Below are 56,531 nucleotides of genomic sequence, written 5' to 3' on the forward strand. Positions count from 1 at the left end.
CGGCCGACTTCGCAGCGGCGGCCTTCGCCTCGCCGCCGTCGGACGCCGCGGGCGCGGCGGCGGCGCTCGCGGTCGGCGGCACGTCGGTGGCGGGTGCGGACGGCGTCTCCACCGTCGGCGTCATCGGGACGGGCGTGGCGGTCGGCGCCGGCGCGGTCGCGGCCTGCTCGAGCAGCTTCTGGGTCTCGCTCAGCGAGACGGGCGGGGCCGGAGAGGCCTCGGCGAGCGGGTCCGGCGCGGTCTGGCGGTGGCCCGCGGACACCTTGTCGGTTGGCATCGGGGCGAGCGGGCTCAGCTCGTCGGTGTTCGTGAGGGGCGCCTCCTCCTCCTCGGACTCGTCCTTGGCCGGGGTCTCGACGGCGTAGTCGTCCTTGTCGATCTTCGGCTTCTCGGCGCGGGCCGGCGCGGGCGCCTGCTCCTGCGTGGACGCGGGGCCGGCGGGCGTCGGCTCGGACTCGGGCGCGGCGGCCGGCGCGGGCTCCTCGCGGCGCGGCTGCTCCGGCGCGGGCCCCGGCTCGCGCGCCTCGTCCTTCGGCGCCTCGATCGGGGCCTCCTCGGCGGCCTCGGCGGAATCCGGTTTAGGCGGCTCGTACTGGGGGAACGTCAGCTGCGGGCTGACCACGCCGGGCAACGGCGGGTCCGCCTGGTCACCCGGGGCAGCCTGCGCGATCGGGGTGACGTAGAGCAGCAGCATGCTCCCCAGCGCGCAGGACGCAGCGACACGGATCCACCGGCGCTGGCGTGCGAAGAGAATCGTCTTAGGTGACTGCTGGACTGGCAGAGGGGCGAGCGTACGCACAAATCGGGAGGCCGGTGCGCCTTTTCACGCGTTTTGGACGCACGTCCGAGGCGCTCCCTGGCCGGTCGGCTAGGACCGGCAGGTCCGCGCGCTGACTTCAGGCTTTGACCCGGATCTTGAGCGTTCGGGAGACCGGCGTGAGCCCAGCGCCGGTGGCCTGGACCCGCACGGACACGGACGTCCCGGCCTTCAGCCGCTTCTTGTCGAGCGTGAGCGAGAGCGTCAGCGTCGAACCACTGAGGGTCTTCGTCGCCCTCCCGACCACGCGCGTTCCGACCTTCGCCCGCACCGCGACCTTCGCGCCGCGGACGCCCTTCAGCGTCAGCTTCACCTTGCCCGACCGCCGGGAGACGGTCTTCGGCCCCGCCACGGTAGCCAACGCTGCCCTCGGCGCCGGGGTGGCCGTCGCGCGCGGCGTCACCGACGGCGTCGGGCTCGGTCCGGCCGGCACCCCGGGGACGACCACCGTGAAGTCGCTTCGCGCCGGCGTCGGGTCGGCGTTGCCGGCGGCGTCGATCGCGGTCACGACCACGCTGTGCGCGCCGTCCCCGAGACCGCTCAGCGCCAGCGGGCTCGTGCACGGAGTCGCAGCGGCCCCGTCGATCGAGCACACGAACGTCGCGTCCTCGCCGGCCCGGAAGGCGAGCGCGAAGTCACGCGCGGTGAGGATCGGCGGCGGCGCCCACTCGATCATCGTCTCCGGCGGCGTGGCGTCGACCGTCACGGTGCGGGTAGCCGATGCCGTGTTGCCCGCCGCGTCGGTCGCGGTGACGGTGAACGTGTGCGGCCCGTCCCCCACCCCCGCATAGACGCGCGGCGATGTGCACGGCGCCGTCACCCCGTCCAGCGCGCACGTGTGCGTGACCGCGGTGAGGTCCGGCGAGGCGAACGCGAACGTCGCGATCCGCCCGGCCACCGTCGCGGCCGAGATCGCGGTCAGCGGTGCCGTCCGGTCGACCGTGAAGGTGTAGGACGCGGGCGACGGATCAAGGCCGTGCGCGTTGCGTGCGGCGACCGTGAGCGTGTGCGTCCCGTCCCCGAGCGCCCGCGCGCACGGTCCGGCAACGCCGTTCCACGCGCACTCGTACGAGCTCCCGCCCGAGAAGGTGAACCCCGGGTTCGGCTCGCGCGTGGTCGCGGGCGGCGCGCTCTCGATCTTCGTCTGCGGCAGCAGCGCGTCGATCGTGAACGCCCGCTGCGCCGGAGTCGGGTCGGGCTCGTTCGCGCGGTTGAACGCGCGGACCTCGAAGAGGTGCTCGCCCGACGCCAGCCCGGTGTAGGTCTTCGGCGACGTGCACGCCTCCCACGCCCCCGCGTCGACGCGGCACTCGAAGCGCGCCGCGCCCTCCCCGCCGAACGTGAACGTCGCGGTCGAGTCCGGCACCGTCGGTCCGCTGAGGACGTCCGTCTCCGCGTGCGCGTGGCCGTAGACGGCGAACTCGGTCACGTCGGTCCAGGTCGCGCCGCCGAGGTTGGACAGCGGGGTCAGACGCACGTACCGGACGTCCGGCTCGCTGATCGCGAACCGGTTCATCTGCAGCCGGTTCTCGAACGTGAATTCGCCCTCACGGGCCGTCCTCCACTGCATTCCGTCCCCGGACACCTCGACGCGATAGCCCCGGAGCGCGGACTTCCAGTCGTCGACGCAGCCCTCGCGCGGATCGATGCCGATCCCGCGCACGTTGATCGTCCGCGGCAGCATCACCACGAGCGGGCTGCGCGCGGCCATCGACCAGGTGCTGCCGGTGTGGCCGTCGAGCGCCTGTTTGGGCCCGCATCCGCTGCCCGCGTTCTCGCTCCCGCCGGAGGACTGCAGCGTCGCACCCGCGCGGATCGAGGCCCAGTTGCGACGCACCGCGGCGTCCGCGGTCACCGTCGTTCCCGCCACGACGTCGACCGTCACGAACGCCTGCTCAAAGCCCGTCTCGAGCTGCTGGCGCGTGGTGCCGCGCACGACGAGTGTCGCGTCCGCCTGCTCCGGGACGTTCGGAAGCGTGTACGTGCCGTCGGCCCGCGTCGTCGCCACCCGTGCGTCGGGACCCGCGCTGAGCCCGCCGACGCTCACCGTCACGCCCGCGACCGGGGCACCGTCGACCGCGTCCGTCACGCGCCCGGTGATCGTCCCCGGAGCCCCCGCGTCGGTCGGGTCGTCGAAGTTCTCGACCGGCTCGGTGTCCTGGCCGCCGGTCGTGCTCGCGAACAAGCCCATGCCACGGGCGGCGAACACCTTCCAGATCCTGGCGTGGTGGCGGCCGGCGAGGTGCGTCTGATCGGCCTGCAGGATCGCGTTGCGCATGTCGAGGAAGCTCGGCTCGGGCGGCGCGAGCGGCAGCGCGCGCGTGACGAGCACGCGCGCGTCGTCCATCCCGACCTCGCCGCGCAGGTCCCACAGCGTCTGCGCCCAGATCTCGCCGTCCCGGTGCCAGTCGGGCAGGCCGTCGGCGAAGTCGCCGTAGGTGTAGCCGCCGCCCGGGCAGCGCGGCGCGTCGAGTCCGACCGGACAGTCGAGCCCCTGCGTGCGCATCGTGTTGCTCACGGCGTCGACGTAGGCGCCCATGCTCACGTCGCCGCGCACCCCCGAGTCGTCGAGCAGCGGGAACTGCTCGAGCAGGAAGTCCTTGGCGTAGAAGTCGCTCCAGCCCTCGCCCATCGCGCCGGACTGCCAGGAGCCGAGCGCGACGACCCCGTCGGAATCGGTCACGAGCCGGCTCGTCAGCCCGTGCGCGTACTCGTGGAACACGATCGATGCGTCGTCGCCGGCGTTCACCGTGCGATAGGGCGAACGCCACAGGTACAGCTGCATGCGCGGCGACTGGCCGACCGGCGGCGTGTACATGTTCGCGTTGTTGGTGTCGAACGCGTTGCCGCTCAGCGCGGCCGTGTCGCTCGCCTCCACCAGCAGCCGGTCGCCCTTGAAGTCGAAGCCGAGCCTGCTGAGCGCATGCTCACGGAAGCGGTTGACGAGGTAGAAGGCCTGGACCGCGTTCTGCTCGCGGTTGCGCAGCCGTGTCCCGTTGGTGCCGTCCCACCCGCAGATGGCGCAGCTCGCGACGGGCGAGAAGGGGTACGGGTCCGGCCGCACCTCCTCGGTCGGCGCGGCGGTGTTGCTGCCGTCGAGATCCGTGTAGGTGTGCACGAACGGGCCGAACAGCCGGTCGTCCGTGCTCAACCAGGCGACGGGCAAAGGGCGGACGACCTCCTGGCCTCCGTGCGTCGCGCCCGGGTGGTTCTCCCACACGCGGGCGGTCGCGTCCCGCGTGAGCTCCGTGCGCTTGAGGACCTTGCCCGTGTCGGCGTCGCTGATCAGGTCCGTCGTCCCGTCGCGATAGCGCCAGCCGAGCCGGCCGTCGTAGATCGTCAGGTCGGCATCCGGCTGCGGCTTGGGCAGCCGCGGCGTCGTGTCCGCCGGCTGCTCCGGAGGCGAGCCGAGCACGTTGATCAGGCGCCCGTCGGAGTCGACGTTCACGCGCAGCTCGGCGTCGGCGACCTCGATCCCGTCGATCTCGTGGCGCCAGCGGACCTGGCGGACATCGCCGATCGTCTCCACCGACGGGTCGTCGAGCGTCTCGAGGTCGGCCGCGGTGAGGCCGAGCTGGGAGCGGTGCTCGCGTACGTAGCGCAGCCCGATGGTGGCCGCGGCGCCCTCGGCGGGGCGCGTCAGCGGGCCGTCCAGCTTCCCGGCGAGCACCTCGACGTCCGCGCGCGCGGAAGCGGGCAGCGTGCACGCCGCCAACAGCAACAACGCGGTGACCCCTCTCCGGCGTATGTGCCGAATCTAGTACCGGACGCTAAAAAGGCGACCCCGACATCCGGCCAGCGTCTGCGACCATGGCCCGCCATGGAGCCGGAAGAGGCAGAGGTGAAGGCCGCGGGCGGGGTCGTCCGTCGCGAGGATGGCGCGATCGCGGTCGTGCATCGTCCGCGCTACGACGACTGGTCGTTGCCCAAGGGCAAGCTGGACCCGGGTGAGACCTGGGAGGAGGCGGCGCTGCGCGAGGTGTTCGAGGAGACCGGGCTGCGCTGCAAGCTGGGCAAGGAGCTCTCCCCGACGTTCTATCGCGACCGCAAGGGCCGTTCGAAGGCCGTCCGCTACTGGCTGATGAAGCTCGTGGACGAGGGGAAGTTCAAGCCCAACGACGAGGTCGACGAGATCCGCTGGCTGCCGCCGAAGAAGGCCGCGAAGCTCCTCTCCTATCCCCGAGACGCCGAGCTCGCCGAAGAGGTGGCCAAGTGAACCGTGACCGTTTCCCCGGGCTGGGCGATGGCTGGGCGCGCCTGGACGGCGCCGCCGGCAGCCAGGTGCTCGACAGCGTGATCGAGGCCATGAGCGACTTCATGCGCTCGGGCGCGATGGCCAACCACGGCGGCGCGTTCAAGGCCGCGCACGAGACCGACGAGCTCGTGCACAGCACCCGCGCCGCCTGCGCGACGCTGCTCGGCGGCGAGCCCGAGGGCATCTTCTTCGGCCCGAGCTTCACGGCCACGACGATGCGCTTCGCGGCCACGGTCGTGCGCGCGCTCGAGCCCGGCGACGAGATCGTCTGCACGCGCCTGGACCACGACTCCAACGTGCGCCCGTGGGTGATCGCGGCCGAGCGCGCGGGCGTGACGGTCAACTTCGCCGAGCCCACCGAGGGCACGCTGGAGCTGCCCGCGTCCGCCGTGGAGGCCGTGCTCACCGAGCGCACCAAGTGGGTCGCCGTGACCGCCGCGTCCAACGCGGTCGGCACCGTGCCGGACCTCGAGGGGATCGTCGCCGCCGCGCACCGGGTCGGCGCGCGCGTGTACATCGACGCCGTCCACGCCACCCCGCACCGCCGCTACGACCTCGCGACGCTCGGCGCCGACGTCCTCGCCTGCTCCGCCTACAAGTGGTTCGGCCCGCACGTCTCGGTGCTGTGCGCGAGCCCCGCCCTTCTGAGCGAGTTCCGCCCGGACAAGCTCAACCCCGCGCCGGAGGAGGCGCCGGACCGCTGGGAGCTCGGGACGCTGCCGTTCGAGTCGCTCGCGGGCGTCCGCGCGGCGGCCGAGTACATGCTCGAGCTCGACTTCGACGCCGTCCGCGCGCACGAGGAGGGCCTCATGCAGCAGGCGCTCGACGGGCTGCGCGCGATGGACCACGTGACGCTCTATGGCGACGCCGGCGACCGCGCGCCGACGCTGATGTTCACGGTCAAGGACGTGCACCCCGAGGCCGTGGCTAAGGCTCTAGCTGAGCGTGAGATCGCGGTGTGGAACGGCAATTACTACGCCTGGGAGCTCGAGCGGGTGCTCGGCCTCGCACCCCACGGGGGCATCCGGGCCGGCTTCCTGCACTACAACGACGCGTCGGACGCCGAGCGCTTGCTCGCGGCCGTCTCCGAACTAGCGGAATGAGCGACCGACCGCGCGATCCCACGCGCGGTCGGGCAGCACCCGGCGCAGGCCGACCAGCAGCCGCGCCGACGGGGTGACCAACACCCGCGTCGGCGCCTTCGGCTTGAGCAGCGCCGCCTCGATCGCCTCCGCGACCGTGCCCGCGTCCCCGCCCAGCCGGCCCAGCGGCCCGTGGTAGGCGTCGCGCGTGCTGCGCGCGACGGCCGCGTTGAACTCGGCGTACGGGCCGGTCTCGCGTACTCCGCTGGACGCCGTCGCCGAGAACTCGGTCCGGATCAGCCCCGGCTCGATCACGATCACGCGCACGCCGAACGGCGCGACCTCGACGCGCAGCGCGTCGCTGATCGCCTCCACCGCGTACTTGGTCGCGTGGTAGGCGCCGCCGCCCGGGAACGTCAGCTTCCCGCCCATCGACGACAGGTTCACGATCGTGCCGGAGCGCCGCTCGCGCATCCCGGGCAGCACGAGCTGCGTCAACCGCAGCAGCCCGAACACGTTGGTCTCGAACTGCCGCCGGACCTCCTCCATCGGGAGCGTCTCGAGCGCGCCCGAGAGCGAGTAGCCCGCGTTGTTGACGAGCACGTCCACCCCGCCCTCGACCGCGTCGACGGCCGCGGCCATCGACGCCTCGTCGGTCACGTCGAGTGCGAGCACCCGGCAGCCGAGCGCTTCGAGCCCGGCGAGGGTCTCCACGCGCCGCGCGGACGCGTACACCGTCCAGCGCCCGGACCGCGCCAGCCGCGCCGCGGTCGCGTGCCCGATCCCGGTTGAACAGCCGGTGATGAGCACGCTGGCCACGGCGCGACTGTACTGGGACTCAGGGGTCGAAGGCCACCAGGTCGCCGGCGTGCTCGAACGCCGACGCCGGAGCGACCCGCCGCGCGGCCGGGGCCGGCGTGATCGCGGGCCGGTCCGGGATCTTGGTCTGCGCGAGCGTGATCAGCACGTGCGCCGCGGCGTCCGAGTTCTGGTCGAGCGCGCGGCCTGAGTTGTTGAACACGTTGTCGCAGCCCTCGTGGTAGCAGGGGTCGAACTGCTCACCGGCGGTGCCGCCCCAGATCGCCGCCTGCTCGGGCGTCTTGATGCCCTCGGCGCCCGTGAACAGGCCGCCGGCCGGAATGCCGTTGCGGATGAACGGCCCGTAGTCGGAGCGGCCGTCGAAGTCGGTCGGCGCCGTCGGGATGCGCTGGCTGCGGAAGTAGTCGAGGAAGTACTTCTCGATCGTGGCCGAGAACGGCCGCGCCGCCGGGTGGAACACGTCCTCGCCGATCGGCGGCGAGTCCGACAGGTCGCCGTCGTAGACGAAGTTGACGAAGTTCGGGGACCCGATCATGTCGAAGTTCAGGTTGGCCGCGATCTTCGCGCGCTCGGCGTCGGACAGGCGCGCCACGTAGTCCTCGGAACCCAGCAGGCCCGACTCCTCGGCGCTGAACCAGATGAAGCGGATCTTGTTCTTCGGGTACACGCCGCGCAGCGCCCGCGCCATCTCCAGGATCGCGGCCGATCCGGAGCCGTTGTCGTTGATGCCCGGACCCGTGCCGACGCTGTCGAGGTGCGCGCCGACCACGATCACCTTGTTCGGGTCACCGCCGCGCGTCTCCGCGATGACGTTCTCGGTCGGGTAGGTGCCGACCCGTTGGTCGACGCGGAAGCGGACCGTCTTGCCGACGAGACCCTGGCGGACGCTCCCCGCGAGGTCGGCGACGGTTGCGACCTGCGCGGCCACCATCGGCGCCCACGGCTCGGGCCCGAAGGCCGCCATGTCGAACCAGCGTGGGTCCTCGAAGCCCGGCGCGGCAACGCCCTCGTTGATGTAGACCACGCCCGCCGCACCGGCGGTGTACGCGTTGCGGAACTTGGTCAGCTCGCCGCAGCCGCCGCGCTGGATCAACACGATTGCGCCCTGCGGCATGCCCGCGAAGTCGGCCGCCTGGCACGCCGACGTGGAGGTGTTCGGCGCCGGGGACGGGATCAGCAGGTCCGCGGCCCACACCGGGCCCGTCACGTCCGTGGACGGCGAGTTGATCATGGACCCGAAGTCGCCGCCGCCGTTGGACCCCGCGATGCCCGGGATGTAGCTCTTGCCACGCCGGACGTCGAGCACCGGCGGCTTCCAATCGGCGAGGAAGAAGTTTTCGTACTCGAAGCTCTGGCGACTGACCTGCAACCCGGCCAGCTTCGCCTGCAGCGCCACGTAGTCCGCCGACCGGTCGTAGCCGGGCGTGCCCGCCAGCCGGTTCCCGTTCGTCAACGACGAGATCAGGTTCAGCGCACCCTGGTGCAGCCGAATCCCGTCGACCGTGACGGCCTTGCGCAACTTGGCGGAGGTGTCGTTGCCTGCGCCCGTCGCCAGCGCGGGCCCTGCACCCGCGAGCAGCAAGCCGATGCCCAAGGCACCGGCGAGAAGTGAGCCTCTCATGAGGCTCACCCTCCTACGCCAGATAGTTGAGTGTCAAGTGCCTAAGCGTTCGATGCGACCTGCGGCGGGTCGGCGCCGAGGTCGGGCGAGCCGAACCGGTCGCTGGTGCCCGCGGACTCCTCGTCGCGCGGGTCACGCGCGGCGAGCTGACGCAGGTAGCGGTCGGCGACGCGGGCGCACTGGCGGCCCTCGTTGATCGCCCACACGATCAGCGACTGGCCGCGGCGCGCGTCGCCGGCGGCGAACACGCCGTCGGCGGACGTCGCGTACGCGCCCGCCTTGGCGTTGCCGCGCGCGTCGCGCTCGACGCCGAGCGCCTCCAGCAGCTCCTGCTCGGGCGACAGGAAGCCCATCGCGAGCAGGACGAGATCGACCGGATGCGACTCCTCGGTGCCGGGGATCGCGTCGAACGGCGGCTTGCCGGAGTTCTGCACCCAGTGCACCTCCTGCACGCGGCCGTTGCCGGTCAGCTTCGTGGTCGAGATCGCGAAGTCGCGCTCGCCGCCTTCCTTCAACGCGTACGAGGTGCGCAGCTTCACGGGCCAGCGCGGCCACGGGGTGAGGTCGTCCGGGCGCTGCTTGGGCGGCTCGCCGAGCAGCTCGATCTGCGTCACCGAAGCGGCACCCTCGCGCAACGAGTGCCCGACGCAGTCCGCGCCCGTGTCACCGCCGCCCACGACGAGGACGTGCTTGCCCTTGGCCGTGATCGGGTTCTCGGGGGCGTTCCCGTCCAGGCAGCGCGCGCGGTCGTACAGGTACTCCATCGCGAAGTGCACGCCCTCGAGCTCGCGGCCGGGGACCGGGAGGTCACGCGGGACGCGCGAGCCGGTGGCGATGACCACAGCGTCGTGCTGCGCGCGCAGCTCCTCGGCCGTGATGTCGACCCCGACGTCCACGCCGTAGCGGAACTCGACGCCCTCGGCCTTGAGCTGCTCGAGCCGGCGCTCGATGACCCACTTCTCGATCTTGAAGTGCGGCACGCCGAAGCGCACCAGGCCGCCGCCCGCCTCGTCGCGCTCGTAGACCGTGACCGTGTGACCGGCGCGGCGCAGCTGCTGCGCCGCGGCCATGCCCGCCGGGCCGGCGCCGATGACGGCGACGGTGCGGCCGGTCTCGACCTTCGGCGGCTGCGGCTTGACCCAGCCCTCATCCCACGCGCGGTTGATGATCGAGACCTCGATCTGCTTGATCGAGACCGCGTCGCCCTCGCGGATCTCCAGCACGCACGCCGCCTCGCACGGGGCGGGGCAGAGCTTGCCGGTGAACTCCGGGAAGTTGTTGGTCGCGTGCAGCTGGTCGATCGCCTCGCGCCAGCGGTCGCGGTAGACGAGGTCGTTCCAGTCCGGGATCAGGTTGCCCAGCGGGCAGCCGTTGTGGCAGAACGGCACGCCGCACTCCATGCAGCGCGCGCCCTGCTCACGCAGCCCTTCCACGGGCAGCGTGTCCACGAACTCGTTGAAGTCGTGCAGGCGCTCGGCCGGATTGCGCTCCGGCTGCTCGACCCGGTTGATCTCGAGGAACCCACCAACCTTGCCCATCAGGACTTGACCTCCTCGGCGGGCTCGGTCACGAAACCGCCGCCGCCCGTCGACACGGCATCCTCGGCCGCCATCTCGGCCAGCGCGCGCTTGTAGTCGTGCGGCATGACCTTCTTGAAGCGCGGGAGATAGTCGTCCCACGCGTCCAGGATCCGCTGCGCGACGGTCGACCCGGTGCGCTCGGCGTGCTCGGCGATCAGGTTGTGCAGCTCGATGGCGTCGGAGTCCTCGATCGGGTCGAACCCGACGAGGCCCATGTTGCAGCGCTCGCCGAACGTGTCGTCCTCGTCCAGGACGTAGGCGACGCCGCCGCTCATGCCGGCGGCGAAGTTGCGTCCGGTCCGGCCGAGGATGACCGCCCGGCCGCCCGTCATGTACTCGCAGCCGTGGTCGCCGACGCCCTCGACGACCGCCGAGGCGCCCGAGTTGCGCACCGCGAAGCGCTCGCCCGCGAGCCCGCGGAAGAACGCGCGGCCGCCGCTGGCGCCGTAGAGCACGGTGTTGCCGACGATGACGTTCTCCTCGGGCTTGAACGTGACGTCCTCGGGCGGAGCGACGGTGAGCACACCGCCGGACAGGCCCTTGCCCGTGTAGTCGTTGGCGTCGCCGATCAGCGTCAGCTCCACGCCCGGCGCGAGCCACGCGCCGAACGACTGACCGGCCGAGCCGCGCAGCGTGAACTTGATCGTCCCGGGCGGCAGGCCCTGGGCCCCGTGCACCTTCGTGACCGCGCTCGAGAGCAGGCCACCGACGGTGCGGTTGACGTTGCGCACGTCGAAGTCGCCCGTGACCTTCATGCGGTGGTCGATGGCGTCCTTGGCCGCCTCGATCAGCGTCCAGTCCAGCGCGCCCGGCAGCGGCGAGTCCTGGGGGCGCAGGCGCCGGCGCGGAGCGTCGTCGGCGACGGGCGGCGCGGCCAGCACGTGCGTGAGATCCACGCCGCGGGCCTTCCAGTGCTCGATCGCGTCGTCGGCCTCGAGCAGGTCCACGCGGCCGACGAGGTCCTCGTAGCGGCGGATGCCGAGCCGGCGCATGATCTCCCGCGCCTCTTCCGCGACGAAGAAGAAGAAGTTCACGACGTGCTCGGGCTCGCCCTTGAAGCGCTTGCGCAGCTCCGGGTCCTGCGTCGCGATGCCCACCGGGCACGTGTTCAGGTGGCAGGCGCGCATCATGATGCAGCCCGTCGCGATCAGCGGCGCGGTGGAGAAGCCGCACTCGTCGGCGCCCAGCAGCGCGGCGACGATCACGTCGCGGCCCGTCTTGAGCTGGCCGTCCGTCTGCACCCAGATGCGGCTGCGCAGGTCGTTGAGCACCAGCGTCTGCTGCGTCTCGGCCAGGCCGATCTCCCACGGCGCGCCGGCCGCCTGGATCGAGCTCAGCGGGGACGCGCCCGTGCCGCCGTCGTGGCCGGAGATCAGCACGTGGTCGGCGTTCGCCTTTGCGACGCCCGCGGCGACCGTGCCCACGCCGACCTCGGACACGAGCTTCACCGAGATCCGCGCGGCCGGGTTGGCGCAGCGCAGGTCGTAGATGAGCTGCTTGAGGTCCTCGATCGAGTAGATGTCGTGGTGCGGCGGCGGCGAGATCAGGCCGACGCCCGGCGTCGTGAAGCGGATCGAGCCGATGTAGCGGTCCACCTTGTGGCCCGGCAGCTGGCCGCCCTCGCCGGGCTTGGCGCCCTGGGCCATCTTGATCTGCAGCTCGTCGGCGTTGACGAGGTAGTTGATGTTCACGCCGAAGCGGCCGGAGGCCACCTGCTTGATCGCCGAGCGGCGGCGGTCGCCGTTCGGATCCGGGGTGAAGCGGACCGGGTCCTCCCCGCCCTCGCCCGTGTTCGACTTGCCGCCGAGGCGGTTCATCGCGATCGCGAGGGTCTCGTGCGACTCACGGCTGATCGAGCCCAGCGACATCGCGCCGGTGACGAAGCGCTTGACGATCTCGGACGCCGGCTCGACGTCGTCGATGTCCAGCCACTCGTCCTCGGGCAGCTCCTTGAACTTGAGCAGGCCGCGGAGCGTCGCGCGACGGGCCGCGTCGTCGTTGACGAGCTTGGAGTACTCGTCGTAGGTCGGACGGCCGCCGTGGCGCACGGAGTGCTGCAGGAGCGCGATCGTCTCCGGGTTCCACATGTGGTGCTCGCCCTCGCGACGCCACGCGTACACGCCGCCGACCGGCAGCAGATCGCTGGTCGCGAGGCCGAACCCGCGCGCGTGGCGCTCGAGCGTCTCGACGGCCAGGATGTGGCTGTCGATGCCGCCGATGCGCGAAGCGGTGCCCGTGAAGTGGCGGTCGATCAGGTCGGACGCGAGCCCGACGGCCTCGAAGATCTGCGCGCCGTTGTAGGACTGGATCGTCGAGATGCCCATCTTGGAGATCGTCTTGAGCAGGCCCTTGGCCACGCCCTTGACGACGTTCCACTGCGCCGTCTCGAAGTCCTCGACGCCCGGCACGCGGCCGTCCTTGACGAGCTCCTCGAGCGACTCGAGCATCAGGTACGGGTTGATCGCGGACGCGCCGTAGCCGATCAGCGTCGCGAAGTGGTGCACCTCACGTGGCTCGCCGGACTCGAGCACGAGGCCGGTCTGCAGGCGCGTGCCCTCGCGCACGAGATGGTGGTGCACGCCCGCGACGGCCAGCAGCGACGGGATCGCCACACGCTTCGGGCTCACGGCGCGGTCGCTGAGGATGAGGATGTTGACGCCGTCGGCGAGCGCCGCGTCGGCCTCGGCGCAGACGCGGTCGAGCGCCTTGAGCATCCCCTCGGGACCCTCGGCGATCGGCCACGTGATGTCCACCGTGTGCGCCTTGAAGATCGAGGAGTCGACGTGGCGCAGCTGCGCGAGCTCGCGGTCGAACAGCAGCGGCGTCTTCATCGACAGCTGGTGCGCGTGCTCGGGGCCGTCGGTGAGCAGGTTGCTCTCCGAGCCGACGCCCGTGCCGTGGCTCATGACGATCGCCTCGCGGATCGGGTCGATCGGCGGGTTGGTGACCTGCGCGAACAGCTGCTTGAAGTAGCTGAACAGCGGCGGCTGATGGTCGGACAGGACCGCGAGCGCGTTGTCGTTGCCCATCGAGCCGATCGGCTCCTCGCCGTTGGCGGCGGTGGGCGCGAGCAGGACGCGCAGGTCCTCCTGCGTGAAGCCGAACGCGCGCTGGCGGTTGGGCAGCGGCAGCTCGGACTTCGGCAGCTCCGGGGGCTCGGGCAGATCCGCGAGGTGCACGATGCCCTCTTCGAACCACTGCTTGTACGGCTTGGCGGTGGAGACCGCGCGCTTGACCTCTTCGTCCTCGATGATCCGGCCCTGCTCGAGGTCGACCAGGAAGAGCTTGCCCGGCTGCAGGCGGCCCTTGCGCTTGATCTTCTCGGTCGGGACGTCCATCACGCCGGTCTCGGAGCCCAGGACGACCCAGCCGTCCGTGGTCTCCAGCCAGCGGCCGGGACGCAGGCCGTTGCGATCCAGCGTCGCGCCGATCACGCGGCCGTCGGTGAACGTGACCGCGGCGGGGCCGTCCCACGGCTCCATCAGACACGCGTGGTAGGCGTAGAACGCCTGCAGCTCCTCGGGGAGGTCGTCCCGGTCGGCGTAGGCCTCCGGGATCATCATCATCACCGCGTGCGGGAGGCTGCGGCCCGCGAGCGTGAGCAGCTCGAGCACGTTGTCGAACGTGGCGGAGTCGCTGCCGCCGGCGCGCACGACCGGGAGCACCTTCTGCAGGTCTTCGCCGAACAGCTCGGAGGCGAGCTGCGACTCGCGCGCCCGCATCCAGTTGATGTTGCCGCGCACCGTGTTGATCTCGCCGTTGTGGGCGATCATGCGGAACGGGTGCGCGAGCTCCCAGCTCGGGAACGTGTTCGTGGAGAAGCGCGAGTGGACAAGCGCCATCGCGGTCTTCGTGCGCCTGTCCTGCAGGTCCGGGAAGTAGCCGAGCAGCTGCGGGCTGGTCAGCATGCCCTTGTAGACGATCGTCCGCGAGCTGAAGCTCGGGATCACGAGCTCCGGCCCGGCTGCGAGCTCGGCCACGCGGCGAATCACGTACAGCTTGCGCTCGAACGCGTCCTGGTCCCCCGCGAGCGCCTCGGAGGCGCCCACGACCAGCTGCTTGACGTACGGCGCGTACAGGTTGGCCGTGATGCCGACGTAGTCCTTGTCGACCGGGACGTCGCGCCAGCCGATGACGGTCTGGCCCTCGTCCTCGACGGTCTTGGTCAGCAGCGCCTCCAGCCGCGCGCGCTCCTCTTCCTCACGCGGGAGGAACAGCATCGCGACGCCGTAGGCGCCGACGGGCGGCAACTCGGCGTCGATGACGCCGCGCAGGAACTCGTCGGGCAGCTGCAGCAGGATTCCGGCGCCGTCGCCCGTGTTGGGATCCGCGCCCGCAGCGCCGCGGTGCTCGAGGTTCTCGAGCGCCACGATCGCGCGCTCTACGGCCTCATGCGACGGCGAACCGTCCAGCTTTGCGACCATGGCGACGCCACAGGCGTCGTGCTCGTAGGTCGGGTCGTAGAGGCCGATCCGGCCACGTGGACGTTCAGGCATAGGCGAGCGACGGGGTCGGGGGACGCGAAACCCCATCCGAGGGCTCGGAAGGGAGTGACAAAGTAGCAACAGGTGTGCCGGCCGCTCAACAGCGCGGCCCGTCAACCGTTGCGTTTCGCGCAGCGATCAGCCGCTATGTGCGGCGTTTGTGCGCAACAACGTTGCGTCAACGCCGGAAACTCGGTCATACAGGTCGGCCATCTCCTGGGCCAACGAGGGCCACGCGTAGCGCTCCGCGACGTCCTCGGCGGCGTTGCGGCCGCGCCGGCGGCGCTCCTGCGGCCGGTTGACGGCCTCCACCAGCGCGTTCGCGAGTCCTTGCGCGTCGTCGGGCTCCACCAGCCAGCCCGTCTGGCCGTGCTCGACGATGTCGGCCGGGCCGTGCGCGTCGACGGCGATCGCGGGCAGTCCGCAGGCCATTCCCTCGACCAGGACCTGGCCGAACTGCTCGCGCACGCTCGGCAGGACGACGACGTCGGACGCGGCGAGGATGTTCGGGAGCTCGTCGTGCTCGTGCCAGCCGGCGAGGTGGACGTCCTGCGCGCCGACGCGGGCGATCGTGTCGGCCGGGTGCTCGCCCTCGTGCTCGCCCGGGAAGCCGCCGACGAGCACCAGCGGGGCGCGGCGGGCAAAGCCGGGGCGCGCGCGCTCGTAGGCCTCGATCAGCAGCGGGACGCGCTTGACCTCGGTGAAGCGGCCGACGTACAGCAGGACGGGCGTGTCGTGGTCGATGCCGGCGTCGGGGAGCAGGTCGGCCCAGAGCCCGGCGCGGTCGACCGTGCGCTCGGTGAACAGGTCGGGGTCGTAGCCGTTCGGGATCAGGGTGTAGCGGTCGGGGTCGACCGGCAGGACCCGCTCGGCGCGCTCGATCTGCGTCTCGGACAGCACGATCAATCTTTCGGCCTGCAGCGCCCAGCTGCGCATCCGCTCGGCCCACGCGAGCCCGTAGGGCCAGCGCAGCGGGTCCTGCTTCACCGCCTCCAGGAACAACAGCTCGGTGCCGTGCAGGTGGCCGACGATCGGCACCTGCGGCGCCGCGCGGCGGGCGGCTTCGTACAGCGGCGTGAGGTGGTGCAGGTGCAGGACGTCGGCGTGCGCGGCGCCGGCGGACTGCAGCGCACGCGTCCAGGCGCGGGCGTGACGCTCGGCGTCGTCGGCGTCGAGCAGGCCGAAGACGCGGTCAGCGGCATCTTCGCGGTCCTCGTAGGAGGGGTGCAGCGGGAAGCCGGCCGCCATGTCCGCGGGCCGGACGTCCAGGTCGTGGTAGAACCGGCGCGCGTCGCCGTGGCCCGTGATGCTGCCGCTGAGGACCGTGACTTCCCAGCCGACGGCCGGCAGCGCGTGCGCGAGGTTGCGCGCGACGTGCGCGGACCCGCCGCGGGGGTAGAACAGCAGCCCCATCAGGGCGTGCGGATGTGAACGCGAAGTAGCCAGACTGTGAACATACCTGCGCGAGCGTCATTCCGTTCCACGCCCTAGGGTTCGCGGCATGGACGTCGCGTTCACGAGCCTCGACAAGCCGTTGTTCGACGGCGCCGAGGCGACGAAGGGCGACCTCGTCGCCTACCTGGAGGCCGTCGCCGACCCCCTGATCGAGCAGCTGCGCGACCGGCCTCTGTCCGTCATGCGCGCCCGCCCGGGCCAGAAGCCGTTCATGCAGAAGAACGTCCCGAAGAACGCGCCCGACTGGATCAAGACCGTCGGCATCTGGGCCGAGCGCTCCAAGCGCGAGGTCCGCTACGCGCTCTGCAACGACAAGCCGACCCTGCTGTGGTTCGCCAACCAGCGCGCGATCGAGTACCACCCCACGCTCTGGCCGCAGACGCACCTCGTGCTCGACCTGGACCCGCCACCGGGCGCGGCCTTCGACGTCGTCGCGGCCACGGCGCTGCTCGTGCGGGAGGCGCTGGCGGCGGCCGGGCTGCAGGGCGCGCTGAAGACCAGCGGTTCCAAGGGCGTGCACATCTTCGTCCCGGTGTCCGCGGACGGCGAGGAGATCGCCCACGCGACGCGCGCGCTGGCCGCGCGGGCGGTGGCGCTCGATCCGTCGATCGCGACGACGGCGTACGTGGTCGAGGAGCGCGAGGGCAAGGTGTTCGTCGACTCCACGCGCGCGGGTGGCGCGACGGTGGTGGCGGCCTATTCGCCCCGGATCCGGCCGGGCGTGCCGGTGTCGTTCCCGGTCCCGTGGGACGACGTCACGCGGATCACTCCGGCCGACTTCACGATCCGGACGGTGCCGGCGCTCCTGGAGGGCCGGGACCCGTGGGTGGAGTCGATGCCCGCGCCCCAGGCGCTGCCCACCGACCTGGTCGAGGAGGGCCGCGCGATCCCCGTCGCTCGGGTGGTCGCGATGCACGAGGGCAAGCGCCGCAAGCGCGCGGCCGACGAACGCGCGTGATGACCGGCGGGATCGGTCACTTCACCACCTCTACGGGGGTCAAGTGACCGATCGCCTGTGCTCGCCGTTGCCGTCAGCGCGGTAGGAAGACCAGCGCCGTCGACACCGGGCGGCCGCCCGGCTCGGGCACGTCGAACTGCGACCGGGGTCGGTTCTGCAACCGCCCGCCGCTCACCAGCGACGTGGACCCACCGCCGTCGAGGTTCATCGCCACGTCGGCACCGAGCGCCGCCATCAGCGCGGCCAGCTCCTCCAGGGTCAGCCCGGAGTCGTCCGCGGACCGCCCGTCGACCGCGACCGCGAAGATCCGATCGGCGCACAGGCCGAGCGCCGCCCGCGGGTACCGCCCGTCCGTGATGTCGGAGTCGAACTGACCGTTCGCGGCGCTGAAGCCCTCGACGTCGTCCTCGCGGCGGAAGATCGGCGCCCCGTCACGCACCAGCAGCGGCCCGGCCTGCAGCAGATCCCCGCGCGGGGCCGCGGGCAGCGCGGAGCGCGGTGCGATCGCGGCCTCGCCGCCGTCCACGTGGACGCATGCGCGAACGGCATCGAACGGTGCGGTGAAGGGAACATGCTCGCGGGCGACGCCGCGGGTGCGGACCTCGCCGAGCGGCGTGCCGTGCGGACGTGCGAAGAAGCCGCCGACGATCGCCTCCTGGATGCCCTGGGCGGCGCACCACGCTTCGAGCTTCGCCTGCCCGCGCATGAGCGCGACGCGCAACTCCGTGTGCTCGCGGTCGTGCACGGCGACGTGGATGGTCGTGCACGCGCCGTCGGCGAGATCCAGGCGCATGCTGCGAGCCGAGCCCGCGCGCGGCGCGCTGAGCGGGGCTTTGGTGGCGAGAGCCATGTCCCGCAGAATGCTCCCGTTGGCCTGACCGGTTGTGAACATACCGTTGGGCTAGTTCCGCTCCTCGAACACCACCGGTCGGTCCGGGGGGACGGTCCACTCGCCGCGGTCGTAGCGGATCGTCGTGCCGTCCGCGAGGCGGACCTTGGCGCGCCCGCACGTTGGCTCGCCCCACAGCGTCGCCTCGAGCGGGCGCTCGTGCTCGGGCGTGTCGCCGAGCCCGCGCGCGACGTGCTCGGCCGGGTAGGTGACGATCAACGCGCCGCGGCGGACCCACAGCGGGACCCGGTGCAGCGGCGCATCCGCGTCGACCTCGCCGCCACCGTGCACGTGCCGCCCGGTGGCGACCTCGATCCAGTCCCCGCGCGGCAGATCGACGTGCACCGAGCGCGCGCCGTCCTCGAGCACCGGCGCGACCCAGAAGGACGGCCCGAAGCCGTACGCGTCGGCGATCGACCAGCCGCGCACGTCGCTCGGGTCGGTCAACGCCAGCGGCCGGATGATCGGCAGGCCGGTGCGCTGCGCGGTCGCCGCCGCCGCGCGGATGTAGGGCACGAGCCGCTCGTGCAGGAGCACGTGCTCGCGGTAGAGGTCGAGCAGCTCGTCGTCGTAGGTCCACGCCTCCTGCTCGAAGCGGCTGTGCGCCTGCATCAGCGGCGTGAAGCAGCCGAACTGCACCCAGCGCGCGAGCAGCTCCTTCGTCGCGCGCGACACGAGCCGCTCGCCGAGGTACCCGCCGACGTCGTGCGACCAGTTGGAGAAGCCGCTCGCCGCGGCGTTGAGCGTCGCGGCCACCAGCGTCTTCAGCGACCAGAAGTCGCTCGGCTGGTCCCCGCCCCAGGTCACGCCGACAGCCTGTTGCCCCGTCCACCCCGGCCGGCCGAACAGCACGCCCGTCCCGGGATGCACCTCGTCCAGCGCCCGCTGCATCGAACGCCGGTACGCGAGCCCGTGCCCCCACGCGAACTCCGCCCCGGTCCGCCCGTCCGCGAACTGCACATCGTCGGGGAAGTACCAGCCCTCGCCGTCGTCGGCCTTGATGCCTTCGACCCCGAGCTCCAGCACCCGCTTGGCCTGCTCGCGCCACCACCGCTCGGCCGCGGGGCTCGTGAAGTCCACCGGCGAGCCCTTGCCCATCCACCACTTGGACACGAGCGGCTCGCCGTCGGCACCCCGCACGAAGTGCTCGGGCTCGTAGTTGGGCGCCGGCTCGCGGTGCAGCCGGGCGGACTCGTCGTCGGGCGGGTACTGGCCCTCGCGCGAGTCCAGGTTCACCCACGGCGCGACCCACACCACGGTGCGGACCCCGTCCTCTCGCAGCTTGGACACATACCCGCGCGCGTCCGGGAACTGGTGCGGGTTGAACTCCCACGTGTTGTATTGCGTCGCCCAGGGTGAGTCCAGCACGATCGCGTCGAGCGCGATGCCGTGCCTGCGGTGCCCCGCCCAGTCCGCCTCGGCGTCCGTCTGGTGCGGGTACACGTCGCGGCTCTTCCAGAACCCGTACGCCCACTCCGGCAGCACCGGCGGCAGCGATCCCGTGTACTCCAGGAACGCGCGCAGCCGCGCGGCCGGCGTCCGCTGCGTGAACAGGTGGACCTTCAACGGGCCGGAGGCCGAACGCACGGAGAGGACCACCTCGTCGCCGAGGTCGAAGCGCACGCCCGAGCCGTCGTTCTCGATCCATGCCGCCCAGCCGCGCGAGCACAGCACGAACGGCACCGGCGCGTAGTCGCCCTGCGGGATCCCGCCGACGTCGAGCATGTCCGGCGGGCAGTCCGGCCCGGTGTAGGCCCGGTCGGCGCCGAGCTGGACCCGCCGCCCGGCCTGATCGACGTGCAGTCCGTGCCGCGCGCCGAGCCCCACGAAGCGCTGCTCCGGGTGGCCCGGCAGCACGAGCGCGACCCGGTGACCGCCGGGCGCGACCGTCACCAGCTCGTGTCGCGGACCGAGCTGCTCGACGGTGAAATCATCCGAGTCGACGGGGTCCTCGAGCGTCTCGGCCGGGACCATCCCCTCGGTCAGCTGGATGAACTGATCCTCGGCTCGACCTTCCCATCTGCGCACCTTCACAGCGCTTGAGCTTCGACACCACTTCGGTGTGTCGTGCGGATGTTCACAAGACGATCACCGGTTGGTCGCGGCTTGATCACAAAACGCCTGCAGACCGGCACGATTCTCCGCCTCATGACCACCAGCCGCGCGGACCTCCACTGCCACTCGACGGCATCCGAGGTGTCCAAGCTCGGTGTCCAGCGCTCTCTGGGCCTGCCGGAGTGCGCCACGCCGCCCGAGGAGGTCTACTCCCTGGCCAAGCGCCGCGGGATGGACTTCGTGACGATCACCGATCACGACACGATCGACGGTGTGTTGTCCATCGCCGACCGGCCGGATGTGTTCATCTCCGAGGAGCTGACCGCGCGCTTCAAGGGTGAGCCCCAGGCCGTGCACATCCTGTGCCTGGGCATCACGCCGGACGATCACGAGTGGTTGCAGGCGCACGCCGATGACGTCGAGGTCATCGCCGAGTATCTGCGCACGAACGAGATCACCGCCTCGCTCGCGCATCCCTTCTACGCCGTCGAGGCCCCGCTGCAGCCGCGCCACCGGCGCCGGCTCGCGCAGCTGTTCGACGTCTGGGAGGTCCGCAACGGCTCCCGCGCGCCCGAGCTCAACCACCCGGCCGCAATCTACGTCGAGACGCACGGCGGCACCGGCACGGGCGGCTCGGACGACCACGCGGGCGTGGACATCGGCCGCACGTGGTCGGAGACCCCGGCCGCCGCCACCCCGCAGGAGTTCCTCGCGCACATCCGCGCGGGTCACGTCGAGGCGATGGGTGAGCAGGGCTCCGCCGCCAAGTGGGCGCACGCCGCGATGGCGCTGGCCATCCGCGCGCTCGGCCGCGGCGACTCCACGGCCGCGCCGGATCCCGCCGCGGTCCTGAAGATGGTCGAGCGCGTGATGACCGAGGGCGATGCCCGCGCGGGCTCCGTCGGCGCCGACCTCGGCCCCGAGGACGGCCGCGCCCTGCTGCGCGCGTGGCTGGACGCGGTGGACCTGCGCATGAGCGAGCGCGAGCTGCTCACGCTCCTGCAGTCCGACGGTTTCTCGCACGCGGCCCTCGAGCGCCGCGCGCGGCGCTGCCACGAGCGCGGCCTCGAGCGCGCGGTCGCGAAGGCGATCGCCGCCCCGAACGAGATCGACGCGGCCGCCGAAGAGGTCTTCACCGCCTGCGTCGCGGCCATCCCGTACGCGCCCGCCGCCGCCTTCCTCGGCCGCGAGAAGAGCAAGCTCGCGCGCCGTGACGGTGAGCCGCTGCGCGTCGCGCTGGTCGCCGACGGCATCGGCGGCATGCACGGCGTCACCCACACGCTGGACGAGATCCGCGAGCGCGGCGTGCCCGGGTTCGAGGTCGAGGTCATCGGCACCGACCCGCACGTGGACCGCCGCCTGTCCGCCGTGGCCGAGGTCGACATCCCGTTCTACGCGGGCCTGCGCGTCGGCGTGCCGTCGCTGCCGGCGGTCGTCGAGGCCCTGAGCGAGGGCCGCTACGACGTCCTGCACCTGTGCTCGCCGGGCCCGGCCGGCGTCGCCTCGGCGCTGATCGGCAAGGTCCTCGGCATGCCGATCACGGGCTCCTACCACACCGAGCTCACGACCTACACGCAGATGCGCTCGGGCGACCAGAAGCTCGGCTTCGCGATGGAGGCGGCGCTGACCGCCTTCTACGGCGCCTGCGACGTGGTCCTGTCCCCCTCCGCCGTGTCCGACCAGCGGCTGCGCTCGATGGGCATCGACGGGATCGGCCGCTGGGACCGCGGCGTGGACGTCGAGCGCTTCTCGCCGACGCTGCGCGCGCGCGACAACGACGGCAAGGTGCGCGTGATGTACGCGGGCCGGCTCACCAAGGAGAAGGGCGTCGACCTGCTGGCCGACGCGTTCCTCGCCGCCCGCGCGCGCGACCCGCGCCTGGAGCTCGTGCTCGCCGGCGGCGGCCCCGAGGAGGAGGCGCTGCGCTCCCGCCTCGGCAGCGCCGGCACGTTCCTCGGCTGGCTCGAGGGCGACGGCCTGGCCCGCGCCTACGCGGACTCGGACCTCTTCCTCTTCTGCTCCCAGACGGACACCTTCGGGCAGGTGGTGCTGGAGGCACAGGCCTCGGGGCTGCCCGTCGTCGCCGTGGCGGCGGGCGGCCCCGTCGAGCTGATCGACTCGGGCCGCACCGGCATGCTGTGCCCGGCGAGCGCGAGCGCGCTGGCCGACGCCGTCTGCGGCCTGGCCGCCTCGCCCCCCGCCCGGGCCCGCCTGGCCCGCGGCGGCCTCAGCGCCGTCCGCGAACGCACGTGGGAGGCCTCGATGGCCGCCCTGGGCGCGGGCTGGATGCGTTCCCTCGCCGCCCGCGCCGCCGCGACCGGCGAGGTCCGCGCGGCATGACCCGCAGCACCGCGGCACCCGACCCGGCAGCACAGCACCGACTCGCCCGCAACCTGAAGGGGTCTGACCCCTTTAGGTTTGACCTTCGTGACCGCGCGCCGTTCGCGCACCTCCCCGACACGCCGCTTTCCGCGCACTTGCGCCAAACCGCCCTCGCCGGCGAACCTAAAGAAACATTAACGGGTCTGACCCCTTTAGGTTCGGAGCCGGGCGCGTGAGCGTCGCGTTCGACGAGCGCGCGCCGCTGCGGCTCGTCGAGCCGGGGCGGCACCGCGTGGTCGACGTGGCGCTGTTCTACGGCGAACGCAGCGGCGGCATCCGTACCTACCTGAACGCCAAGGTGGCGTACGCCCAGCGGACCGGCGCGTTCGAGCACCGGCTCGTGGTCCCGGGCACGCAGCGCGACGTGAGCGGCCCGACGTGCGCGCTGCCGTCGGTGCGCGTGGCGCCGAACAACGGCTACCGCTGGCCCCTCGGCATCCGGCCGCTCGCCGACCTGCTGGTCGAGCTCGAGCCCGACTTCGTGCTCCTGCACGACCCGTTCTGGGCCCCGCGCGCCGCGGTCACCGCCGCCCGCTCGGTCGGCGCGCGCGTGGTGATGGTCCACCACGGTTCGCTGGACCTGGACGTCAACGCCATCCCCGGCCCGAACCGGCTCTACCGCCCCGCGCTCGGCGCCTGGATGCGCCGCGCCTACGGGCATGTGGACGCCGTCATGGCCGCGTGCGACCCGCTCGGCGACACCGGCCGCGAGGCGACGCTGCCGCTGCGCTTCGGCCTGGACCCCGCCTTCTTCCCCAGCGGCGGCACCGAGCGCGGGGACCACGTGCTGTACGCCGGCCGGCTGAGCCGCGAGAAGGGCGTCTTCGAGCTGCTGGAGGCCGCGGCGCGCTCGTCCGAGCCGTGGCCGCTGTGGCTGATGGGCACGGGCACGGCCGAGAACGCGATCGCCGCCCGCGCGCGCAAGCTCGGCGTCGCCGACCGCGTGCGCATGGTCGGCTACGAGAGCGACCGCGAGGCGCTCGCGCGCGCCTACGAGTCCGCCCGCTGCGTCGTGATGCCGGGCGAGCTGGAGACGTTCGGCCTGGTCGCGTTCGAGGCGGCCGCGAGCGGCGCCTCGGTCGTCGCGTGCACCTCCGCACCGTCCGCCCGCGTCGTCGGGCCGCTGGCCGAGACATTCGCACCGGGCGACATCGAAGGCCTCGCCGCCGCGATCGAACGCGCGCGGGCCGGCGTCCCGGACCGCCTCGCCGCGGCCCGCTTCGCCTCCGCGCACCGCTGGGAGCACGCGTTCGCGGCCGAGCTCGCCGACCTCGAGGCGCTGTGATGGTCGGGCCGAACTCCAGCCAGCTCGCCGACGTCGACGAGATCGCGAAGCTGATGCTCGCCGCGGTCTCCGAGCGCGAGCTCACGCCGCCCCGGCCGGCCCACCACATCGGCACGCCCGTCCGCCCGGCACCGGTGGACGGCGCCAAGCTCGCGGTCGCGATCCACGACGTCGAGCCCACGAGCTTCCGCCGCTGCGTGGAGATCCGCGACTGGCTCCGCGACCACGGCGTCGACCGCGTCACGCTGCTCGTCATCCCGGCGCCGCAGCTGCACCCGTTCCCGTCGCGCTCGCCCGAGCTGAAGTACTGGCTGCTGGACTGCCAGGACGCCGGTGACGCGATCGCCCAGCACGGCCTGCAGCACCGCCAGACGCGCCCGGGCCCGCTGCTCGCGCGCCCGATCCGCCACTGGCAGGGCGGGCGCGCCGCCGAGTACGCGGGGATGAGCGCGACCGCCGCCGCGGAGTCGGTCGAGGCCGGGCGGCGCGTGCTCGCCGACGCCGGCCTGCAGCCGCGCGGGTTCGTCGCCCCCGCCTACGCCTACACGGGCGCGCTGCGCCGCGCGCTCAGCGCGCGTTTCGACTGGTGGGCGACGCTGCTGCGCGTGCACGGGCGCGCGGACGTCCGCTCCCCGGCGCTCTGCCTCGGCACGTCGGGTGCGCTCAAGCGCGCGACGTCCCCCGCGTTCGTACGGGCCGGGGCGGCGCTGTCGCCGCGCGTGATGCGGCTGGACCTGCATCCGGCCGACTTCGACCATCCGCGTCACCTGGCCGCCCTCGAGCGGGTGCTGGGCCGGACGCGGGCCCGCACGGCGGTGACCTACGACGACCTCTGCTGAGGACGTCCTGCGCGCCAACTGGCGCGAGGGCATCCGCCGCGACGGGACGCCGTACGCCTTCACCTGTCCCTCGCCGCGCCGCTACCAGCACCAGTGGTTCTGGGACTCGTGCTTCCACGCCGTCGCGTGGTCGCACCTCGACCCCGAGCGCGGCCGGCAGGAGCTGCGCACGCTCATGCGCGCGGGCCGGCCGGACGGGTTCGTCCCGCACACCGCGTTCTGGAACGCGTCCCCGCTGTGGCGCCGGGCGCCGCTCTACGCCACCGCGAGCTACCGCGGCGACACGGGCACCGAGTCGATCCAGACGCCGCTGCTGCCGGTCGCGTGGGAGCGCGTCGGCGGCGCCACGCCGGACGACCTCGCGTTCCTGGAGGCGCACGCGCGCTGGCTGATCCGCGAGCGCGATCCCGACGGCGACGGGCTGATCACGATCCTGCTACCGGACGAGTCCGGCCTCGACGACTCGCCCAAGTACGACGCGGTCTACGGCCGGCTCGCACACTGGAAGCCCGGCTACGCGCGGCTCGTCCAGCGCTGCCGCCGCGCACGCTGGAGCGCCGCGACGCTCGCGCGCACCACGGACGAACACGTCGAGGACGTGCTGGTCAACGTCGCGCACGCGCTCTCGCTGCGCTCGCTCGCGCGGCTGACCGGCAACGCGGAGTGGGACGAGCACGCCGCGCGCACCGAGGCCGCGCTGGTGGAACGGTGCTGGAACGAGCGCCGCGGCCTGTTCTTCGACCTCGCCGGCCGCTCCGAGACGCAGGTCGAGCTGTCCACCTGGTCCTCGCTGGCGCCGCTCGCGCTGGTCGGCATCCCGCGCGAGCTGCGCGAGCGGGTCGCCAACGAGCACCTGCTGCACCGCCGCCGCTACTGGGCGCGCTTCGGCGTGCCCAGCGTGTCGATGGAGGAGCCTTCGTTCCGGCCCGGCTTCAACGCCTACCGGACCTGGCGCGGCGCGGCGTGGATGAACACGAACTGGCTGATGGTCGGCGGCCTGCGCGCGCTCGGTGCCGACGACGAGGCCGACACGCTGGCCGCGGGCGCGCTGGCCGCCGTCGAGCGCAGCGGGTACCGCGAGTACTACCACCCGCGCACGGGCTCCGGGCACGGCGAGCAGCGCTTCGGGTTCGCGACGCTCGCGATCGACCTCCCGAGCGGGTTTCCGGCCACGGGCGGGCGGGTAGCGCGGTCGGCGTGAAACTGCTCGTCGTCACCCCTGAGCCGATCGACGCCGACTTCCTGCGCTCGACCCTCGGCGACGAGGTCGAGGGCGCGGAGGTGCTCGTGCTCTCGCCCGCCACCAACCAGTCCAAGCTGGCCTTCTGGGTGTCCGACCCCGACGACGCGATCGCGGAGGCCGAACACGCCCAGACCGAGACCGTCGAGCGGCTGGAGGAGGATGGCGTGGACGCCGCCGGCCAGGTGGGAGAATCCGAGCCGGCCCAGGCCATCGACGACGCGCTGGTGACCTTCAAGGCCGACCGCATCGTGATCTTCTCCCACCCCGAAGGCGACCGCGACTACCGCGAGGACGAGGCGATCGCCGCCGGCGAGGCCCGCTGGAACGTCCCCGTCACCCACGCGCTGATCTCTCGCTGAGCTCGCTGTACCGCCGCACAGGCGCCGACGGGCCGTTCGGCGACCCTCGGCGTGCGCACGGCGTCGGGCTCGAGGGCTACTACTGGCGGATCTACGAGCCCGGCTGGAGCGCGCTCGCGATCGCGGGCGTGTGCCGCGGGTGGGCGATGGTTGCGCTGGCGACCTCGGACGGCGAGCTGTGGACGGAGATCGTCGACTCCCCGCGGCTCTCCCGCGACGGGCTCGGCGTGGAGGCCGGGCCGCTGCACGCCGACGGCGCCTCGCTGCGGGTCGATCTCGGGCCCGGGCTGGACGTGCGCTTCGAGGACCGGCGTGAGTGGCCGCGCCGCCCGTTCTCCCCGCTCGGGCCGGCGCAGATGATCCCGTTCCTGGGCCAGTACTGGTCGCCCTGGCTGCTGGGCGCCCGCGCGCGCGGATCGTTCGGTACGCGGACGCTCGACGCCCACGGCTACGCCGAGAAGAACTGGGGCGCCGTGTTCGCCGCGCACTGGTGGTGGGGGCAGGCGGAGTTCGTCGCGTTCGCGGGCGGGCGCGTGCACGGCGTGGCGCCGACGGCGGTCGCGGTGTGGACTGAAGACGAGCTCGTGACGCTCGCCCCGCCGCTCGCCCGCACGGTGGCGCGGGCGGGCGCTGGCGAGTGGTCGATCCGCGCCTCCTCCTGGCGCTGGAACGTCGAGCTGAGCGGCGAGGCCGCCGACGCGCTCCTGCTCCCGGTGCCGATCCCGCGCGAGCGCCGGCTCGAGGTCCGCTCCCGCCACCACCTGCTGGGGCGGGTGGAGGTGACCGTGCGCCGGGGCCGCCGGGTGTGGTTCCGCGGCGAGTCGACGATGGCGGCGTTGGAAGACGGGGCTACGCCCGCATGACGAGCAGCGCGATGTCGTCCTCGCCGCCCTGCTCGCGGTCGAGCGCGCGCAGGACGTGGTCGGCGACGCCGTCCGGGTCCAGGTCGACGCCGTCGAGGGCCTGGCGCAGGCGCTCCATCCCGGCGTCGATCGCCAGCTCGCGCTCCTCGATCAGGCCGTCCGTGTAGAAGACGAGCGTGGCACCGGGCGGGAGCGTCAGCGTGTGGCGGGCGTACTCGCCGGTCTCGGTGCCGAGCGGCGGGCCCGGGCGGGCGTCGGCGAAGTACGGGGCACTGTCGCGCGGAGCGATCAGCGGCGGCAGATGGCCGGCGAGGCTGAACGTCAAGCGCCGGTCCTGCGGGTCATAGACGGCGGCCAGGACGGTCGCCATCGGCAGGTCCAGCAGCGCGGGAGCGCGGACGCTGAGGTGGGCGAGCACGCGGTCGGGCGGGTCGCCGTCGTAGGCATAGGCGGCCAGCACGGCGCGCAGCTGACCCATGCGGGCTGCCGCCTGCGCGCCGTGGCCCATCACGTCGCCAATCACCAGCAGCACGCGCCCGTCCTCGAGCGGGTGGGCGATGTAGAAGTCGCCCCCGACGTCGCGCCCGCCCGTGCCCGGGAGATAGCGCGTGGCCAGCTCGATGCCCGGCAGCTCCGGCAGGTCGGCCGGGAGCAGACTGCGCTGCAGCGTGAGCGCGAGGCGGCGCTCGGCGCCGTAGAGCATCGCGTTGTCGAGCGCGACGCCCGAGCGCGCGGCCAGCTCGGTCAGCACGCGGCGGTCGAGGGCGCCCGTCACGGGGTCCAGGACGACGATGGCACCCAGCATGCGGCCGCGGGAGATGAGCGGGAGCGTCAGCGAGAGCCGGTCGCCCAGGCGCTCGTCCAGCTCGCGCGCTGGGCGCTGCTGCACGGCGCCGGCGGCGAGCGCGGTCGCGGGGATCGTGGCGCCGTGCAGCGCCGGGTCGACGTTCACGGTGTGCGCGATGCGGAAGGCCTTGCCGCCGTCGGGCATCGTCGGCTTGCCCGCCAGGTCGCGAACGATCCGGTCGCGCAGGGCCACCACGACCGCCGCGCCGAACCCGTTCACCACCACGTCCGAGAGGATCGTGAGCAGCTCGTCGACCTCCAGCGTCCCCGCCAGCCGGGCGCTCGCCGCGCTGAGGATCTGCAGCCGGCCGGTGGCGGCGCCGCTCGCGGCCAGCGCGTCCTCGCGCTCGCCCGCGAGCCGCGCCGCGTCCTGCTCGGCGCGGACGCGGCCGGTGATGTCGTGGAAGTAGACCGACAGGCCGTCCTCGCCCGGCGTTGCGCGGACGTCGAACCATATGTCGAGCGGCGGGTGGTATTGCTCGAAGCTCTGCGGCTCGCCCGTCGTGATCGCGCGGCGGTACGCGACGGCGGTCTCCGTGCCCTCCAGCTCGGGATAGACGTCCCAGACGCAGCGGCCGACGAGCTCCCCGCGGCTGCGGCCGAAGATCCGCTCCGCAGCGCCGTTGAGGTACGTGAAGGTCCAGTTGAGGTCGAGCGTCAGGAAGGCCGTGCTCATCGTCTCGAGCACGCGGCCGAGTCGCTCGGCGGCGCTGTGGACGGCCGTCGTGTCGTAGGCGGCGCCGAGCATCCGCACCGGCGTGCCGTCGTTGCCGATCACCCGCCCGCGGGCGGCGACCCAGCGGACCGTGCCGTCCTCGTGCACGACGCGGTAGTCGGCCTCGTAGTCGCCGAGGCGGTCGACCGCCTTCGCGATGGCGGCCTGCGTGCGCGCCCGGTCCTCGGGGTGCAGACGGGCGACGAAGGAGTCGATGTGCCCGGTGAAGGTCGCGGGCGTGTAGCCGAAGAGCTCCATCAGCCGCTCGTCGAACTGCAGCGCGTCGGTCCGCAGGTCCCAGTCGAAGCTGCCGATGTCTGCCGCCGCGAACCCGAGGCTCAGCCGCGCGGCGCTGTCCTCCAGCTCCGCGGCCAGCGACCCGCGCTCGAGCTCGGCCGCGACCGCCGCCGCCAGTTCGGAGAGCACGTCACGGTCGTGCTCGGTCCAGGTCGCCTCCTCCTCGTCGTAGACGCACAGCACGCCGACGCAGTGGCCCGCCGCCTCGATCCGCACGCCCAGGTACGCGCCGATCCCGGCCTGTTTGGGCGGCTCCTGGCCGTAGAAGGTCGCCTCGACGAGCGCGTCCGCGGGCGGCCGGCGCGGCGTGGGGGGCGTGAGCGGCACCTGCACGTCGGCGAACAGGGACACCTGCGCGTACGAAGCGCCCAGCAGGCGCGCGCCGAGCGCGGCGAGCCGATCGATCGCCTCCCCCGGAGCCTCGCCGAGCAGGCGGCGAGCAGCCTCGATCCGCTGCTGGTCCGCCTCCATCAAGGCGAGGATATTGACGCCACGTCGAGTTGTCCGCCTAACTTTCCGCGCGGCGAGCCGCGAGGTCGAGCGGCTCGGCGCCCACGAGGCGCTCGAACGGGCCGACCACGGCCCACACGGCCTTCAGGCGCAGGCGGGCGCTGGTGTCGATCGGCTGCACCCTCGCCTCCGACCACAGCTCCGAGCGCCCGTCCTCGAGCGCACGCACGCCGTGCGCGAACGCGACGCGCACGGTGCCGGGCTCATCCCAGGCCCTGAACGCGTCAGGGCCGTCGAGCGTCGGGTAGTCGCGGGCGAGCGTCCAGATACGCCCGCACAGGCCGGACACGAGCCGCTGCTCGGATTCGTCGAGCACGTTGAAGGGGTAGGCGCGAAACAGCTCGTGGTAGGTCATCGACCCCTGCACGCCCGGGATGCGCCAGCCGACCAGGCGTCCCAGCCGCCGCGTCTCCTCGAGGCGGATGCTCGTCGCGGCCGCCCACAGGTCCGCGGGCGTCGCGCGCGCCGCTCGCCGGTGGCGACTGCGGATCACCGGATCGGGCAGCCAGTGGTCCAGCTCCTCGCTCATGGCCGTATGGTGCCCAAGCAATGAGGCTGATCCAGCACAAGCGCGAGGCGTTCTGGTTCTACCGGTTCCTCTCGCTGGGGTATGACCGCTGGGTCAACCCGCTCTTCTGGACCCCCGCCATGCGCGCTCTGGCGCTGGATGCGGCGCGGTTGGAGCCCGGCTTGAAGGTGCTCGACGCGGGCGCCGGGACGGGCTTCACCACCGAAGGCATCGTGGCGCGTGTGGACGCGGCCGACGTGACGATGCTCGACCAGAGCCCGCACCAGTTGCACCGTTCGCGCGCCAAGCCCGCGCTCGCCGCCTGCCGCCGCGTGCTGGGGGACGCCGAGCAGCTGCCGTTCGAGGACGACAGCTTCGACCGGTACGTGTCCGCGGGCTCGATCGAGTACTGGCCGGACCCGCAGCAGGGGATCGCCGAGGCCTACCGCGTCACCCGCGCGGGCGGAACCGCGCTCGTGATCGGGCCCGTGCGGCCCGCGAACCGCTTCGCGCGCTGGCTCGCGGAGGCGTGGATGCTGTTCCCGCCCGTGTCGGACTACACGGGCTGGATGGAGGCGGCGGGGTTCACGGACGTGCGCGTCGTCGAGCTCGCGCCGGACTGGTACCGCGACGAGCGCGTGCCCTACGCGCTGGCGGTGAGCGGCGTCGCCGGGGCGGGCGCGTCCCCGGCGGGGCGCGCGGCGCCGGCCGAGGAGCCCGCGCCGAGCCGGGTGAAGTTCGCGGCGCGGTTCGTGGCCGGGTCGGCGGCGGGCGCCGCCTTCGTGCCGATCGCGGCCGTGCTCGCGCTGCGGGCCCGCAGAGAGAAGCGAGCCGCGTCGTGAAGCCGCGCGGCGAGACGCACGCGGCACGGGCGGGCGCGTGAGCCGCGCCGGCGCAGCCACCGCCCCGCGGGTCGCTGCGCGCGCGAACCCGTTGATGACGCTGTGGCGGTTCTCGCGGCCGCACACGGTGATCGGGACGGCGCTGTCGGTCCTCGGGCTCTACGTGATCGCGGAGGCCGCGACGCCCGCGTGGGACCTCGCGGCGACGCTGCTCGCCGGCCTGATGGTCAACGTCGCGATCGTCGGGATCAATCAGATCACCGACGTGGAGATCGACCGCGTCAACAAGCCGCTGTTGCCGATCGCCGCGGGCGAGCTGTCGATCGGCGCGGCGACGGCGATCGTCGCGGTGTGCACGGTGGCGCCGCTCGCCATGGCCGTCACGCAGGGCGGGTGGGAGACGGCGGCGGTCGCGGCGGGCCTCGCCGTCGGGGCGGTGTACTCGCTGCCGCCGCTACGGCTCAAGCGCTATCCGGTGGCGGCGAGCCTGTGCATCTCGGGCGTGCGGTCGGTGATCGTGAACCTCGGCGTGTACTGGCACTTCGCGGGGCAGATCGACCCGCCGGTGATCGCGCTGTGCCTGTTCGTGCTCCCGTTCAGCCTCGCGATCGCGATCCTCAAGGACGTGCCGGACATTGAGGGCGACCGGCGCTACGCGATCCGCACGTTCACGGTGCGGATCGGGCCCGAGCGGGTGTTCCGGGCGGGTTTGGCAGCCCTGTTGATTGCCTACGCCGGAATGGCGCTGGTGGCGCCGCCGCTGCTGGTCGACTACGCGAATCCGTTCGTCCTCGCGGGCGGGCACGTGGCGGCCGCGGCAGTGCTCCTGTACTGGGCCAGGAGCGCGGAACCCCGCTCGCACAGCGGGTTCACGCGCTTCTACATGCGGGTCTGGGCGCTCTTTTTTCTGGAGTACCTGCTCGTCCCGGCCGCGTGTCTCGCAAACTAGGCATTTTCGACGTCAGGTCCAGAACTTTTCCCGGCCGTTGGCCCGTTTGGCGTGGACATCCCCCATTCGGCCAGGTAGGTTTGTCGGCAATGTCGATTGCCTCTGAGGCGGATCAGCAACCGCGCTCGAGTCGTCCTCCCGCGACACCGTCTAAGCGCTTCGTTCGGCAGACGGAGCCGAACACCATCACGGCCTCCCAGGCGCGCGCCGCTCGTCGGCGGGAGGCCAGGCGCGATGAGCAAGCCGTAGCCGCTTGGCTCCGCGAGCTCTCCGGCCGGCCACGTTGAACGCGCGGGACGCCGCTCCGCGCCGTGGCGTCCCCGCTTCACCTTGCTTCACGGCTCGTTAGCCCGGGCAAACCGTGGGGGAGTGTCAATGTGTACGGACACCCCTTTGAAAGGACCGCCTCATGAGCACTCCGCTCCAGCAGTTGACCGAATACGGTCAGAGCGTCTGGATCGACTACCTGTCGCGTCGCTTCGTCAAGGACGGCGACCTCAAGGGCCTGGTCGAGCAGGGAGTCGAGGGCGTGACGTCCAACCCGACGATCTTCCAGGGCGCCATCGCCGAGGGAGACGCCTACGACGAGCAGATCCGCGAGCTCAGCGGCTCCCACGATGATCCGAAGGAGATCTTCTGGCAGCTGGCGAAGGACGACATCCGCGACGCCTGCGACATCCTGCGCCCCGTCTGGGACGAGGGCGAGGGCAAGGACGGCTGGGTCTCGCTCGAGGTCGACCCAAACCTCGCGCACGACACGGAGAAGACCAAGTCCGAGGCCGTGCGGCTGTTCGAGCTCGTCGACCGCCCGAACCTGCTGATCAAGATCCCCGCGACGCTCGAGGGTCTGCCCGCCATCGAGGACACGATCGCGCGCGGCATCCCGGTCAACGTCACGCTGATCTTCTCGCTCGAGCGTCACCGCAAGGTCGCCGAGGCCTACATGGCCGGCATCAAGCGGCTGGTCGAGGGCGGCGGCGATCCCTCGAAGGTGGCCTCCGTCGCGTCGTTCTTCGTCTCGCGCGTGGACACCGAGGCCGACAAGCGCCTGGAGGCGATCGGCGGGCAGGATGAGCTGCTCGGCAAGCTCGCGATCGCGAACGCCAAGCTCGCCTACCAGACCTACCAGGAGGTCTTCTCGACCCCCGAGTGGGAGGAGCTGGCGGCCAAGGGCGCGTCTCCGCAGCGGTGCCTGTGGGCGTCGACGGGCGTCAAGAACCCGAACTACAAGGACACGGTCTACGTCGAGGAGCTCGTCGGGCCGGACACGGTCAACACGGCCCCGCGTGAGCTCGTGGAAGCCGTCCTTGACCACGGCGAGATCCGCGGGAACGCGATCACCGAGGACGTTGAGGGCGCGAGCCGCCTGCTCGACCAGGTCGAGGCGGCCGGCGTGTCCTACGACGACGTCGTGCAGACGCTCGAGAAGGAGGGCGTCGAGAAGTTCGCCAAGTCGTTCGCCGACCTGATCGAAGGCTTGGACAAGAAGCTCAAGAGCCTCGTGGCGGCGTAGTCCCATGGCCCACGACGCCGACTTCCGGCGCGAGCTCGGCCAGCAGCTGCGGGTGGATTCCATCCGCACCTCGGCCGCGGCCGGCTCGGGTCACCCAACCTCGTCGATGTCCGCCGCGGATCTGATGGCGGTGCTCATCGACGGCCACCTCCGGCTTGACTATTCCAGCCCGGAGAACCCGGCGAACGACCACCTGATCTTCTCCAAGGGCCACGCTTCGCCGCTCTATTACGCGGTGCTGAAGGCCGTGGGCGCGATCGACGACGCGGAGCTGCTGACGTTCCGCCAGCTGGGGTCGCGCCTGGAAGGGCATCCGACGCCGCGCATCCCGCCGACGGACGTCGCCACCGGGTCTTTGGGCCAAGGGCTGCCGATCGGCGTCGGCGTCGCGATGGCGGGCCGGTCCTTGGACAAGCTGCCGTACCGCGTGTGGGTGCTGTGCGGTGACTCCGAGATGGCCGAGGGCTCGATGTGGGAGGCCTTCCAGCACGCGGGTTGGGAAGGGCTCGACAACCTCGTCGCGATCATCGACGTCAACCGGCTCGGGCAGACGCGCGAGACGATGCTCGGCTGGGACCTCGACGGCTACGTGAAGCGGATCGAGGCGTTCGGCTGGAAGGCGATCGCCGTCGACGGCCACGACGTCGAGGCCATCGAGGCGGCCTACGCCGAGGCCGAGGCGACCACGGGCCAGCCGGTCGCGATCGTCGCCAAGACCATGAAGGGCCGCGGCGTGAAGGCCGTGGAGGACCAGCCCGGCAAGCACGGCAAGCCGGTCGAGGACGCCGAGGCCGCCGTGGCGGAGCTCGGCGGCGAGCGCGATCTGTCCGTGGACGTCGCCGCGCCCGAGGGCGGCTCGGCGCACGAGTTCGAGACGAGCGGCGGTTCGCTGCCGTCGTACGAGCTCGGCGACGAGGTCGCGACGCGCAAGGCCTATGGCGAGTCGATCGCGGCGCTGGCCTCGATCCGTGGCGACGTGGTCGCGTTGGACGGCGAGGTCTCGAACTCGACGCACTCCGAGGACTTCCGCGAGGCCCACCCGGACCGCTACTTCGAGATGTTCATCGCGGAGCAGCAGCTGGTGGCCGCCGCGGTCGGCATGCAGGTAGGAGGCCGCTGGACGCCGTTCGTGTCCACGTTCGCCGCGTTCCTCTCGCGCGCGTACGACTTCGTCCGCATGGGCGCCATCTCGCAGGCCAAGCTCGTGCTGAGCGGCTCGCACGCGGGCGTGTCGATCGGCGAGGACGGCCCGTCCCAGATGGCGCTCGAGGACATCGCCTCGTTGCGCGCGATCCACGGCTCGGTCGTCGTCCACCCGAGCGACGCCCAGCAGACCGCGCGGCTCGTCGCCGCGCTGGCCGACCACGACGGCATCTCGTTCATCCGCACCCTGCGCGGCAAGACCCCGGTGCGGACCGCTGCGGACGAGGACGTCCGCATCGGCGGCTCGCGCGTCGCGGTCGAGGGCGACGACGTCGCGATCATCGCCTGCGGCATCACCGTCGACGAGGCCGTCAAGGCCGCCGAACGGCTCGCCGACGGCGGCATCAAGGCCCGCGTTCTCGACGCCTACTCGATCAAGCCGATCGACGCCTCCGCCGTCCAGGCCGCGGCCCGCGACTGCGGCGCGATCGTCACCGTCGAAGACCACGCCCCCGAAGGCGGCCTCGGCGACGCCGTCCTCGAAGCGCTGGCCGCCGGCGACGAGACCGCGCACGTCGTCAAGCTCGCCGTCCGCGAGATCCCCGGCTCGGGCACGCCCGCCGAGCTGTTGCACGGCGCGAAGATCGACGCCGACGCGATCGCCGACGCGGCGCAGAAGCTCGTCGCGTCACCGGCGTAGAGAAGGCAGGCGCGCGCCCTCGCCGGGCCCAAGGCGCCACCGCGTCGCCCTGCCCCGCCGCCCTCGCGCGCTCGCCGCGCTGTCTCGCCGCCGCCGCGCTCCGCGCCCCTCGCGTTCGGGCTCGTCGCCGGCGTCGGGTGAGCACACCGGCTGGCGCCGGCGCGCCCGGGCGCGGGCCAGCTCGCTCGGGCTCATCCGGGCGGGGTGGTCGACGTTGGTCGCGCACAGCGAGAGTTTCGTCGACCACCCCCTCAGCGCAAGCGTTTGCGCCCCCTCGGCACGAGCGCGCCCCGCGCAAATCACACGGGCGTGAGCGCGCCCGCTGCCGCGGGTGTGCTCGCCGTTCACGCGGCCGGCGACTCCACGCGGCGCAGCTCCATGATCCAGTTGGGCTCCCACGTCGCGCCCTCGTCGTAGGAGAAGGACTGCTCCCAGCGGGCGGCGTCGCCCGTGATGTCGGACCAGACGAAGCGCATGCGCAGGGGGACGCCGTCGAGCACGTCGTCGGCCTCGAAGGTGGCCGTCCCGTCGCCGTGGAAGCGGCCCTCGACGGGCGGGTCGAGCCGGCCCGGGCGCTGGGTGCTCGACCACCAGATGCGCCACGTGTCCGTTTCCGGCGAGTACAGGCGCAGGCTGAAGCCCTCGTAGCCGTCGGTGACGAAGTGATCGTGGTTGCCGCCGCCGCCGAGCATCGAGAACGCGGTGGAGATGGCGGTGAAGGTCTGCCACTCGCCGTCGACGAGCTTGTGGTTGGTGATCTCCCAGCGGCCGGGGAGGAAGTCGAAGTCGGTGACGGGCATGGCTCAGATCGCCACCGGGTCGAGCGCCCGCGAGAGGTAGGCGTCGAGGTCTTCGTCGATCAGGACGTCCCGCAGCCAGGCGCGGCGCTCGAAGTCCATGACCTCCATCTCCCACACGCAGGTGATACCGGTGCTCTCGTACGGCCGTAGGTCGTCGGGCGCGTTCAAGGGAGCGACGAAGAACTCCGCGTGGAGCTCGTTCTCGTTCGCCCACCAGTACACGAGACTCAAAGCCGCGGAGGCACCGCGATGGGCGATGGTGAAGCCCGGCGCGTCCAACCGGGCGCGCGCCCGGACGGCGGCGATGTGGGCGGGGTCCGGGTCGCCGATCCCGTAGTGCTTGGTGTGGCCTTCACAGCCGTAGAAGGCGATCTCGCGGGGTTCGTGGGGCATGGGCCTGGACGCTACGCGGTAAACAGGGCAGGATTGGTCCTCTAATGTCGAAGGCGGCTCGTGTTCTCGCTCTCCTCGAAGCCCTGCAGGACCACGGGGCGTCGACCGGGCCGGAGCTCGCGCAGCGGCTGCGGGTGGACGTGCGCACCGTGCGCCGCGACGTCGTCGCGCTGCGCGAGCTCGGCATCCCGGTCGAGGGCGAACGGGGCCGCGGCGGCAGCTACCGCCTCAAGCCGGGCTTCCGCGTCCCGCCGCTGATGTTCACCAGCGGCGAGGCCGCCGCGGCCGCCCTGGGCCTGCTCGCCGCCCGCCGGCTCGGTCTGGAGGCCGAGAGCGCGCTGCGCAAGGTCCGCCGCGTGCTGCCGGACCCGCTGCGGCGCGGCGTCGAGTCGCTCGAACAGATCCTCGGCTTCACGGGTGACGTGGACGCCGCGCCGCCCGACGGCGAGACGCTCCTCGCGCTCGCCGACGCGGCGGGCCGTGGCCGTCGGGTCGCGACGACCTACGTGGACTCCACCGGCACCGAGACCACGCGCGAGCTGAGCCCGCACGGTGTGGTCGCCCACCAGGGCCGCTGGTACGTCGCCGCCTTCGACCACCAGCGCGGCCAACAACGCGTGCTGCGCGCCGACCGCATCGGCACCGTGACCCTCCTGGGCGCCGGCGCACCCAAGCCGCCCGGCTTCGACGCCACCGCGTTCGTGAGCCGCCAGCTCGCGCGGGTGCCCTGGGCGCACGAGGTCATCGTCCACCTCGACACCAGCCACGAAGAAGCCGTCAGGCGCTTCCCGCCGACGCTGGCCGAGCTGGAACCAGACGACCAAGGCGTGACGCTGCGCATGCGCGCCGACTCGCTCGACTGGGCAGCCGGCCTGCTGGCGGGCGCGGGCTGCTCGTTCACGATCGTCGCGCCGGACGAGCTCCGAGCCGCCGTGAGACGGCTCGCGGAGCGGCTGCTGGAGGCCTAGTCCGGTTCGACGTCGGACGCGATCTCGTCCGCGGGCGCTTCCTCGGCGGCGTGCACGGTGCACAGGAACGGCCCACCGACTTCGCGGGCGTCCTTGATCTCCGCCTCGGTCAGCGTCGCGCCACAGACGGCGCACGTCTGAGAGATGGTGTCTTCGAGGGTGCGCTCTTCGAGGTCCATGCCAGGACGGTACCTCGTTCGCGCCGCCGCGTAACATCGACGACCGCGTTGCATCACGCTACTCTCGGACGCAAGCCGATGCTCGGACGCACCTACGAGGGCCAGAACTGCAGCGTCGCCAAGACGCTCGAGCTCGTCGGCGAGCGCTGGACCGTGCTGATCCTGCGCGAGATCTACTTCGGCCACCGGCGCTTCGACGAGATCGCCGACGGCCTGAAGATCGCCCGCAACGTCCTCACACAGCGCCTGCAGCGCCTGGTCGACGAGGACGTGCTGATCAAGGTCGCCTACCAGGAGCGCCCCCAGCGCTTCGAGTACCGCCTGACCGAGAAGGGCCTGGACCTATGGCCCGTCCTGATCACGCTGATGCAGTTCGGCGACCGCCACTATGCCCCCGACGGCCCGCCCGTGATCCTCACCCACAAGGACTGCGGCGGCACGCTGGACGCGCACCGCACCTGCATGGCGTGCGGCGCCAAGCTCACCGCCCGCGACGTCCGGGCGCACGCCGGCCCGGGCGCGTAGCTACCGCGGCAGCTCCTGCTCGAGCGTCTGCACCGGCGCGAACAGGTCGCCCATCCGCTCCACCCGCTCCAGCACCTCACCCGACGTGAAGGACAAGGGCTCGCTCATGTCCTCGACCTCGTCCCAGGTCAGCGGCGTGGACACCGTCGGCCGCTCCATCGCCCGCAGCGAGTAGACGTTGACCGTCGTCTTGTGGCGGTCGTTCTGGGACCAGTCGACGTACACCTTCCCGCGCCGGCGCTCCTTGTTCATGTCGCCCACGATCAGGTCCGGCATGCGCCGCAGCAGCACGCCCGCGAGCCCGCGTGAGAACGTCCGCGTGTCCTCGTAGGTGACCCCCGGGACGTTCAGCGGCAGGTACACCTGCATCCCCTTGGACCCCGACGTCTTGGGGAACGCCTGCAGCCCGAAGTACTCGAACGAGCGCCGCAGCTCCATCGCCACCCGCGCGCACTCGACGATCGTCGCCGGCGGCCCCGGATCGAGGTCGAAGGCCACCATCGTCGGGTTGTCCATCTCCGGCGCCCGCGCCATCGGCGTGTGCAGCTCCAGGTCGGCGAGGTTCGCCAGCCACACCACGGTCGGCAGGTCCTCGCACACGCAGAAGTCGATGTAACCCTCGTTACGGCCCGACCACACCGCCGTCGTCCGCACCCAGTCCGGCCGGTGCGACGGACAGCGCTTCTCGTAGAAGAACGTGTCCTCGACCCCGTTCGGATAGCGCTTGAGCGTCAGCGGCCGCGCGCGCAGGTGCGGGAGCAGCACCGGCGTGATCCGCGTGTAGTAGTCGATCACGTGCCCCTTGGTGAACCCGGCACGCGGGTACATCACCTTCTCGAGGTTGGAGAGCGACACCGTGACGTCGCCCACAGAGACCTCGACACGCTTCGGTTGGGGCACCGATCAGACGTTATCCGGGTAGGCCTTCCACATGGCCAACGACTACGACCGCCTGAACCGGTACCTGCACGAGGCGCTCGCGACCGAACGCGCCCTCGTCTCCACGCTCGCCGCACACATCGCGATGACCCCGCGCGGCGACCACCGAACGCTGCTGGAGCGCCACCTGCGCGAGACCCGCCAGCACGCCGCGGCGCTCTCCCAGCACGCCACCGAGCCGGGCACGAACGTCATCAACCTCGCGCTCGGCCTCGCCGAGACCGTGGTCGGCCAGGCCCTCACCCTCGCCAAGGGCCCGCTCGACCTCGTCCGCGGCGGCACCAGCGTCGAGGAGCGCCAGCTCAAGAACGCCAAGGACGAGTGCGCCACCGAGGCGCTGGAGATCGCCACCTACGACGCGATCGAGGCGCTCGCGACGCAGCTCGGCGAGGACGAGATCGCCGAGCTCGCTCGCAGCCACCGCGCCGAGGAAGAGCGCATGCTGGCCGACCTGCGTGCGCTGATCCCGACGCTCGCCGCCGACGGCCGGACCGAGACCGGTGCGACCTTCCCCATCGACGACTACGACGAGCTCAACGCGGGCCAGGTCGTCGCGCGCCTCAGCGACCTCACTCAGGCCGAGCTCGCCCTCGTCCTCGACTACGAGCGCGCGCACCGCAACCGGCGCGCCGTGATCGAGAAGGGCGACCAGCTCACGGGCGAGCCGCCGTGGGAGGGCTACGACGACGACACCGCCGAGGCGATCGTCGACCGCCTCGACGGCGAGCACGCCGGCGCCGTGCGCGACTACGAGAGCCGTCACCGCCGCCGGGTGACGGTCCTCGAAGCCGCGCAGCGAGAGCTCAGCGGCTCCGCTTGAGGGCCGGGCGCCGCAGGCGCCCGCCCGTCCGCGCCATCACGGACCTGACCGCGGCGGGATCAAGCCGCCGCGGCGGGCGTCCGCACCGCGGGCACGCCGCGTCGTCGCGGGTGACCGTCGAGCGACAGTGGGAGCAGCGTGAAGTGGAGATCATCGCGCGTTTGCTTACCCGTGCCGAGCGCGATTCAGTCCGATCGGCGTAGGGTCCGACGCGTGGGTCACACGCTCCCGAGCCGGGTGATCGGCGTCGCCGCGTCGGCGGGAGGCGTCGAGGCGTTGCGCACGGTCGTCAGCGCCCTTCCGGCGGACTTCGATGCGGCGGTGTGCATCGTGCTGCACATCCCGCCCACCGGCCGCAGTCTCCTGGCGCCGATCCTGGATCGCGACACGGTGCTGAGCGCCGTCGTGGCCGAGCACGGCATGGCGCTCTGGCCGGGCAGCATCTACGTGGCGCCCGCCGACCATCACCTTCTGGTCCGCGAGGACCGGGTGGAGCTCAGCCGCGGCCCGAAAGAGAACGGCTCGCGCCCAGCCGCCGACCCGCTGTTCCGCTCGATCGCCCGCGCCTGGGGCGAGCGCGGCGCGGCCGTGGTGCTCTCGGGGGCGCTCGACGACGGCGCCGCCGGAGCGGTCGCAGTCAAGCTCGGCGGGGGCGAAGTGCTCGTGCAGCATCCGGAGGACGCGCTGGTTCCCGGGATGCCGTCGGCGGCGCTCGCGGCGACGACGCCCGACGCCGTCCTGCCGATCCGGGCGCTCGCCGACCGGTTGGCCGCCACGCGTGTCGAGGTCGAGACCGAGGAGACCCCGGAGTCGCCTGAACCCGATCCCGCCGAGGTCCTGGACGGTCCGATCCGTCCGGAAGGACCCGCGACCGGCTTCACCTGCCCGGAGTGCAGCGGCGCGCTCTGGGAGCTGCGCGAGGGTGAGCTCGTGCGCTACCGCGGCCGCGTCGGGCACGCCTACTCGGAGGAGGCGAGGGTCGAGGCGCAGGGCAGCTCGGTCGAAGCCGCGTTGTGGACGGCGCTCGAGGTGCTCGAGGAGCGGGCCGAGTTGCTGCAGCGCCTGGCGGGTCGCGCGACCACCCACCAGCGCACCCGCACGAGCTTCGCGGCCGGCGCGCGGGAGGCAGCTGAACGGGCTGCGATCATCCGTCGCGTGCTGGCCGCCGAGCATGAGCCCGCCGCGTGACGGAGCCCGCCCCCGACGCCGCCTTTGGAGCGTTGCTGGAGTTCCTGCGCCAGGCGCGCGGGATCGATTTCACCGGCTACAAGCGCGCCAGCCTCGAACGGCGCTTCGGCCGCCGCATGGCAGCGGTCGGCTGCCAATCCTACGGGGACTATCTCGACTTCCTCGAAGTCAACCCGGAGGAGTACGAGCAGCTCTTCGACGCGTTGCTGATCAACGTCACCGAGTTTTTCCGCGACCCTCCGGCCTGGGAGCACCTGCGCGCCGACGTGCTGCCGGCACTGCTGGCCGCCAAGCCCGCCGACGACCTCATCCGCGTGTGGAGCGCCGGCTGCGCGAGCGGCCAGGAGGCGTACACCTGCGCGATGGTGCTCGCCGAGCTGCTCGGGATCGAGGCCTACCGCGAACGCGTCAAGATCTACGCCACCGACATCGACGAGAACGCGCTCTCCCAGGCACGCCTCGCCATCTACGACGACAAGGAGATGGAGTCGGTCCCGGCCGAGTTCCGGGAGAAGTACTTCGAGCGTGCCGATCAGCGGCTGGCCTTCCGCAAGGACCTGCGCCGGACCGTGATCTTCGGCCGCAACAACATCGTGCAGGACGCGCCGATCTCCCGGCTGGACCTGCTCGTGTGCCGCAACACGCTGATCTACTTCAACGCCGCCACGCAGGCGCGCATCCTGCGCCACTTCCATTTCGCGTTGCTCGACACCGGCGTGCTGATGCTCGGCAAGTCGGAGATGATGCTCTCCCACCGCGACCTGTTCGTGGCGTCGGACCTCAAGAAGCGGGTGTTCGTCAAGCAGCACCGCAATTCGCTGGGTTCGCGCGCGAGCGCGTTCAGCGCGGCCGAGAGCATGGAGCGCCCAGCCGGCGACGATGACCGCGCGAGCCGCGACGCCGCGCTCGAGCTCGGGCCGCAGGCGCTGCTGGTGGTCTCGCGCACGGGTCGGCTGACGTTCGCGAACCTGCCGGCCCGCGCGCTGTTCCAAATCTCACGCGAGCACCTCGGCCGCGGTTTTGGAGACCTCGGCCTCGCGCACCGCCCCGTCGACCTGCTGGCACCGATCGAGCAGGCGCTGCGCGAGCGCCGCCGGGTGCCGGTGGGCGAGACCGAGTACGCGCCCGAGCGCGGCGAAGCGCGGCGCTTGGAGGTGAACGTCACGCCGCTGCTGTCCAAGGACAACACCGCGATCGGTGCGAGCATCACCTTCGAGGACGTCACGCGCTACGCCGCGCTGCAGTCCGAGCTCGAGGGCAACCGCCGCGATCTCGAGCTTGCCTACGAAGAGCTGCAGTCGACGATCGACGAGCTCGAGACCACCAACGAGGAGCTGCAGTCGGCCAACGAGGAGCTGCAGACCACCAACGAGGAGCTGCAGTCGACCAACGAGGAGCTCGAGTCCATGAACGAGGAGCTGCAGTCGACCAACGAGGAGCTCGAGACCATGAACGACGAGCTGCGTGAGCGGACGGGCGAGCTCAACCAGGTCAACGACTTCCTGGAGGCGATCCTCACCTCGCTCGGGCTGGGCGTGGCGGTGCTGGACGCACAGCAGCGCGTGCAGGTGTGGAACCGGCGCGCCGAGGACCTCTGGGGTCTGCGGTCCGACGAGGCGGTCGACAGCCACTTCCTGAGCCTGGACATCGGCCTGCCGTCCGAGCAGCTCGCGGCGGCGCTGCGCGCGGTGCTCAGCGGCGCGAGCCCGCGCGAGACCGGTGAGCTCGAGGCGGTCAACCGGCGCGGACGGCCGATCGTGTGCGAGGCCACCATCCTTCCACTCGTCAGCTCGACGGCGCAGGACGGTGCCCCGCGCGGGGCGATCGTGATGATGGAGGACCGCCCCCGAGGGGAATCCTGAGCCCCATGGGTCCGGACCACGAGCAACGGGCGCTCGAGGCGCTCGAGGCGCTCGAACGAGCCGAGCACGCCCGCTCCCGCGCGCGCAGCGCCGCCGAACGCGCCGTGCGGGCCGCGGAAGAGGCGACCGAGGCGCCGAACGCGATCGCTCGCCGGACCCACGAGCGCGAGGCGGACGCGCATCGTGCCGCCGAAGGCACGCAGCGGCGCGCGGCCGAGCTGCAGAAGCTGCACACCGACCACGAGCGCGGCTTCGCCGAACGCCGGCGCGCCGACGAGGTCTAACCGTCTTCGCGCGGGCCCGCGGCGGCGGCCCGATGCCGCTCGACGTGGTCGGAGCGGCGGTCGCGCAGCTCGGTCGTGCGCTCGCGCAGCGCCGACGTCTCGGCCCGGATCGCGTCGAACGCGCGCCGGTGTTCGGCCGCTACGGCGCAGGCAGCGTCCATCGATCCACGCAGCTCCGCCATCCGCTCGTGCGCAGGTTCGGCGACGGCGCTCAGCGTGGCCTGGGCCACAACCGGCTCCGCCGGCGTGGGCATCAGCCGGCGGCGCTGGCGGATGACCTCGGCCGCCCTCTCGGCCGGGACGGCGACCGGGTCGCCGGTGAGCAGCCACGTGCCATCGTCGCGGCGGACCAGCTGCCCGTCGCGCGCGAGCTCGGCCAGCGCGGTGGACACGGTCGGGCGCCGCGCACCAACCAGTTCGCCGATCAGCCGGTGAGAGAGCACCAGCGGGACCGCGATGCCGTCCCGCGCGACCCGGCCCCAGCGCTCGGCGAGGTGCCAGAAGAGCGCCAGCAGGCGGCGGTCGACGCGGTTGAGCTGAGAGATCGCCTGCGTGACCGACAGCCGCTGGGCGCGCTCGGACAGCCGGTCGACGATCACCACGGACACCTCGGGGTAGCGCCCGATGACGGCGGCGGCGCGGCGGTCGATCAGGCCGAGCCGGATCGGGGCGAGCGCGTTCCAGCGCACCGCCACCGGCAGCAGCTCCGGCGGGCCCTCGATGTGCCAGGGGCGGACGATGTCACCCGGCCCCAGCAACTCGGTGCTCACGGTGTCGCCGAGCACGACCTCGCGAGCCAGCACGCCTTCGACGACGAGGAGGCCGAGGTGCGTCGGATCGGCGTCGGCGAGCCGCCCGCCGTCCCACTCACCGACCGGGAACGTCGTCACCCGCACCCGCAGCTCGCGTTCGGCCGCGGCCCGGCGCTCGTCGGTCAGCAGCTGCCCGAGCTCAGGGTCCAGCTCGAGCAGCGAGCGGCCGGCGCCGGCCGGTCGCGTCGTGTCCGGCCGCCCCTCCATCCCGGCTCGAAGCTTGCGGTTGACCGTCGCGTCCGGCATGCAGCGATTGTCGTACCAGGTCCGGCGGGATCCCAAACCCCCCGTCACAGTGGTGACTGCGCCCCCGGACAACCGCCTAAGCGGTTAGAGTGGCCGCCGCGCAGGCGCGCGCCTCCCCGCGGGGGCACGGGCAGGCGGAACCTCACGAGGACGGACTGACCGGCTCCACTTCCGGGGCGACCAGCGGCCTCCGAGCGCGCACCACCCGAGGATTTCCGCCCGATGCCCGACGACTTCGCCCCCAAACCGTTCCGCTGTGAGGTGAGCCACCTCGACGGGACGGCGTCCGTCCGCCCCGAGGGCGATCTCGACATGAGCACGGTGGACGACGTGGAGCACCTACTCGATGAGTTGCTCCGAGGCGGCGCCAAGCAGATCGTCGTCGACCTGCGCGGGCTCAGCTTCATGGATTCAACCGGGATCACGTTGCTCACCCGCTGGAACAACGCGGCCAACCGCGACGGCTTCGACCTCGCACTGATCCAGGGCGAGGACCGCATCGCCCGGCTGTTCACGCTCACCGGGCTGCACGAATACTTCACCTTCGTCGCCGGGTAAAGCCGCCGACAACGTGCCCGATCATGCCCAGGAACTGATCGAGGCGGCAGGCGGACAGGCCCCTGGCTCCCTGCGCGCCGCGCTCGCCAACGCGATGGTCGGCCTCAAGAAGCGCTACTACGGGCGCGGACCTGAGGCGGCCAAGGCCTACATCGAGGACGAGTACATCTTCATCGTCATGGAAGGCGGCCTCACCCGCAACGAAGAGACGCTGCTGGCCGCCGGCAAGCACGACCTCGTGCGCCAGTACCGGCTGACGTTCCAGGAGACCGTCGGACCGACCGCGATCGGTGCCGTCGAGGAGCTCACCGGACGCCGCGTCGTCGGCTACCACAGCCAGATCGTGTTCGAGCCGGTACGGGCCTTCGAGATCTTCGTGCTTGCCCCTGAAAACTGACGGCCCTGTCCGCAAACGAACGAACGACGTGCTCTCAGGCTGGTTTTCACGCACCTGGGGTACCGAAGCACATTGATGGCTTCGACTCCGACGGCCGACCGCCCCCGCTCCCCGGCCACACCGATCGACCGTGCCAAGCGGCAGCGCGAAGACCAGCGGCTCATGCGGCTCGTCCAGAAGGGCGACGAGCGCGCGCGTGGGGAGCTGATCGAGCGTTACATGCCGCTCGCCCGCTCACTGGCCCTGCGCTACCGGCGCGCGAGCGAGCCCCTCGACGACCTCATCCAGGTCGCCTCCGTCGGCCTCGTGAAGGCCGTCGACCGCTGGGATCCCGAACGCGGCCTGGCGTTCTCCTCCTACGCCGTGCCGACGATCCTCGGCGAGCTCCGGCGCTACTTCCGCGACTCGACCTGGGACGTGCGTCCCGCGCGTGACCTGCAGGAGCTGTGCCTCGCGCTGGAAGAGGCGCGCGAGAAGCTGTGGGGCGAACTGGGCCGTCAGCCGACGGTCGCCGATCTCGCCGACCGGCTGGACCGCTCGCCCGAGGAGATCGTCGAGGCGATGCAGGCCACCGAGGGCCGCTCCGTGCGCTCGCTGGACGCGCCCGTCCACGACGAGGAGAACGACTCGGCGTCCGCCGGCGACCTGATCGGCGTCAAGGACGAGGAGTTCGACCGGGTCGAAGCCGGCGTCACGCTCGAGCGCCTCACCGGCATCCTCGACGAGCGCGCCCGCGAGATCCTGCGCCTGCGCTTCCAGGAAGACCTCCTGCAGTCCGAGATCGCCGAGGTCGTCGGCTGCTCGCAGATGCACGTGTCGCGCATCATCCGCTCCTCGCTGGAGAAGCTGTACGCCTACGGATCTTCGATGAAGGTGGAGTCATGAGCGTCCCGCAACCCACGGACCCGACCGGGCCGGTCGTCCCGCCCGAGACCCCGACGCCGACCGTCCCCGACGAGCCGATCGTCCCGGCCGACCCGACGCCGCCGCAGGAGACGCCGCCGCCGGACGACCCGCCGCCGGCGACCCCCGACACCGACCCCAGCGAGTCCTAGGCGGCCAGCTTCTCGAGGCGCGGTGACTCTTCCTTCTCGTTGAGAAGGTCGAGCACCGCGTTCTCGATCTCCGGGTGCTGCGTCGGGAGCTGGCCGGGCTCGGCGGCTTCGAGCAGCACCTGGTGGTCGAGCACCAGGCCGGCGTCGTAGGCGTCGAAGATGCGCGGGTCGATGTAGGACGCGCGGCACACGGCGGGCGTGTTGCCCAGGTAGCGGGCGGTCTCCTTGATCGCGCGGGTCTTGGCCCGCTGGCGCGAGGTCTTGGTGCCCTGCGCCGGCCCGGAGACCGCGAGCGCGACCGCCGCCAGCACCGTCGCGCTCCAGGTGCGGAAGTCCTTGGCGGAGAAGTCCCCGCCGGTGACCTCCTTCAGGTACGCGTTGATGTCGTCGGACTTGATGTCGCACCAGTGGCCGCCGGCCTTGAACGCGAGCAGGTCGGGGCCGCCTCCGCGGCGGCGCTTGAGCTTGCCGACGATCTCCATCGCGAGCGGATCAGCGACGGCCTGCACGCGGCGCTGGCCGCTCTTGGCCGGGTAGTCGAAGATCATCTGGCCGTCGGCGATCGTCACGTGCTCCTTGCGGATCGTGGCCAGGCCGTAGGACTCGTTGGTCTGCGTGTACTCCTCGGTGCCGATGCGGAAGAAGCCGCGGTCCAGCAGCCGCACCGCGCACGCGAGTACGCGCTCGCGCGTGAGCTCATCCGTGGCGGTCAGGTCGGCCTCGACGTGCTCGCGCAGCGCCGGCAGCGCGCGGGCGAAGCGCGTCATGTCCTCGAACTTCTCCGCGTCCCGGCGCGTGCGCCACGCCTCGTGGTAGCGGTACTGCTTGCGGCCGGCCGCGTCGATGCCCGTCGCCTGGAGGTGGCCGTTCGGATACGGACAGATCCAGACCTGGTCCCAGGCCGGCGGGATGCCGAGTTCGCGGATGCGGTCGACCACCTCGGTCTCGGTGATCCGCTCACCGTCTTCGTCGTAGTAGGCGAACCCCTTGCCCGCGCGCTTGCGGGTGATCCCGGGACCGGAGCAGTCTGCGCGGCGGAGCCTGGCCATTTCCCCAGCCTCCCCCGCGCGCGGCCGGTTTACGCTTGCGCGCGGATGCCACGTTTCGGTCTGCAGACGACGGCCGACGGTGCGGTCGCGCTCATCACGCTGCGCGGTGAGCTCGACATGCTCGCGACCGCGGAGCTCGAGTCCGAGCTCGAGCGGCTGACCCACGACGTCGTGGCCATCGACCTGCGCGCGCTGCTGTTCCTGGACTCGGCGGGGCTGCGCACGATCCTGCTCGCCCGCGACCGGCTCGGCTCGCAGGACCGGCGGCTCGTGCTGGTGCGTGGCTGCGAGGCCGTGCAGCGCGTGTTCGAGATCACGCGCATGACGGAGCGGCTCGAGTTCGTCGACGCGCCCGAGCTGCTCTAGGACTTGGCCGGTTCCTTCTCTTTCGAGGAGGCCTTCTTCTTGGGCTTGTCGACGGCGGCGAGGCTGGCCTCGAGCGCGGCCATGAGATCCGGCACGGCGGTCGGCGCCGGCGCCTCGGGCTGCTGGACGATCTCGGCGCCCGCGGCCTTGGCCTCGATCAGCTCGAGCACCTTCTCGCGGTACTCGTCCTTGTAACGGGAGGGCTCGAACTCGGTCACCAGCGACTCGATCAACTGCTGGGCCATCTGCACCTCGCGCTCGGAGACCTTGAGCTCCTCGGCTTCGGGCAGGCCGTCCAGCGCGTCGCGGGGGATGACCTCGTCGGCGAAGACCATCGTGTCCATCATCAGCACGGTGCCGCCCTGCGCGGGGCGGATGGCGACGAGCTGTTCCTTCGAGCGCAGGACCACGCGCGCGATCGCGACGCGGCCGGACTCCTGCATGGCGTTCAGCAGCAGGCCGTAGGCCTTGGCGGCGCCCTTGTCGGGCACCAGGTAATAGGGGTGGTCGTAGTAGACCGGGTCGATCTCGGCGAGATCGACGAAGTCCTCGATGTCGATCGTCCGCGACTTCTCGGGATCGAGCGCGTCCAGCTCGTCCGGGTTGATGATCACGTACTGGTCCTTGGCCATCTCGTAGCCCTTGACCAGGTTCTCGTACTGCACTTCCTCGCCGGTGACCGCGTCCGTCCGCTTCTGGGCGATGCGGTTCCCGGTCTCACCGTTGATCTGGTGGAAGCGCACGGTCTTCTTGGACACGGCGGAGTAGAGCTTGATCGGGACGTTGACGAGCCCGAACGAGATGGCTCCACTCCACATTGAGCGCGGCATGGGTCACATTCTGGCGGATCGCGCCGGCGGTGGCGCAATTGCGCCGTCACTCAGGCCGGCAGACGTCCTCCGGCGCGATGTCGTCCCGCAGCCCCTTGTAGACGGGATGGCGCAGCGTCCCGTCGCGCGTCATGTCGCCGTAGACGACGCTCGCGACCAGCTTGGGCTCGACGAACCGCGTCCCCTTCTCGGGCTTGGCGCCGGCTGTGAACGGGCTCGTGTCCCGCGCGAGCGGCTCCAGCAGGTCCTGCACGCGCTTGAGCTCGGCGTCGTTGAAGCCCGAGCCGACCTTGCCCGCGAACACGAACTCGCCGTCCTCGTAGAAGCCGAGCGTGAGCGCGCCGAGGCGGCCGGCGCGACCACCGTCGCCGCGCGTCCAGCCGCCCACGACGACCTCCGTGGAACGAACGTTCTTTACCTTGACCCAGCCGGGGGAGCGGCGGCCCGGGATGTACGGGCAGTTCAGGCGCTTGGCGACGACGCCCTCCAGGCCCTGGGCCTTGGACGCCTCCAGCAGGCCCGCCCCGTTGCCCACGTGGTAGGCGGGCGTCTGCCAGCGCGGGCCGGTGAGCTCGAGCTTGGCCAGCAGCTTGCGGCGGTCCTCGTAGGTCTGCTCGAGCAGCGAGTGCCCGTCCAGCCACAGCAGGTCGAAGATCATGAACACGACCGGCTGGGACTGCGACATGCGCCGGATCTGCGCCTCGTGGGTGAGGTTCATGCGCTGCTGCAGGCGCTGGAAGCTCGGCAGGCCGTTGTCGAACGAGACGATCTCGCCGTCGAGGATGACCTCGTGGGTGCCGAGCGCGCGGCCGAGCGGCGCGAGCTCCGGGTAACCGCCGGTGATGGTCGTCTTGCGGCGGCTCATGAGCTTCAGGCGGCCGCCCTCGATGAAGGCGAGCGCGCGGATGCCGTCCCACTTGATCTCGTACGCCCAGCCGTCGTCGCCCGGCAGCTCGCCCTGGCGCGCGAGCATCGGCTCGATCCACTCCGGGAGCGGCTCCCGGGTCGGGTCCGCCGGCGGGTCCATGCGGTGGATCATCCAGTTCTTGCCATCGGTCCTGAACAGGACGTACTTGCCCTTCACGCGCTCGCCGTGGAACGTGACCATCACTTCCTTGTCACGCCACTTGTGCAGCTCGTAGGTGCCGCGGTCGAAGATCTTCATCGTGCCCGCGCCGTAGTTGCCGGCCGGGATCTCGCCGTGGAAGTCCAGATACTCGAGCGGGTGGTCCTCGGTCCGGACCGCGAGGTTGTTGCGCTTGTCGACCGGGATGCCCTTCGGCACCGCCCACGAGGCGAGCGTGCCCTCGTGCTCGAGGCGCAGGTCCCAGTGCATCGAGCGGGCGGAGTGCTCCTGCACGACGAACCGCAGCTGCTCGCCGGGCTCGACCTCCCCGGCGGGCTCCGGCGTCTCCCCGAACTGACGTTTCGCCCGATATTGGTCCAGCCGATCAGCCATCGTGCCCATTGTGGCGTCCTTTCGGGCACAAGTAGGTATCGTGCACGCCCGTATGGACGCCAACCCCATCGTCCTCGATGAGACCGCCGGCGACGTCGTCGTGGTGGTCGTAGAAGGCGAGCACGACATCTACACCGCGCCGACGCTGCGAGAGCGGCTCGACGAGGCGCTCGGCCGCGGCGGCGGCATCGTGGTCGATCTCACGGCCGCGACATTCGTGGATTCCTCCGTTCTGGGCGCACTGCTCGACGCGCGCCGCCGGGCGATCGAGGCCGGCCAGGGCTACGTGGTCTGCGTCGGCGACAGCGTCGAGCCGGGGGTCCAGCGGATCCTCGACATCACCGGGCTCGTCCCCGTCCTTCCCGTCCTCCAGGGCCGGGAAGAGGCGATCACCGCCGTCCGCTCCACCAACGGCGCGAGCGAGTAGATGACCGCCCCGGCCCCGGAGGTCCTGCTCACCATGCCCGCCCGGCCCGAAGGCGTCGGCGTCGTACGCCAGGCGCTCGCGGGCATGGCCGACGCCCTGGACTTCGACCCCACCGTCCTCGCGGACATGAAGATGGCCGTCACCGAGGCGTGCACCAATGTCGTCGTGCACGCCTACGACGAGGACGCGGGCATGCTCGAGGTCGAGATGCTCGCCGACGAGACCGGCCTCACCATCGTCGTCCGCGACCACGGCGCCGGCATCCAGCCGCGCCCCGCCCGCTCCGAAGCGCCCGCGCTCGGCCTCGGCCTGCCGCTGATCGCGGCGCTGTCGGACGCCTTCGAGCTGCGCGGCTCCACCGGCCAGGGCACCGAGGTGCGGATGACCTTCGCGTACTCGCGCGCGTCCGACCCGGCCGAAGCCAACCCCGTGACCGGGAACATCGGCGCCGAAGGGCGCTGGGACCCGGACGCCGAGTCGCCCGCTTAGCCGCCGTCGACCGCTCGATTTGTCAACCGCCGGTTGACAAATCGAGCCCTCGCGCGGCGTGCGCTACGCGGCCTGGCGCAGCGCCGCAAGCTCGCGCATGCGGCCGAGCCGGCCGAGCGCCTTGGACTCGATCTGGCGCACGCGCTCGGGCGTGATCCCGAGCTGGCGGCCGATTTCGCGCAGCGGCGTCGGTTCGCCGCCGTCGATCCCGTAGCGCAGCGCCACGACGGTCCGCTCACGGTCCGGCAGCTCGAGCAACGCGCGCTTGAGCGTCTCCTCGCGCAGGGACACGTGGACGACGTCCTCGGGCGCCGGCCCGTCGGACGGCAGCAGGTCGCCGAACGCGGCGTCCTCGCCCTCGCCCAGGGGGCGGTCCAGCGAGGTGACGGTGCGGGCGGCGTCGCGCAGCGCGAGCAGGTCCTCGAGCGAGATCTCGGCGTGCTTGGCGATCTCCTCGTCCGTGGGCGCGCGGTCGAGCTTGAGGGCGAGCGCGTTCTCCGCGCGCGCGACCTTGCGCTGCGTACGCACGAGGTTGATCGGCAGCTTGATCGTGCGGGCCTTCGCGTCCATGCCGCGCTCGACGGCCTGGCGGATCCACCACGTCGCGTACGTGGAGAAGCGATAGCCGCGGCGCCAGTCGAACTTCTCGACGGCGCGGATCAGACCCAGGATGCCCTCCTGGATCAGGTCGAGCAGGGTGAGCTCGGAGCCCTGGTACTTCTTCGCGATCGAGACGACCAGCCGCAGGTTCGCGTTGATCATGCGGTCCTTGGCGCCGAGGTCGCCGCGCTCGATGCGCTTGGCGAGGTCGATCTCCTCGGACGGCGTCAGCAGCCGGTGGCGGCCGATCTCGTTCAGGAAGAGCTGCAGCGTGTCGGTCGTGACCGTCGCGAAGTGGGCGTCGTCGATCGGCGCCTCGGGTGCGTCCTCGCGCGTGCAGTCGTCGCGCAGCTCGATGTGCTTCGCGTGCAGTTGCTCATAGAGGGCGCCGAGATCGTCGTCCTCGAGCTCCAGGGCTTGAGCGAGCTCGTCGACCTCCTTCAGGTCGACGCACCCACGCTCCTCGCCCCGGTCGATGAGGGCCGCAATCGGCCCGGTGCTGTAGGCGTCACGCTCCGTTGCCATGGCTGCCCCTTTGACTCACCGCTCTGCGCCTCCACTAAACCAGCCAGAAATTAGAGTGAACTCCGTCGTGCATGCTCCGCCACCCAGGTCTGGAATCCGACGTCTAGGGGTACCCCGTGATCGTGAGAGGAGGCCCCACCACCTTGACCCGGACCCCGGACATGGTTCGTCTGCTGGATGTCGATCCAGATCTTGGCGCACTGCTCAACGACAGCCGGCGCGACCACGCGGAGCGTGAGCTCGTCGTACGCACGCATCGGCTGCCCGTGGGTCCCTGGGACGTCTCCCGCCTCGCGGGAGCCACCGCCGACCACGTCGGCCTGCTGATCATCGACGGCATCCTCTCGCGTGAGCTGGTCGTCGCCGACCACGTCTCCGCCGAGCTGCTCGGCCCCGGCGACCTCGTCCGCCCGTGGCAGCCCACCAGCCGGACCGGGCTGCTGCCCGTCGACGCCGTGTGGACGGTGCTGTCGCCGCTGACGGTCGCCGTGCTCGACCGCCGCTTCGCGGCGGAGATGACGCGCTACCCCGAGATCACCGCCGCCCTCTTCGATCGCCTGTCCGAGCGCTCCCTGCGTCTGGCGACCACGCAGGCGATCTCCCAGCTGACACGGGTCGACCGGCGCCTGAAGGCACTGTTCTGGCACCTGGCCGAGCGCTGGGGGCGAGTGTCGGGCGATGGCGTCATCGTGCCACTTGCGCTCACGCATCGCATTCTGGGCCAGCTGGTGGGCGCGCGTCGGCCCACCGTCTCCACCGCGCTGAGCGAGCTCGCCGAGCGTGAGGAGCTCATCCGCCGCCCCGACGGCTCGTGGCTGCTACGCGGCGATCCGCCCGACGCCGAGTCGCTCGCGCGCAAGCCGGCGCCGGCCGGCCAGGCCGCCTCGCGCGCGCAGGACCTGATGCGCCCCGCGCGCCGGTTCGAACGCGAGCAGCGGGCGCCGGAGCCGGAGGTCGTCACCGCGATCGACCGCCTCCGCGACGCCCTGGAACCGGGCGAGCTGCGCGAGCTGCTCGACCGTCGTCGCTCTGACCCGCCCGACAACGCCGCCTGAGCACCGCCGGTAGGCTCCGCGCCGAGTGGAGCCCACCCTCACGGCCGTCGTCGATGTCGAGCCGCTTCTCGACGTCATGCCCGTGCCGTTGGTGGCGCTGGAGCCGGTCACCGGACGTGTGCTGCACGTCAACGCGGCGGCCGGCGGCGAGTACCCGCGCGAGCCCGCGCTGCGCGTCGCGGGCGGCGAGAGCCTGAGCAACGTCCAGTTCGACTGGGACACGGGCGCGCGGCTGCGCACCGTGCTCGTGTCGGGGACCATGGTCACCCTCGCCGGCTCGCGCCAGGTCGCGCTGCTCTCCTTCGAGGACGTCACCGAGCTCGAAACGGGGCGCCGGCGCGCATCCGTCCAGGCCGACGAGCTCGAGGTGATGCTCGACGGCATCGCCGACGCCGTCACCGTCCAGTCGCCGGACTTCAAGCTCGTGTACGCCAACCGCGCGGCCACGCGGCTCTACGACATCCCCCACGGCAGCGACCTCGCGGCGTTCTCGACCGAGGAGTATCTGCGCGACTACGACGTGGTCGACGAGGCCGGGCATCCGCTCGACCTGGCGCGGATGCCGGGGCGGCTCGCGCTGTCCGGGCTGGACCCGGAGCCCGTCACGATCCGCTCGGTCGACCGCCGCACGGGGGTCGTCCAGTGGGCGCGGATCAAGGCGACCGCGGTGCGCGACCCGGACGGCGGCGTGCGGCTCGCCATCAACGTGATCGAGGACATCACCGAGCTCAAGCGCAGCGAGGAGGCGCAGCGGTTCCTGGCGGAGGCCTCGCGCCGGCTGGCGTCGGCGTCCCTGGACTACGAGCTGACGCTCACCGCGGTGGCCGAGATGGCCGTTCCCGAGCTCGCCGACACCTGCTCGGTCGTGCTCGCCGACGCCGAGAGCGCGCCGGCGGACGTGCTCGAGGTGCTCGCGACCGGGGTGGCCGCGCTCGCGGCGACGCGGGTCGTGGTGCCGATGCTCACCGGCGGGCGCGTGCTCGGCGCGATCACCGTCGAGCGGGCCATGCCCTACGACGCGCAGGACGTGCTCGTCGTCGAGGACTTCGCGCTGCGCGCCGGCGCCGCGGTGGAGAACGCGCGCCTGTACCGCGCGGCCTCGGAGATCGCGCGGGCGCTGCAGACGTCGCTGCTCCCGCCGGTGCTGCCGGAGATCCCCGGCGCGCAGCTGGCCGCGGCCTACCTCCCCGCCGGCCAAGGGTTGGAGGTCGGCGGCGACTTCTACGACGTGTTCTCCACCGGCGACGGCCACTGGTTCCTCGTCATCGGGGACGTGTGCGGGAAGGGCGCCGAGGCCGCGGCGCTCACCGCGCTCGCGCGCTACACGCTGCGCAGCGCCGCCGCGCGGCTGCGGTCCCCCGCGGCGATCCTGCGCTGGGTGGACGAGGCGATGCGCGCGCAGGCCGGGACGGGCGGGCGCTTCTGCACGATCGCGTGCGTGCACGTCGACCTGGCAGCCGGCGTCGGGACGGTGGCCTGCGGTGGCCATCCGTTGCCGGTGGTGCGGCGCAGCGACGGACGCGTGGAGCTGTTCGGCGAGCCCGGGACGCTGCTCGGCCTGCTCCCGGACCTCGAGCTCCCCGAGACCTCGACGCAGCTGCGGCCCGGCGACGCGCTCGTGCTCTACACCGACGGGCTCACGGAGGCGCGGGCCCCGCTGCACACGTGGGACGAGGAGGAGCTGCTGGCCGCGGTACGCAGCGCGCCCATGAACGGGCCGGTCGGTGTGGTCGACAGCCTCGTGGCCGGGGCGCTGGGCGACCGGGCCGCACCGCGAGACGACCTCGCGGTGCTGGTGCTCAAGCTGAGCTAGCCGGCGCTGTTCGGGTTGCCGGTGGCCTTGCCATCGTCGTTGTCAGGTTTTCTGCCTGAGCCCGTCTTCTCCCGCTGCGGCGTGCCCTCAGCGGGCGTATCATCGACCTCGGGAGGCTGCTCCTCCGGGTAGCCGACGTCGGATTCGGTGGTCTCCATTGTCTCCTCCTACCCCCATTCGGGGATGTCGCATGCCCGCTGCGCCCCGTACGCTCGTCCCTCCCCGTGCAGTTCAGCTTCCAGTTCCCACCCGCCGAGGACGCGCCCGCTCAGGCCCGCGCGGCGCTCGAGGTGTTCGATCAGATTCTCTCGCCGGACGTGCTGGAGGACCTGCAGCTGGTCGTCTCCGAGCTGGTGACCAACAGCGTCAAGTTCGGCCCGCGGCGCCCGATCACGCTCGCGCTGGCGATCGAGGAGGGCGGGATCGTCCGGGGCGAGGTCATCGACCAGGGCGACGGCGAGCGCGCGAAGGTCGAGATGAGCGTCGAGCCGACGGTCGAGGGCGGGTGGGGCCTGCACCTGGTCGATCAGGTGGCCGAGAAGTGGGGCGTCCGCGAGGGCTCCACCCACGTCTGGTTCGAGATCGGCCCAGACCGCCGCAGCTGACGCGCAGATATCGGATATTTGGTTAGATATCCGATATGACCTCTCCGTTGTACGTGCGGCTGACGACCGAGCAGGCCGGCCGCTTGGACCGGGCCGCGGCGGCGGTCCCGGCGCACAAGAAGGACCTGATCGGCGGCCTCGTCGACCGGTACGTGGATCCGTCGACGCCCGCGGGCGTCGACGCGCTGCGCGAGCTCGCGACGGCCAAGCGGGTGACCGTGGAGCTGGGCGGCGACGCGCCCGTGGTGGGCCACGCGGAGTTCCGGCCGGCGGCACCGGCCGAGGTCCTCGACGCGGCGGGCGCCGCGGAGCTGCTGGCGGTCGACGAGGCCGCGCTGCGCGAGCTCGCGGAGGCGGGCGGCCTCCCCGGCCGCCAGATCGGCGGCCAGTGGCGGTTCTCCCGTCAGGCGCTGCTCGACTGGCTCGCCGGCACGTAGCCGAGGACGTCGTCCACGGAGATCTCGAGCAGGCCCGGGTCCGGCGTGGCCGCGTGCGGATCGCCGGTGCGGCCGCTCCACAGGACACGGTGCTGCGGCCGGTCGGCGGGCGGACCCCACTCGTCCGGCGGCGTGGGTCCGAAGAGCACGACCGAAGGCGTGCCGAACGCGGTGGCGAGGTGGGCGACGCCGGTGTCGCCGCACAGCACGAGCGAGGCGTGCGCGACGGTCGCGGCGAGCGTGAGCAGGTTCGTCTCGCCGGCGAGCACGCGTGCGCCGGGCACGCCGCGCGCGACGCGCTCCGCCAGCGCCCGCTCTTCCGGCCCGCCGGTGATCACGACGTCGTCGAGCCGCCGCGCCACCTCCGTCCAACGGTCGGCGGGCCAGCGGCGTGCCTCGCTCGCCGCGCCCGGGTGGACGACCGTCGCGCCGGGCGCGGGGCTGGGCACGGCGGGCGGGTCCAGCCGCAGGTCGCCGGGATCGGCTTCGATCCCGTGCTCGCGCAGCAGGCGGCACCAGCGCTGCACCTCGTGCTCGTCCGCGCGCCAGCTGTCCCCGAACGCGATCAGGCGGTTCGGATGGCTCGCGCGCAGGAGGGCGGTGCTCTGCGGACCGCGCCCATGCAGATTGACCGCGATGTCCGCGCCGGGCGGCGCGGGGCCGAGCGGCGCGGTGTCGACCACCTCGTCGATCGCGCCGGTGAGCTCGGCCAGAGGCGCGAGCGCCTGGGGCGCCGCGAGCACGATCCGGTGGTCCGGAAACGCGCGCCGCAGCGCCCGGTAGGCGGGGACGCCGGTGAGAAAGTCCCCGAGGCCGAGGGCTCTGTAGATGAGGACTACGG

General features: G+C 72.1%; 52 protein-coding genes and 1 pseudogene (2 of these 53 only partly in view). 30 read left to right on the plus strand and 23 right to left on the minus strand.

From position 1 onward, the window contains the following. Together OJ962_RS25830 and OJ962_RS25835 are read right to left on the minus strand one after the other, a co-directional pair. Positions 1-694, minus strand: a pseudogene (locus OJ962_RS25830) (hypothetical protein); the annotation flags it as partial. 202 nt (positions 695-896) lie between these two features. Beyond that, positions 897-4,541, minus strand: coding sequence for a M36 family metallopeptidase (locus tag OJ962_RS25835; protein ID WP_202957744.1), 3,645 nt, complete (start codon positions 4,539-4,541; stop codon positions 897-899). 96 nt (positions 4,542-4,637) lie between these two features. Here OJ962_RS25835 and OJ962_RS25840 point away from each other — a divergent pair, with 96 nt between their 5' ends. Then, positions 4,638-5,033 carry an NUDIX hydrolase gene (locus tag OJ962_RS25840; protein WP_202957743.1) on the plus strand — a complete coding sequence of 132 codons (396 nt, stop codon included), beginning with the start codon at positions 4,638-4,640 and terminating at the stop codon, positions 5,031-5,033. Further along, positions 5,030-6,175: a cysteine desulfurase-like protein gene (locus OJ962_RS25845; RefSeq protein WP_202957742.1), complete on the plus strand. Its 1,146-nt coding sequence runs from the start codon at positions 5,030-5,032 to the stop codon at positions 6,173-6,175. Before OJ962_RS25840 ends, OJ962_RS25845 begins: the two co-directional genes overlap by 4 nt. Here the strand turns inward: OJ962_RS25845 and OJ962_RS25850 are convergent. From OJ962_RS25850 to OJ962_RS25870, 5 genes are all read right to left on the minus strand, one after another. Further along, a complete protein-coding gene (locus OJ962_RS25850; RefSeq protein ID WP_202957741.1) occupies positions 6,164-6,973 on the minus strand; it encodes an SDR family NAD(P)-dependent oxidoreductase in 810 nt (269 codons plus the stop codon). The two genes, OJ962_RS25845 and OJ962_RS25850, sit on opposite strands and share 12 nt — an antisense overlap. A 19-nt stretch (positions 6,974-6,992) precedes the next feature. Next, positions 6,993-8,594 (minus strand): M28 family peptidase, encoded by a 1,602-nt coding sequence (locus OJ962_RS25855; RefSeq protein WP_202957740.1) that lies wholly within the window; start codon positions 8,592-8,594, stop codon positions 6,993-6,995. A gap of 41 nt (positions 8,595-8,635) precedes the next feature. Beyond that, entirely contained in the window at positions 8,636-10,132 is a 1,497-nt protein-coding gene (locus OJ962_RS25860) for a glutamate synthase subunit beta (protein ID WP_202957739.1), read from the minus strand. Next, positions 10,132-14,670, minus strand: coding sequence for a glutamate synthase large subunit (gene gltB / locus OJ962_RS25865; protein ID WP_202957738.1), 4,539 nt, complete (start codon positions 14,668-14,670; stop codon positions 10,132-10,134). Before gltB ends, OJ962_RS25860 begins: the two co-directional genes overlap by 1 nt. 126 nt (positions 14,671-14,796) lie before the next feature. After that, positions 14,797-16,071: a glycosyltransferase family 4 protein gene (locus OJ962_RS25870; protein ID WP_202957737.1), complete on the minus strand. Its 1,275-nt coding sequence runs from the start codon at positions 16,069-16,071 to the stop codon at positions 14,797-14,799. Between the two features lie 88 nt (positions 16,072-16,159). On the opposite strand from OJ962_RS25870, the gene OJ962_RS25875 reads away from it, so the two are divergent. Further along, positions 16,160-17,071 carry a DNA polymerase domain-containing protein gene (locus OJ962_RS25875; protein ID WP_202957736.1) on the plus strand — a complete coding sequence of 304 codons (912 nt, stop codon included), beginning with the start codon at positions 16,160-16,162 and terminating at the stop codon, positions 17,069-17,071. Between the two features lie 73 nt (positions 17,072-17,144). Here the strand turns inward: OJ962_RS25875 and OJ962_RS25880 are convergent, their stop codons facing one another. Then, positions 17,145-17,921, minus strand: coding sequence for a phosphodiester glycosidase family protein (locus OJ962_RS25880; protein ID WP_202957735.1), 777 nt, complete (start codon positions 17,919-17,921; stop codon positions 17,145-17,147). Positions 17,922-17,972: 51 nt separating this feature from the next. Next, the gene (locus tag OJ962_RS25885; protein WP_202957734.1) at positions 17,973-19,994 is read right to left on the minus strand and encodes a glycoside hydrolase family 31 protein; all 2,022 of its coding nucleotides are present in this window, start codon (positions 19,992-19,994) and stop codon (positions 17,973-17,975) included. A 114-nt stretch (positions 19,995-20,108) separates the two neighbouring features. On the opposite strand from OJ962_RS25885, the gene OJ962_RS25890 reads away from it, so the two are divergent. The 6 genes from OJ962_RS25890 (at position 20,109) to OJ962_RS25915 (ending at position 26,986) form a co-directional block, all read left to right on the plus strand. After that, the gene (locus OJ962_RS25890) at positions 20,109-22,355 is read left to right on the plus strand and encodes a glycosyltransferase (protein WP_202957733.1); all 2,247 of its coding nucleotides are present in this window, start codon (positions 20,109-20,111) and stop codon (positions 22,353-22,355) included. A gap of 214 nt (positions 22,356-22,569) precedes the next feature. Beyond that, a complete protein-coding gene (locus OJ962_RS25895; RefSeq protein WP_202957732.1) occupies positions 22,570-23,682 on the plus strand; it encodes a glycosyltransferase in 1,113 nt (370 codons plus the stop codon). Then, positions 23,682-24,521 (plus strand): DUF2334 domain-containing protein, encoded by an 840-nt coding sequence (locus tag OJ962_RS25900; protein WP_202957731.1) that lies wholly within the window; start codon positions 23,682-23,684, stop codon positions 24,519-24,521. Before OJ962_RS25895 ends, OJ962_RS25900 begins: the two co-directional genes overlap by 1 nt. A gap of 31 nt (positions 24,522-24,552) precedes the next feature. After that, entirely contained in the window at positions 24,553-25,722 is a 1,170-nt protein-coding gene (locus OJ962_RS25905) for an MGH1-like glycoside hydrolase domain-containing protein (RefSeq protein ID WP_407697546.1), read from the plus strand. Then, complete coding sequence (locus tag OJ962_RS25910) at positions 25,719-26,123, plus strand: hypothetical protein (RefSeq protein ID WP_202957729.1); 405 nt, start codon at positions 25,719-25,721, stop codon at positions 26,121-26,123. The genes OJ962_RS25905 and OJ962_RS25910 overlap by 4 nt, the downstream gene beginning before the upstream one ends. A 146-nt stretch (positions 26,124-26,269) precedes the next feature. Continuing rightward, a complete protein-coding gene (locus OJ962_RS25915) occupies positions 26,270-26,986 on the plus strand; it encodes a tocopherol cyclase family protein (protein WP_202957728.1) in 717 nt (238 codons plus the stop codon). Here the strand turns inward: OJ962_RS25915 and OJ962_RS25920 are convergent. Both OJ962_RS25920 and OJ962_RS25925 read right to left on the minus strand, forming a co-directional pair. Further along, on the minus strand, positions 26,973-29,315 hold the full coding sequence (locus OJ962_RS25920) for a SpoIIE family protein phosphatase (RefSeq protein ID WP_202957727.1): 2,343 nt from the start codon (positions 29,313-29,315) through the stop codon (positions 26,973-26,975). The genes OJ962_RS25915 and OJ962_RS25920 overlap by 14 nt on opposite strands. A gap of 37 nt (positions 29,316-29,352) precedes the next feature. After that, positions 29,353-29,883: a hypothetical protein gene (locus OJ962_RS25925; RefSeq protein ID WP_202957726.1), complete on the minus strand. Its 531-nt coding sequence runs from the start codon at positions 29,881-29,883 to the stop codon at positions 29,353-29,355. 20 nt (positions 29,884-29,903) lie between these two features. Here OJ962_RS25925 and OJ962_RS25930 point away from each other — a divergent pair, with 20 nt between their 5' ends. The 4 genes from OJ962_RS25930 to OJ962_RS25945 all read left to right on the plus strand — a co-directional run bounded on the left by OJ962_RS25930 (position 29,904) and on the right by OJ962_RS25945 (position 35,009). Continuing rightward, entirely contained in the window at positions 29,904-30,704 is an 801-nt protein-coding gene (locus OJ962_RS25930; RefSeq protein WP_202957725.1) for a methyltransferase domain-containing protein, read from the plus strand. A 37-nt stretch (positions 30,705-30,741) separates the two neighbouring features. After that, on the plus strand, positions 30,742-31,653 hold the full coding sequence (locus OJ962_RS25935; RefSeq protein WP_202957724.1) for a homogentisate phytyltransferase: 912 nt from the start codon (positions 30,742-30,744) through the stop codon (positions 31,651-31,653). Between the two features lie 409 nt (positions 31,654-32,062). Beyond that, complete coding sequence (gene tal / locus OJ962_RS25940) at positions 32,063-33,166, plus strand: transaldolase (protein ID WP_202957723.1); 1,104 nt, start codon at positions 32,063-32,065, stop codon at positions 33,164-33,166. Positions 33,167-33,170: 4 nt separating this feature from the next. Continuing rightward, the gene (locus OJ962_RS25945) at positions 33,171-35,009 is read left to right on the plus strand and encodes a transketolase (RefSeq protein ID WP_202957722.1); all 1,839 of its coding nucleotides are present in this window, start codon (positions 33,171-33,173) and stop codon (positions 35,007-35,009) included. Positions 35,010-35,353: 344 nt separating this feature from the next. Here the strand turns inward: OJ962_RS25945 and OJ962_RS25950 are convergent, their stop codons facing one another. Continuing rightward, positions 35,354-35,809 (minus strand): hypothetical protein, encoded by a 456-nt coding sequence (locus tag OJ962_RS25950; RefSeq protein WP_202957721.1) that lies wholly within the window; start codon positions 35,807-35,809, stop codon positions 35,354-35,356. Positions 35,810-35,812: 3 nt separating this feature from the next. Further along, positions 35,813-36,202 (minus strand): hypothetical protein, encoded by a 390-nt coding sequence (locus OJ962_RS25955; protein ID WP_202957720.1) that lies wholly within the window; start codon positions 36,200-36,202, stop codon positions 35,813-35,815. 44 nt (positions 36,203-36,246) lie between these two features. Between OJ962_RS25955 and OJ962_RS25960 the strand changes: the two genes are divergently transcribed. Then, entirely contained in the window at positions 36,247-37,170 is a 924-nt protein-coding gene (locus OJ962_RS25960) for a helix-turn-helix transcriptional regulator (RefSeq protein ID WP_202957719.1), read from the plus strand. Here OJ962_RS25960 and OJ962_RS25965 read toward each other — a convergent pair. Next, positions 37,167-37,349, minus strand: coding sequence for a hypothetical protein (locus OJ962_RS25965; RefSeq protein WP_202957718.1), 183 nt, complete (start codon positions 37,347-37,349; stop codon positions 37,167-37,169). The two genes, OJ962_RS25960 and OJ962_RS25965, sit on opposite strands and share 4 nt — an antisense overlap. A gap of 78 nt (positions 37,350-37,427) precedes the next feature. Here OJ962_RS25965 and OJ962_RS25970 point away from each other — a divergent pair, with 78 nt between their 5' ends. Further along, positions 37,428-37,874: a winged helix-turn-helix transcriptional regulator gene (locus OJ962_RS25970; protein WP_202958001.1), complete on the plus strand. Its 447-nt coding sequence runs from the start codon at positions 37,428-37,430 to the stop codon at positions 37,872-37,874. Here OJ962_RS25970 and ligD (OJ962_RS25975) read toward each other — a convergent pair whose 3' ends face one another. Beyond that, positions 37,875-38,774, minus strand: coding sequence for a non-homologous end-joining DNA ligase (ligD, locus tag OJ962_RS25975; protein ID WP_202957717.1), 900 nt, complete (start codon positions 38,772-38,774; stop codon positions 37,875-37,877). A gap of 31 nt (positions 38,775-38,805) precedes the next feature. Between ligD (OJ962_RS25975) and OJ962_RS25980 the strand changes: the two genes are divergently transcribed. From OJ962_RS25980 to OJ962_RS25995, 4 genes are all read left to right on the plus strand, one after another. After that, positions 38,806-39,633, plus strand: coding sequence for a DUF892 family protein (locus OJ962_RS25980; protein WP_202957716.1), 828 nt, complete (start codon positions 38,806-38,808; stop codon positions 39,631-39,633). 213 nt (positions 39,634-39,846) lie between these two features. Continuing rightward, positions 39,847-40,821, plus strand: coding sequence for a chemotaxis protein CheB (locus OJ962_RS25985; RefSeq protein WP_202957714.1), 975 nt, complete (start codon positions 39,847-39,849; stop codon positions 40,819-40,821). Beyond that, positions 40,818-42,683, plus strand: coding sequence for a CheR family methyltransferase (locus tag OJ962_RS25990; protein ID WP_202957713.1), 1,866 nt, complete (start codon positions 40,818-40,820; stop codon positions 42,681-42,683). The genes OJ962_RS25985 and OJ962_RS25990 overlap by 4 nt, the downstream gene beginning before the upstream one ends. Before the next feature lie 5 nt (positions 42,684-42,688). Beyond that, on the plus strand, positions 42,689-42,967 hold the full coding sequence (locus OJ962_RS25995; RefSeq protein WP_202957712.1) for a hypothetical protein: 279 nt from the start codon (positions 42,689-42,691) through the stop codon (positions 42,965-42,967). Here the strand turns inward: OJ962_RS25995 and OJ962_RS26000 are convergent. Next, positions 42,964-44,025: a Crp/Fnr family transcriptional regulator gene (locus tag OJ962_RS26000; protein ID WP_202957711.1), complete on the minus strand. Its 1,062-nt coding sequence runs from the start codon at positions 44,023-44,025 to the stop codon at positions 42,964-42,966. The two genes, OJ962_RS25995 and OJ962_RS26000, sit on opposite strands and share 4 nt — an antisense overlap. Before the next feature lie 222 nt (positions 44,026-44,247). On the opposite strand from OJ962_RS26000, the gene OJ962_RS26005 reads away from it, so the two are divergent. The 4 genes from OJ962_RS26005 to OJ962_RS26020 all read left to right on the plus strand — a co-directional run bounded on the left by OJ962_RS26005 (position 44,248) and on the right by OJ962_RS26020 (position 46,035). After that, positions 44,248-44,583 (plus strand): STAS domain-containing protein, encoded by a 336-nt coding sequence (locus tag OJ962_RS26005; RefSeq protein WP_202957710.1) that lies wholly within the window; start codon positions 44,248-44,250, stop codon positions 44,581-44,583. 13 nt (positions 44,584-44,596) lie between these two features. Beyond that, positions 44,597-44,980, plus strand: a complete 384-nt coding sequence (locus OJ962_RS26010) for a Na-translocating system protein MpsC family protein (protein WP_202957709.1) — start codon at positions 44,597-44,599, stop codon at positions 44,978-44,980. Positions 44,981-45,055: 75 nt separating this feature from the next. Beyond that, entirely contained in the window at positions 45,056-45,865 is an 810-nt protein-coding gene (locus tag OJ962_RS26015) for a SigB/SigF/SigG family RNA polymerase sigma factor (protein ID WP_202957708.1), read from the plus strand. Continuing rightward, positions 45,862-46,035: a hypothetical protein gene (locus OJ962_RS26020; RefSeq protein WP_202957707.1), complete on the plus strand. Its 174-nt coding sequence runs from the start codon at positions 45,862-45,864 to the stop codon at positions 46,033-46,035. Before OJ962_RS26015 ends, OJ962_RS26020 begins: the two co-directional genes overlap by 4 nt. On the opposite strand, the gene OJ962_RS26025 is transcribed toward OJ962_RS26020, so the two are convergent. Further along, positions 46,032-47,084: a DNA topoisomerase IB gene (locus tag OJ962_RS26025; RefSeq protein WP_202957706.1), complete on the minus strand. Its 1,053-nt coding sequence runs from the start codon at positions 47,082-47,084 to the stop codon at positions 46,032-46,034. The genes OJ962_RS26020 and OJ962_RS26025 overlap by 4 nt on opposite strands. Positions 47,085-47,129: 45 nt before the next feature. On the opposite strand from OJ962_RS26025, the gene OJ962_RS26030 reads away from it, so the two are divergent. Beyond that, complete coding sequence (locus OJ962_RS26030; protein WP_202957705.1) at positions 47,130-47,450, plus strand: STAS domain-containing protein; 321 nt, start codon at positions 47,130-47,132, stop codon at positions 47,448-47,450. On the opposite strand, the gene ku is transcribed toward OJ962_RS26030, so the two are convergent. Together ku and ligD (OJ962_RS26040) are read right to left on the minus strand one after the other, a co-directional pair. Then, positions 47,447-48,280, minus strand: a complete 834-nt coding sequence (ku, locus tag OJ962_RS26035; RefSeq protein WP_202957704.1) for a non-homologous end joining protein Ku — start codon at positions 48,278-48,280, stop codon at positions 47,447-47,449. The genes OJ962_RS26030 and ku overlap by 4 nt on opposite strands. Positions 48,281-48,326: 46 nt before the next feature. Continuing rightward, the gene (gene ligD / locus OJ962_RS26040; RefSeq protein ID WP_202957703.1) at positions 48,327-49,739 is read right to left on the minus strand and encodes a non-homologous end-joining DNA ligase; all 1,413 of its coding nucleotides are present in this window, start codon (positions 49,737-49,739) and stop codon (positions 48,327-48,329) included. 52 nt (positions 49,740-49,791) lie between these two features. Here ligD (OJ962_RS26040) and OJ962_RS26045 point away from each other — a divergent pair, with 52 nt between their 5' ends. Further along, complete coding sequence (locus OJ962_RS26045; protein ID WP_202957702.1) at positions 49,792-50,166, plus strand: STAS domain-containing protein; 375 nt, start codon at positions 49,792-49,794, stop codon at positions 50,164-50,166. Further along, positions 50,167-50,655, plus strand: coding sequence for an ATP-binding protein (locus tag OJ962_RS26050; RefSeq protein WP_202957701.1), 489 nt, complete (start codon positions 50,167-50,169; stop codon positions 50,653-50,655). 63 nt (positions 50,656-50,718) lie between these two features. Here OJ962_RS26050 and OJ962_RS26055 read toward each other — a convergent pair whose 3' ends face one another. Beyond that, the gene (locus OJ962_RS26055; protein WP_202957700.1) at positions 50,719-51,780 is read right to left on the minus strand and encodes a sigma-70 family RNA polymerase sigma factor; all 1,062 of its coding nucleotides are present in this window, start codon (positions 51,778-51,780) and stop codon (positions 50,719-50,721) included. A gap of 143 nt (positions 51,781-51,923) precedes the next feature. Between OJ962_RS26055 and OJ962_RS26060 the strand changes: the two genes are divergently transcribed. Both OJ962_RS26060 and OJ962_RS26065 read left to right on the plus strand, forming a co-directional pair. Next, the gene (locus OJ962_RS26060; RefSeq protein WP_270006705.1) at positions 51,924-52,835 is read left to right on the plus strand and encodes a Crp/Fnr family transcriptional regulator; all 912 of its coding nucleotides are present in this window, start codon (positions 51,924-51,926) and stop codon (positions 52,833-52,835) included. A 25-nt stretch (positions 52,836-52,860) separates the two neighbouring features. Continuing rightward, the gene (locus OJ962_RS26065) at positions 52,861-54,648 is read left to right on the plus strand and encodes a SpoIIE family protein phosphatase (protein ID WP_202957698.1); all 1,788 of its coding nucleotides are present in this window, start codon (positions 52,861-52,863) and stop codon (positions 54,646-54,648) included. Here the strand turns inward: OJ962_RS26065 and OJ962_RS26070 are convergent. Beyond that, a complete protein-coding gene (locus OJ962_RS26070) occupies positions 54,645-54,806 on the minus strand; it encodes a hypothetical protein (protein ID WP_202957697.1) in 162 nt (53 codons plus the stop codon). The two genes, OJ962_RS26065 and OJ962_RS26070, sit on opposite strands and share 4 nt — an antisense overlap. Positions 54,807-54,872: 66 nt before the next feature. On the opposite strand from OJ962_RS26070, the gene OJ962_RS26075 reads away from it, so the two are divergent. Together OJ962_RS26075 and OJ962_RS26080 are read left to right on the plus strand one after the other, a co-directional pair. Further along, positions 54,873-55,253 (plus strand): ATP-binding protein, encoded by a 381-nt coding sequence (locus OJ962_RS26075; protein WP_202957696.1) that lies wholly within the window; start codon positions 54,873-54,875, stop codon positions 55,251-55,253. Between the two features lie 35 nt (positions 55,254-55,288). Then, entirely contained in the window at positions 55,289-55,690 is a 402-nt protein-coding gene (locus tag OJ962_RS26080) for a helix-turn-helix domain-containing protein (protein WP_202957695.1), read from the plus strand. On the opposite strand, the gene OJ962_RS26085 is transcribed toward OJ962_RS26080, so the two are convergent. After that, positions 55,657-56,531 carry the 3' portion of a glycosyltransferase family 9 protein gene (locus OJ962_RS26085; RefSeq protein WP_202957694.1) on the minus strand. It continues 4 nt past the right edge of the window, so the window shows 875 of its 879 coding nt (coding positions 5-879); the start codon falls outside the window, past its right edge; its stop codon occupies positions 55,657-55,659. The genes OJ962_RS26080 and OJ962_RS26085 overlap by 34 nt on opposite strands. Further along, positions 56,526-56,531 carry the end of an SDR family oxidoreductase gene (locus tag OJ962_RS26090; protein ID WP_202957693.1) on the minus strand. Its footprint extends 684 nt past the window's final position, so 6 of the gene's 690 nt are visible here — the last part of the coding sequence; the start codon falls outside the window, past its right edge; it ends in the stop codon at positions 56,526-56,528. The genes OJ962_RS26085 and OJ962_RS26090 overlap by 10 nt, the downstream gene beginning before the upstream one ends.

Origin of the sequence: Solirubrobacter deserti (assembly GCF_027587175.1) — a bacterium.
GTDB lineage: Bacteria > Actinomycetota > Thermoleophilia > Solirubrobacterales > Solirubrobacteraceae > Solirubrobacter > Solirubrobacter deserti.

Coding starts and splice junctions, on each gene's coding strand:
- OJ962_RS25840 (WP_202957743.1), top strand. CDS start 4,638: ATGGAGCCGGAAGAGGCAGAGGTGAAGGCCGCGGGCGGGGTCGTCCGT.
- OJ962_RS25855 (WP_202957740.1), bottom strand. CDS start 8,594: ATGAGAGGCTCACTTCTCGCCGGTGCCTTGGGCATCGGCTTGCTGCTC.
- OJ962_RS25860 (WP_202957739.1), bottom strand. CDS start 10,132: ATGGGCAAGGTTGGTGGGTTCCTCGAGATCAACCGGGTCGAGCAGCCG.
- gltB (WP_202957738.1), bottom strand. CDS start 14,670: ATGCCTGAACGTCCACGTGGCCGGATCGGCCTCTACGACCCGACCTAC.
- OJ962_RS25870 (WP_202957737.1), bottom strand. CDS start 16,071: ATGGGGCTGCTGTTCTACCCCCGCGGCGGGTCCGCGCACGTCGCGCGC.
- OJ962_RS25875 (WP_202957736.1), top strand. CDS start 16,160: ATGGACGTCGCGTTCACGAGCCTCGACAAGCCGTTGTTCGACGGCGCC.
- OJ962_RS25880 (WP_202957735.1), bottom strand. CDS start 17,921: ATGGCTCTCGCCACCAAAGCCCCGCTCAGCGCGCCGCGCGCGGGCTCG.
- OJ962_RS25890 (WP_202957733.1), top strand. CDS start 20,109: ATGACCACCAGCCGCGCGGACCTCCACTGCCACTCGACGGCATCCGAG.
- OJ962_RS25900 (WP_202957731.1), top strand. CDS start 23,682: ATGGTCGGGCCGAACTCCAGCCAGCTCGCCGACGTCGACGAGATCGCG.
- OJ962_RS25915 (WP_202957728.1), top strand. CDS start 26,270: ATGGTTGCGCTGGCGACCTCGGACGGCGAGCTGTGGACGGAGATCGTC.
- OJ962_RS25920 (WP_202957727.1), bottom strand. CDS start 29,315: ATGGAGGCGGACCAGCAGCGGATCGAGGCTGCTCGCCGCCTGCTCGGC.
- OJ962_RS25925 (WP_202957726.1), bottom strand. CDS start 29,883: ATGAGCGAGGAGCTGGACCACTGGCTGCCCGATCCGGTGATCCGCAGT.
- OJ962_RS25930 (WP_202957725.1), top strand. CDS start 29,904: ATGAGGCTGATCCAGCACAAGCGCGAGGCGTTCTGGTTCTACCGGTTC.
- tal (WP_202957723.1), top strand. CDS start 32,063: ATGAGCACTCCGCTCCAGCAGTTGACCGAATACGGTCAGAGCGTCTGG.
- OJ962_RS25945 (WP_202957722.1), top strand. CDS start 33,171: ATGGCCCACGACGCCGACTTCCGGCGCGAGCTCGGCCAGCAGCTGCGG.
- OJ962_RS25950 (WP_202957721.1), bottom strand. CDS start 35,809: ATGCCCGTCACCGACTTCGACTTCCTCCCCGGCCGCTGGGAGATCACC.
- OJ962_RS25955 (WP_202957720.1), bottom strand. CDS start 36,202: ATGCCCCACGAACCCCGCGAGATCGCCTTCTACGGCTGTGAAGGCCAC.
- OJ962_RS25960 (WP_202957719.1), top strand. CDS start 36,247: ATGTCGAAGGCGGCTCGTGTTCTCGCTCTCCTCGAAGCCCTGCAGGAC.
- OJ962_RS25965 (WP_202957718.1), bottom strand. CDS start 37,349: ATGGACCTCGAAGAGCGCACCCTCGAAGACACCATCTCTCAGACGTGC.
- OJ962_RS25970 (WP_202958001.1), top strand. CDS start 37,428: ATGCTCGGACGCACCTACGAGGGCCAGAACTGCAGCGTCGCCAAGACG.
- OJ962_RS25980 (WP_202957716.1), top strand. CDS start 38,806: ATGGCCAACGACTACGACCGCCTGAACCGGTACCTGCACGAGGCGCTC.
- OJ962_RS25995 (WP_202957712.1), top strand. CDS start 42,689: ATGGGTCCGGACCACGAGCAACGGGCGCTCGAGGCGCTCGAGGCGCTC.
- OJ962_RS26000 (WP_202957711.1), bottom strand. CDS start 44,025: ATGCCGGACGCGACGGTCAACCGCAAGCTTCGAGCCGGGATGGAGGGG.
- OJ962_RS26005 (WP_202957710.1), top strand. CDS start 44,248: ATGCCCGACGACTTCGCCCCCAAACCGTTCCGCTGTGAGGTGAGCCAC.
- OJ962_RS26015 (WP_202957708.1), top strand. CDS start 45,056: ATGGCTTCGACTCCGACGGCCGACCGCCCCCGCTCCCCGGCCACACCG.
- OJ962_RS26020 (WP_202957707.1), top strand. CDS start 45,862: ATGAGCGTCCCGCAACCCACGGACCCGACCGGGCCGGTCGTCCCGCCC.
- OJ962_RS26025 (WP_202957706.1), bottom strand. CDS start 47,084: ATGGCCAGGCTCCGCCGCGCAGACTGCTCCGGTCCCGGGATCACCCGC.
- OJ962_RS26030 (WP_202957705.1), top strand. CDS start 47,130: ATGCCACGTTTCGGTCTGCAGACGACGGCCGACGGTGCGGTCGCGCTC.
- ku (WP_202957704.1), bottom strand. CDS start 48,280: ATGCCGCGCTCAATGTGGAGTGGAGCCATCTCGTTCGGGCTCGTCAAC.
- ligD (WP_202957703.1), bottom strand. CDS start 49,739: ATGGCTGATCGGCTGGACCAATATCGGGCGAAACGTCAGTTCGGGGAG.
- OJ962_RS26045 (WP_202957702.1), top strand. CDS start 49,792: ATGGACGCCAACCCCATCGTCCTCGATGAGACCGCCGGCGACGTCGTC.
- OJ962_RS26050 (WP_202957701.1), top strand. CDS start 50,167: ATGACCGCCCCGGCCCCGGAGGTCCTGCTCACCATGCCCGCCCGGCCC.
- OJ962_RS26055 (WP_202957700.1), bottom strand. CDS start 51,780: ATGGCAACGGAGCGTGACGCCTACAGCACCGGGCCGATTGCGGCCCTC.
- OJ962_RS26070 (WP_202957697.1), bottom strand. CDS start 54,806: ATGGAGACCACCGAATCCGACGTCGGCTACCCGGAGGAGCAGCCTCCC.
- OJ962_RS26080 (WP_202957695.1), top strand. CDS start 55,289: ATGACCTCTCCGTTGTACGTGCGGCTGACGACCGAGCAGGCCGGCCGC.